The following is a 43,583-nucleotide window of genomic DNA, read 5'->3' on the forward strand; positions in this document are numbered from 1 at the left end:
GGGCTTTTTTTGTTGATAACTACCTAGTTATCCATAACAGAAAGAAATATATACTTTCGTAAAAAACGACAAACTTCTTCCGAACATGACTGGGTGAAACCCGGGGTAGGTCATCAAACGCATTCGCATCAACCCTGATAAGGGTTGAACCCTCTTTGGGGTTCTATAGTAATGATTACCTGCCCCGGGTTTCACCCGGGGGTATGCATCTTTTATCCCTCGCGGGGTAACTGCTTACCACTTAAAGATAAGATGTACTTTTTGGACACCCTCTTTTGAATATATGCAATTAATAATCATCGATATTAGTTACAGCCAAAACAAATTCGCCACCTCTTCTTACCATTTTAGGGACGACTCCGTTTATCGTTTTGATATTCACATCGACGACTACATGCTGCTGTTGACCACGCTGTATCGATTCGATCACTTCCGGTTGATCCAGGCTTATTCTTGCCCGATACTCAGAGTTGGATGAGGTGGTAGTCGTTCTCTGTGAACTATTGTTCCGGTATTGTGTTGACGAACGATCCTCATTCATATTATCTAAGCTTGTCCGATATTCAGAAGTTGTCGAACGTTGTGTATTCGCATTGCTCCGACTTTGCGGTGCACTTTCCACACTATTGATACTTGTCCGGTATTGTGAAGAAGCATTTTGAGCATTACTCTGATTTCCGGTAGTCGATGACGTACTTTCCCGGTATCGCGAATAGCCGTTTGCTGCCGCTTCTGTTTCCTGGGGAGTCGTCCGGCTGGGTACTGAAACCACTGCCTCTTCATTTTTTTGTGGCAATCTTCTGTTTACCGATTGAGGTTCTGCAGCATTTGCCTGAGGAACAACATTGTAATTCTGAATCACTAAACACACCAACGCAACTGCAATGATTGTTAAAACGCTTTTTGTATAAAGATCTGTTTTCATAATAAAAAATATTTAGTATAAAATTTATAGAGATAATCGTAGATTAAGTAGGAGATAGTCTCCCTTTAGATATAGTTGTTATAATATTGAATATTTTCTTTGACCAAGATATCAATCGGCATATAATTGATCGGTGGAGGTAATTTTTCCAGTACGAGATAACGGAAGAGTGCCTTGATGCAATTGACCCCTTGTACCTCCGGTCGTTGAGCGATCAGATGGGTGATATGCCCACTGTTGAGGTAATATACATTTTCATCGATCACGTCATAACCGATCAGCTTGAATTGTTTCTCAGGCTGTCTTTCGGAAAAATAGTTCCCCAAGAGATGTGCGCGGGAGTTGAATATGATCCCGGCATTAATCTGCGGATGTGTTTCAAAGAATTGATCCAATAGGATTGTATTGTTTTCCTGATCATCGGCGTGAATCGCTATCGGGTGAATTTTACCTTTATAATGATTCTCCAACAGATAATCACGGAATCCTTTCTCTCTTTTTTGCACCTGTGTCGAATAGAGATCACCTTTACGGATAAAACGGAAGATCACGATATCGTCATCTTCCTCTATTTGTCCCAATAATAATCTGCCAGCGATATATCCCGAATCATGCGAGTGCGTGCCGTAATACGAGATACATTTGGTCTGGTCGATATAGGCGTCGACCAAGACATACGGTACCGCTTGTTCGTCAAGAAGATGAGCCAGATGAAGGGCGCTGTCCATAAATAATGTAGCAATGACGACTCCCTGGCAGTCTTCGGCTTGAGCAACCTGGTCTACCAATTCATCAAAACTGCTTTTATCGTATTGGTCAAAAAAGAGATTATGTACAAATACATTATAACTCAACAACTCCTGTTCTGCTTTTTTTACCCCCAAACAAAAAGTTTCCCAATATTCTCCTTGATTGAAAGAAGGGATAAGGGTGTAAAAATGGTACTCTTTTTTCAGTGCAAGCGAACGGGCAATTAAATTGGGTTGATAATTAATCTCTTCTAATACCTTTTCTACTTTTTTACGTGCCTCTTCAGATACTTTTCCGCGATTATGCAGGATACGGTCAACAGTCCCTGTCGAGACCCCGGCCATCTCTGCAATATCTTTTATTCGGTAATTCCGGCTCATAACTCTTCAATAACAGTTGGCGGTACATTTAATCTACGGAACGTTTCTGCATACATCATATAAATCAGTGGTATCGCTATAAAAACACCGACAATAAGCAATATATAGCCAAGTAAACATATGCCACACATGACTAATGAAAGGGTGAATAGAGGTAATACCTGCCCTCGTGTGATTTCCCAACTTTTCTTCAATGACTCTATGGCACCAGCATCTTCTTCGATAATGAAGGCCGGGAAAAACATTAGCCGATAGTAAAGATAAAATCCGGGAATAATCAGAAAAACAAATCCGATGCTAACAATAACACAAGCGATCAGGCTTGCTGCAAAAAAAGGTACAATTTTATGTGCCTGTTGGCTATAGGCCGAAAATTGCGGTTCCATTCCATCAAGTGCCTGAAAAATATTTTTGATATATCCCAGGATGAATGCAAAGGAAAATGCCATAGATGCAATAACATAAATGAACATACCGACTATAGAGTCTCGTAAAGCAATGGAAGTGAATCCCAGTAAAGTACCTAAAATTAAAAAGCCAATCCACAGCCCAATCAGAATACCTAATTGGGATTTTGTGCATTCCCATGATTTTTTGAGTACTTCTGAGATCACAAACTTTGTTTCCATATAATGCGCTTTTATTTGTCTGCATGCAAACTTAGTACTTTTCTTGGTAAAAACAATACGATATTCCCACATTCAAAATCAAGGAAAACGTTATAACCGATGTGGATAAGTCGTTTTTTTAATTTTGAAAGAGTAAAAAAAGTACCTTTGCGGCGGTTTTAAAACGAAACAGAATTAGAAGAGGATGCCGGAGTTATCTTATTGGATGAATACACCATACGACTGGATACTGCTTTTCGTATGTGCTTTGTTGATCGGTATGTCGAAAACCGGCATACAGGGAATTACGTTGCTTACCATCCCATTGATGGCGATTAATTTTGGCGCCAAACCATCTACAGGATTAATCCTGCCGATGTTATGTTTTTCAGACCTGATTGCAGTGATTTATTATCGTCGGAATGCGGAATGGAACTATATCTGGAAGCTTTTGCCTGCCGCTATTGCCGGTTTTTTTCTGGCCATAGCTGTTGACAAATTGATACCGGCTGATGAATTCCGACGTTTGATGGCTGTTTGTATTTTTATTGGTTTAGGGGTGATGTTGTGGATGGAGTGGAAAAAGACGGAAAGTAAACTCCTCTCGACTTGGTGGTATGCACCGCTATTTGGATTGATGGGTGGTTTTACAACGATGATAGGCAATGCTGCAGGGCCAATTCTGGCTGTCTATCTGTTGTCCATGCGTTTGCCTAAATATAGTTTTGTCGGAACGAGTGCCTGGTTCTTTCTATTGGTCAATTACTTGAAACTCCCTTTGCAGATATTTGTTTGGGAAAATATTTCCACAACAACTTTATTTTTGAATACTATTTCTATTCCTTTTATGATTATTGGTGCGATAATAGGAATCTATTTTGTCAAAAAAGTGCCCGAAAAGATTTATCGCAATTTCATTATTATAGTCACTATACTTTCTACCGTAATGTTATTTGTCTGAAAACAAGTTTGCCCTTCCCCCCCAAAAAAAAACGTTCAGACCTTCACAGGCCCGAACGTCATAATCCACAATTTCAGTTATGAATAGGTCTTATTCCCTATTTAACTAATGCAAAGTAAGTCATCTTAGCAGAATAAAACAATCCTTAAAACGTTTTTTTTATGTTCTGTTTTTCTCTTATTTGACAGAAAAAGAATAGCTATTTAGGTATTTTACAAAAAACGTCTAAATGTGTATTGTTATTCGATATTTTTAGATTTTATGTATGTTTTAAGATGAAAATACCGCCAAATAAGGTCAAAGTGAATTGCCGGGTGTAGACCTGTTTAATCGACGACTCCAATCTCTCTGAACCAATCTTCCGCCCTGTCAGGCCATTCATTGACAAATGCGCCCGTATCACGCAATCCATATCCATGACCTCCTTTACTGTACAGATGCATCCAAGCCGGAATGTCAGCTTCTTTCAAGGCGTAATAGTAGAACAGACTGCTGTTGATATATGATTTATCATCTTCCGCCTGTATAAGCATGGTGGGAGGGGTGGAAGCTGATACTTTGACTTCTGGGGCAAGTTGAAAATGTTCGCCATCCAGATAAGCGGGGTAAACTAAGAGGCAAAAATCAGGTCGGCAACTTATTTTGTCTTCCGCATCAATGGCAGGGTATGTACGTTCCGGACTATTACTTAACATCGCAGAGAGATGTGCACCGGCTGAAAAGCCCATCACGCCAATTCGTTGCGGGTCGATATTCAACTCTTCTGCATGTGACCGTATATATCCTAAAGCTCTCTGTGCATCTTGTAATGGTGCTTCGTGTTTTTCTAAACCTTCCCGCCGGGGCACACGGTATTTTAATAAGACCGCAGTGATGCCTAGGCTATTCAGCCATTCACACACCTCGTCGCCTTCCAGATCGTAGGCTAATATATTATAACCTCCTCCCGGGCAGACCAACATGGCCGCTCCACTGGCCAATTCATCGGAAGCCGGATAGATGGTAATTGTCGGTTCGCCGACATTTGTAATACGGAGTACTGTTTGTCCACCGGTTTTACCTCCGTCTGTATCAGCCTTTTCTATTAACGGAGTTTGTTCGTTCGGTGCACCATTCGGAAATAAGAGAATTGGTGCGTTTTGAGACTTTAGCTGATTAGCCGAATATATGCCCATAAGTACAATGATTAATAATTTGATTTTCATAAAGTAAAAGATGTTTGAAGTTGAGTGATTCTGTATCGGTTTATTGGCTACGAATGTAGCTATTTACTCGAGTTGTTGCAATTTTTTTTGAATTTAATCGAAAAATCTTTTATTTGACTTCATGTGGGTTGATATTGAAGCTGATTGATCCATATTTGAATGGAAGAAAAGGTGAAGATAGTGAAGGCGAACGCCACAGGCGTTAAATGTGCATAACCCCGGGTGAAGAGGAGCGTAGCGGATCGACCCGGGGGTGAATAGATACTACTCTCCAATCAACGCCGATAGGTGTTGAACCGCAGATGATTGAACACCTTCGGCGTTCGTTTGTTACACTCATTATATACCCCGGGTCGATCCGCTACGCTCCTCTTCACCCGGGGTTATGCACATTAAATCCCTGCGGGATTTGGCCTTTGGAAAACCTTCAATTCTTACACTTTTTGAATCACGCTTTTACTCATATTTTAAATAAATCTGTAGGTAAATCGATAAATTTACACCCTGTTGTTAATGTTATTTTGTTCTAAAAACAGGCTGGTCTGTGACTTAATTCTCTAAAATTTTATTTTTTGCTAACTCGCTATTTGCCCATTTTGAGTCAAATAGAAGGCTTTTTTTACTATTTTTGGCAAAAAACGAACTGTTTTTGATTGTTTTTTTCGGTTGTCCCGGATATTGATTGGGATGACAGCCGTAAATGATGCAGATGACCTTGGAGAGTCATCTATATCATTTTAAAAATCATTTAGATAAATTTAGAAAGGGATTAGGAACAGTTGAAAAGACGGACTTAAAATCGGTTGTTTTTTTACAGAACACCTCTTTTTTAAGACAGAAAATAATAGGGTATAGAGAATGATAATCAATGCTTGTTGTAAAAATAAACTGCAAATGCAGACGTTATTTGCGGATGGTTTCGTGATGTATGTCAAATAGACGAATCTCGAAGGGGGTAAACTGACAAAGTGCTAAAACTGACAGATTGTAACCTGGTCCATTTTGGCCGACCTCAAACAGAGTTGTCTATTGACAAGGGATTTTAGTTTACTCACTCTGTTTATTCAAAGATTAATCTTATATTTGTTGCTTATTTATTAGACGTAATAAAAAGGATACTAACAAGATTAAATCGATTGAGTAAATGGGAAAAGTATTGGTTATCGGTGCTGGAGGTGTAAGTACCGTTGCTGTGAAAAAAATGGCGATGAATGCGGATGTATTTACCGATATAATGATCGCCACCCGAACAAAAGAAAAAGCAGATAAAATTGCTGAGGATATAAAAGCGGTCAACGTTCAAACCAGACAAGTCAATGCGGATCATGTCGCCGAATTGGTTGCTCTTTTTAATGAATTCAAACCGGATCTGGTGGTTAATTTAGCGTTGCCTTACCAGGATTTGTCTATCATGGACGCTTGTCTGGCTTATGGGGTCAGTTATCTGGATACGGCCAATTATGAGCCGCTCGACGAAGCGAAATATCAATATAGTTGGCAATGGGCTTATAAAGAACGTTTCGAACAAGCCGGATTAACAGCTATACTGGGTTGTGGATTCGATCCGGGAGTGACCGGGGTTTTTACGGCGTATGCCGATAAACATCATTTTGATGAAATCCAATATCTGGATATTGTCGATTGCAACGCCGGTGATCATCATAAGGCTTTTGCGACAAACTTTAATCCGGAAATAAATATTCGTGAGATTACTCAACGTGGAAAATATTATGAAAATGGCGAATGGAAAGAGACCGATCCGTTGTCGGTGCATCAGCCGTTGAATTATCCGCACGTTGGACCTAAAGAGTCTTACCTGATGTATCATGAAGAGTTGGAAAGTCTGGTGAAGAATTATCCGACCATCAAGCGTGCCCGTTTTTGGATGACATTTGGACAAGAGTATCTGACTCATTTACGTGTCATACAGAATATAGGCATGGATCGAATCGATCCGATTCTCTTTAATGGGGTAGAGATTGTCCCTATTCAGTTTCTGAAAGCTGTTTTACCTAATCCGGGCGATTTGGGTGAAAATTATACCGGTGAGACTTCGATCGGATGCCGGATACGTGGATTGAAAGCGGGGAAAGAACAGACGTATTATGTGTATAATAATTGCAGTCATGAAGTCGCCTATAAAGAGACAGGCGCACAGGCTGTCAGTTATACCACCGGAGTTCCGGCAATGATTGGAGCCAAACTGTTTATGAAAGGACTTTGGACAAAGCCGGGGGTCTGGAATGTGGAAGAATTTGATCCGGATCCGTTTATGAAAGAACTGAATGAACAAGGGTTGCCCTGGCATGAGTTGTTTAACGTAGATTTGGAACTATAAATAGGGATGGGGTTATTACGCGAGGTGTATTATGCACTACCTCCTTCGTTGCGTTTTGTGGCGAGAAGGGTCTATTATTTCCCTGTTGATCTGTACGAGGGAATTGCAGGAAAGCGAGGGGAGATGATACCTCCTCGGGGGATGATTTTTATCGGAGCCGGTGATTTCAGAACACAAGGGCTTCATATCCTGGATCTGTTGAAACGTTATGCCGGTTTAACACCCGGTAGCCGGGTATTGGATGTCGGGTGTGGCATCGGTCGCTTGGCTGTTGCGCTTACCGGATATCTGGATGATAAAGGATCATATGAGGGTTTTGATATTGTGCGAAAAGGGATCGATTGGTGTGAGAAAAAGATATCCTCCAACTATCCCCGGTTCAGATTCAAACATATCGACCTGAAAAACGATTTATATAACCTAAGTACGGAAGAGGAAGCAAAACATTTTGTTTTTCCTTATGCCGAAAATTCATTCGACTGTGTTGTACTGACTTCGGTTTTTACGCACATGATGCCTGAAGATGTCGATAACTATTTGGGGCAGATCGCTTCTGTGATGAAAAAAGAAGGAAAATGTCTGGCTACTTTTTTTCTGATTAATCCGGAGATCAAAGAACGAATGGTTGCAGGGAATACACAATTTAATTTCAAACATACGTTTGAAGGATATAGCCTGATGGATAAAAAGGTGAAAGAGGCAAATATTGCTTTTGATGAGGAGTATTTACAGGCGCTGATCCGGAAAAACGGTATGCAAATCGATTCGGTACATTACGGACGATGGTCGTATAGTCCGGATGCATTGGATTTTCAGGATGTGATGATCATTTCTAAAAAAGAATAGATATATATGATGGAAATAGGAGACAAAGTCCCGGATATATTGGGCAAAGACCAAAACGGAAAAGAAATTAAACGGAGTGATTTTAAAGGGAAAAAATTAGCGCTTTATTTTTATCCGAAAGACAATACCAGCGGATGTACGGCAGAAGCGTGTAGTCTGCGGGATGGATATGAAGAACTTCGTAAAGCCGGATATGAGGTGGTAGGAGTGAGTAAAGATAGCGCTAAATCACATCAAGGTTTCATTGAAAAACATGATTTGCCATTTGACTTGATCGCCGATACGGAAACCTCTTTACAGCAACAGTTCGGGGTGTGGATCGAAAAAAGTATGTATGGGCGTAAGTATATGGGTACGCAACGCACGACTTTTATTATTAATGAAGAGGGACTGATCGAGAAAATTATCGGTCCTAAAGAGATAAAGACAAAAGATCACGCTAATCAGATACTTGAAAAATAATTAATTTATAAATCTTAGAAAAGATCATATGGAAAAAGAAGATAAGCCGGCAGTTAATGCAGATAAATTGAAAGCATTGCGTGCGGCAATGGATAAAATTGAAAAGAACTATGGAAAAGGTTCTATAATGAAACTTGGCGATGAAAATATCGAACAAGTAGAGGTTATACATAGTGGATCTATCGGTCTGGATGCTGCTTTGGGAGTGGGGGGATACCCTCGTGGTCGGGTGATTGAGATTTATGGTCCCGAATCTTCCGGTAAAACAACATTGGCTATTCATGCGATTGCTGAAGCACAGAAAGCCGGGGGGATTGCTGCATTTGTAGATGCGGAACATGCATTCGACCGTTTTTATGCGGAGAAACTGGGGGTCAATATCGACGAACTATATATATCACAACCGGATAGTGGAGAACAGGCGTTGGAGATTGCCGAACAATTGATTCGCTCTTCGGCAATTGACATTGTTGTGATAGACTCGGTAGCGGCTTTGACTCCAAAAGCCGAATTGGAGGGAGAGATGGGAGATAGTAAGATGGGACTGCAGGCTCGTCTGATGTCGCAAGCGCTTCGTAAATTAACTGCTGCCATTAATAAAACAAATACGACCTGCATCTTTATCAATCAGTTACGTGATAAGATCGGGGTGATGTTTGGTAATCCCGAAACAACTACCGGGGGGAACGCCTTGAAGTTTTATGCATCGGTTCGTTTAGATATTCGCCGTATCGGTCAGTTGAAAGACGGAGATGAGGTAAAGGGTAATCAGGCTCGCGTAAAAGTCGTAAAAAATAAAGTGGCTCCTCCATTCCGGAAAGCTGAATTTGATATTATGTTTGGGGAAGGTATTTCCCGGTCGGGAGAAATTATCGACTTGGGAACTGAACTGAATATTGTCAAGAAGAGTGGTTCTTGGTACAGCTATAATGATACCAAACTGGGACAAGGCCGGGATGCAGCCAAACAATGTGTAGCTGATAATCCGGAGTTGGCTGAAGAATTGTCGGATTTGATATTTAAAGCGTTGAAGAAATAATATGCCTACCTTAGCTTCTTCATCAAATGAACCGTTGATTGGTTGCCAGTTCAATAAAGCGGCTTACCGTACATTTTGTAGTACGGAGAAAAGTATTCCGCTTTTTTCACAAGACTGGTGGCTGGATATTGTTTGTGGAGAGGCGAATTGGGAAGTATTACTGATCGAACAAGAGGGGCGGATGCAGGCAGCACTGCCCCTTTATATTCCGTATCAGAAGGTAGTCTCGATGCCTTGGTTTACCCAAACAATGGGACCTTGGTTTGCCCCGGAGACGGAAGATACAAAGTATGCAACAGGATTGGGCAGACGCCAACAACTCTGTAAAGTGTTTATTGAGGCTTTGAAGGCGTATCCTTATTTTTTTCAACAATTTCATTATACGGTAACCGATTGGCTTCCATTTTATTGGGCTGGTTTTCAGCAAACTACTCGTTATACGTATTTGTTAAACGATCTTTCCGATCCGGATCGCTTATGGGGAGAGATGAGTCAACAGACGCGTCGAAATATCACGAAAGCACGTGAAAAATATCATATTACAGTCAGAAAAGGAGTTCCGGTTGAGGACTTTCTGAAAATAAATCAGCAATCATTTGAACGTCAACAGATCACTTCTCTGCCAAATAAAGAGATCCTGACATCACTAATAACCACTACCCGTGAGCGCCAACAAGGAGATATCTGGGGTGGATATGATGCCGAAGGGCGTTTGCATGCTGCTGTCTTTATGGTTTGGCAGGAAAGTACTGCTTATTATATTGCCGGTGGAGGTGATTCTGTTTTGAGAGGTTCAGGCGCACATAGTTTGGTGATGTGGGAATGTATCCGATATGCATCTCAGGTAAGTGGTCGATTTGATTTTGAAGGTTCAATGCTTCCGGGTGTGGAACGTTTTTTTAGAGAATTCGGAGGAATACAGACGCCTTATTTTGCAATAACCAAAGGAAAACTTAGTTTATTACATAAAGGCTGGCTAAAATTGAAACGTCTCTTTTAAATGGATCATGTCATAAAATATATCATACGTTTCCTGTTAGGAGATGATGTTTCCGGCAATCTCGTTCCGGCAATCGGGTATACGGCTGATCGCAGTTTATTCCATCACTATAATATTGTAATTATCCCTTCCGGTTTTTTTGAGGAGATGTACGGGCATGTTGATTCGTTGCCGCGTTTACCCCTACAGGAAATAGAAGGTGTTCCTTTTTTATTCGGTTCATCGATGCTGGAGCGTATAGGTGATACGATTATTGTTCATGCGGATCTGATAGCCAGTACCTATTTTTTGATAACTCGTTATGAAGAGATGATTCGGCGTGAAATCAGGGATGAACATGGACGTTTTCCCGGAAAAGAATCCTTACCCTACAGAGCCGGTTTTATCGATCGTCCTGTAGTGGATGAATATCGACTGCTTATACGGGGTTGGTTGAAGGAAACGCATATTCCGGTTCGTGAGATCAAACAAGAAGTCAGAAAGATTTATTTGACACATGATATTGATGCTCCTTTTTTATACCGTTCCCGGAAAGGATTTATTCGTTCCTTATTAGACGGTAGAGGATTGATCTCATCGATCAAAGGCCGATGGGGAGCAAAAGATAATGATCCGTATTATACCTTCCCTTGGATAGAAGAGTTGCAATTAAATCTTCAGAAGAGGGTGGGAAAGAAAAAGGTTCAGTCGATTTATTTCTTCAAAGCTGGTGGGCGAACCAAACAGGATAAACCTTTTTATAATCTGAAGGGACGTGATATTCAATCGCTTATTCGACAGGCTAAAGCCTTGGGTGCGGAAATAGGTTTGCACAGCAGTTATCAGGCCGGATTGAAACCACTACTTATTGCTGAAGAGAAAAAGAAACTGGAAGAAGCAAGGGAGATGCGTGTTCATTTGAATCGTCATCATTTTCTTGCCTGTCGCGAACCGGAAGATATGCTTCATCTGGAAGCCGCCGGAATAACCGATGATTTTACAATGGGATATGCGGATGTTGCAGGATTTAGACTGGGAACAACTTATCCGGTTCGGTGGATCAATCCGGTTACACGCCGGCTCTCTCCACTGACATTACATCCTTTACTGATAATGGATTGTACGTTGGATCGTTATATGGGGTTGAATTATGATGAAGCATTTGAATACGGTATAAAGCTGATTAACCATGTAAAACATACGGGAGGTGAACTGGTCTTGTTATGGCATAATGCTGTTTTATCAGAGGATTCAGGGAGTTATCATCGCTTGTTGTATATGAATATACTAAATGAACTACAATAAATGAAAATAATAACGATAGTCGGTGCACGTCCGCAATTCATTAAGGCTGCAATGGTTAGTCGTGCCATTTTAAAACATAATGAAAAAGGAAAGAAGCTGATTAACGAACAGATTCTGCATACCGGACAGCATTATGATACCAATATGAGTCAGGTCTTTTTCCATGAAATGGGGATACCGACTCCTACATGGCAACTGAATTGTGGGAAAGGGACTCATGGAGAGATGACCGGTCAGATGTTGATTGAAATCGAGAAAATCCTGATAGCGAACAGACCCGATTATGTATTGGTCTACGGAGATACGAATTCGACATTGGCCGGTGCATTAGCAGCAGCGAAATTACATGTGCCGATCGTTCATGTGGAAGCCGGTTTGCGTAGTTTCAACAGGCAGATGCCGGAAGAGATCAATCGTATACTTACCGATCGGTTGTCCTCTTTATTGTTTTGTCCGACTTATGAGGCGGTTCGGCATCTGGTGGCGGAAGGAATACGTGATGGAGTTCATCATGTGGGTGATGTGATGTATGATGCGGCATTAACATTTGGAAGTATAGCTGACAACTCTTCTCAAATCTTATCTCGTTTAGATATTCACCGGAAAAGGTATCGTTTATGTACCATTCATCGGGCAGAAAATACGGATGTAGAGGAGCGTATGCGTCAGATTTTTACAGCTCTGCGGGAAATGGGCACGGTTGATTGTCCGGTAGTCTTGCCTCTTCACCCACGTACCCGCGGTTACCTGGAACGTTATAATCAATTGAAATCGATCCAGAACCAACCGGGGATTGTGTTGATCGAGCCATTATCATTCTTGGATATGGTCATGTTAGAAAAACATGCCTTAACAATCCTGACAGATTCGGGAGGAGTGCAAAAGGAGGCTTATTTTCATCATACACCATGTATCACATTACGCGAAGAGACGGAATGGGGTGAGACGGTGGAGTCTGGTTGGAACCAACTTGCCGGATATAAAACGAAAGAGATTCTTCGTTGTTTAAATAACAAACTGGAAAGAAGGGATATCAATGAATATGGTACAGGTAATGCTGCTCAGAAGATAATCGGTTTATTATGACTAAAAAAGTGTTGATCATTTGTGATCTTTTTCCTCCGGCATTCGGACCGCGTATGGGGTATTTATGTAAATATCTTCCCCAAAGTGGCTGGGAGTCGATGGTCGTTACGGAAAAGATCGATGATCATACGTTTACTTTTTTATCGGAAGAGATAGGTAGCAATGACTATGTCTATGTCGATTATTATCCGGCTAAGACGGAGAAGGGCAAAAAGCGACAATGGTTTTATACGTTCATTTTAGATTTTTTGTTTGGTTATAAAGACCGGAAAATGCTGAAAATGGTACGGCAATATGTTCGGAATAATAAAGTTGATCTTGTTTTATGTAGTACATACCGAACTTTCCCACTGACCGTAGCCCTGAAGGCTGCCAAAGAACGTAACCTGCCATTAGTTGTTGATTTGCGGGATATTATAGAACAATATCCTAAAAATGAATTTATCACACATCGCTTGCCGCATTATTGGGGTCTGGATAAATTGATTACTGCTATTTTTAAACGTAAAAATCTACAAATAAGAAACAAAGTGCTTATTCGTGCCGATTATGTAACGACAGTCTCTCCCTGGCACGTCGATGCATTAAAGCCATACAATTCGAATATAGATTTGATCTATAATGGGTATGATCCGGCACTTTTTTATGCCGAACAAATAAAGACCAAGCAGTTTATTATTACATATACAGGACGTATCTACAGTACAGCGATGCGGGATCCCTCTTTATTTTTTGAAGCATTGAAAAAAATGCAGCAAGAGGGTCTTATCACGTCTGATACATGCCGGGTGCATTGGTATGTGGACGAAACATCCTGGCAATTTATTGAAAAAGAAGCAGAAAAAACCGGAGTGATCGCTTTTATGGAGAATAAAGGATATGTTCCGGCATCGCAAATACCTACAATATTGAACCATAGTTCTGTCTTGTTATTGCTGACCAATAAAGCAACGGATAATGGTCCCAAAGGGATTCTGACAACTAAATTCTTTGAGTCTTTAGCTGTTGAAAAACCGATATTGTGTGTGCGAAGTGATGAGAGTTTATTAGCTGATATGCTTCATGAAACGAAAGGTGGTCTGGCTGCAAGAAATGTGGATGAAGTTGTTGCGTTTTTACTTCATTATTATAGGGAGTGGCAGAAGAATGGTTTTACAAAATCGTTGGTTGATAAAGAAATACTGCGTTTATACTCTCGGGAAACTCAGGCCGGACAATTTGCAACACTATTTGATCGCCTGACGGAAGAGAATCGCTTTAAAGAGGTAAAAGAGACCAGATAAATATGGAAAGACCTTGCATTAATATAGTTTCGTTCAATGTCCCGTATCCACCTAATTATGGGGGGATTATAGATGTGTATTATAAATTAAAAACATTACATCAACTCGGTGTAAAGATCATTTTACACTGTTTTGTGTATGAACGACCGGCAGCACCCGAACTGGCTGAGGTTTGCGAAGAGGTCTATTATTACCAACGTCGTACCGGATTGTGCTCAAATATCACCTATTTACCTTATAATGTATATAGCCGGAAAGATCCCGAACTCTTGCAGAATTTGTTGAAGAATGAGTATCCTATTCTTTTCGAAGGTTTACACACCTGTTATTATCTGAATCATCCAAAATTAAAAAAACGGTTTAAGATTTATCGCGAATCAAATATAGAACACGACTATTATAGCTACCTGGCTCGTTCAGAAAACAGTGTGATAAAAAAATGTTTTTTCTGGATTGAAGCATTCAGGTTCAAATTTTATCAGCGGGTCATTGCTGCAGCGGATTTATCATTGGTTGTTTCTACCACCGATACAACGTATTTGCAAAAAATATTTCCGGAAAATCGGATTGAATTTATGCCGAGTTTTCATGCGAATGATCTCATGACTATTCAACCGGGAGCGTCTGATTTTATCCTTTATCATGGAAAACTCTCGGTGGTGGAGAATGAGAAAGCGGTAATCTATCTGATCAGAAATGTTTTTTGCCGGTTGTCGCATACGTGTGTTATTGCCGGAATGGATCCTTCAAAACGTATATATCAAGCAGCCCAACCTTACCCGCATATTCGTATAGAGGCTAATCCCTCTTCCGAACGTATGGATAGTCTGATCAAAAACGCTCAGATTCATATGCTGATCACCTTCCAGGATACCGGATTGAAGCTTAAATTGCTCAACAGCCTTTTTGCCGGGCGTCATATTGTCGTCAATCAATTGATGGTGAATGGTAGTGGATTAGAATCTTTATGCTGTGTGGCGGATACGGATGAAGCGATGATCTCGGCTTGCAACAGTTTAATGGATCAACCGTTTACTTCCGGCTGTATTGAAAAAAGAGAATCCTTTTTGCTTCCAGCCTATTCCAATGAACGACAAGGCAAAAGGCTTTACTCCATACTGAGCGAATGTAAACCTTCCGTCACATAATCTCGTTGCATATCTTCGGGTTTTAGTATAAGGTCGTTCCATTGCAACAAGTCGATGTCAATCGGTATAACTCCTTTTTCTTTATCATTTGCATTTCTTCCTATATGTTGTTCGATTTGTTTGATGATAGGTTTGATTGATTCTGGATTTTTCATCGTGTAAGCAATAGCTACCTGATTAATAAATTGCGGACTGTTTTCCGGCATATCTATAGGATCCGTATATATCGCTTGGGAAAACCGAATCTTTTCGAACCGATCAGATAACAGCTGTCTGGCTTTTTCGATATTTTCGACAGCATGTTCATTTGATCCCAAAGAAAGGACGATTTTATGATAAGAGGATGATTCAAACATTGAGATTTATTGAATTTGATATGTATTAAACGTATTCAGAGGACGCATTAAATACAAATATACTGTTTTAAACAGGATAAGACTGTTTGATCGATATTATTCATGCAAATAGGCCGTTAAAATGGAGCGTTATTCTTGTTGATTATAAAGGGGAATACCTATATGTAGGTATTGAGCTTGATCACTATAATCGTTACTTTTGCAACAGAATTATAGATTATGAGATTATCGGAACTGCAAACCGGCGATAAAGGCGTCATTATTAAAGTGCTCGGACGTGGCGCTTTTCGTAAGCGAATCATAGAGATGGGTTTTATTCGGGGAAAAGAGGTTGAAGTGATCAATAACGCACCCCTGAAAGATCCGATTCATTATCGGATAATGGGATATGATGTCTCGTTACGTCGAAGTGATGCTGCGTTGATAGAGGTCGTCAGTATCAACGAATTGAATGAAAAGAAGCCTGTTGCTGAAAACGGATCAAACAGATCGAATGCCAGTTTTCCTTCCGATGAACAGATCCATGCAGTCGCGTTAGACAAACGGAAAATTATCAATGTAGCCTTGGTCGGAAACCCGAATAGTGGGAAGACTTCGCTATTTAATTTTGCTTCCGGAGCACATGAACATGTGGGAAATTACAGTGGGGTCACTGTAGATGCCAAAGGAGGAACATTTAAGCAGAGCGGTTATACTTTTCGTATTGTTGACCTTCCCGGAACATATTCGTTGTCGGCCTATTCCCCAGAAGAATTATATGTTCGCCACCACTTAAACGAAGAACATCCGGATGTGGTCATTAATGTGGTAGACGCCTCTAACCTGGAACGGAATCTATACCTGACAACGCAATTAATCGATATGGATGTGCGAATGGTTCTTGCTCTGAATATGTATGATGAGTTGCAGAAGCAGGGAAATAAGTTTGACCATGAAGCATTGGCTACATTAATCGGTGCGCCTATTGTTCCGACTATCAGTAAAACAGGCTTTGGTATTAAAGCACTTTTCGACCGGGTGATCAAAGTCTATGAAGAAGAAGATCCCGTGATCCGGCATATTCATATCAATTATGGAGAAGAACTAGAGAAAGGGATAAAAAGCGTCCGGAATTCATTACGGGAAAACGGACAGGTGCCGCGTCATTATTCAAAACGTAACCTGTCTATCAAACTCTTGGAAGGAGATCAGGAGACAGAATCGTTTGTCTTAACTCTGCCTGATTCCGATAAAATCTTGAATACCCGTGATGAAAGTGTACGGCAGATCGAAGAGATACGCAAAGAAGATTGTGAGACAGCCTTTACCGATGCGCGTTACGGTTTTATTTCAGGAGCTTTACAAGAGACATATGAACAAAATGAAATACAAAAAGTAAGTAATACACGGATCATTGATCTTTTTGTGACCAATAAAGTGTTAGGCTTTCCGATCTTTATCCTGTTTATGTGGGTCATGTTCGAAGCTACTTTTCGTTTGGGTGCATACCCGATGGAATGGATAGAAGCATTGGTTGAGGCCTTTGGGGATTTTGTGCGTCAACATATGGCAGAAGGATCTCTTAAAGACCTGTTAGTAGACGGAATTATCGGTGGAGTAGGTGGGGTTATCGTTTTTCTTCCCAACATACTCATCTTATACTTTTTTATCTCCTTTATGGAAGATTCCGGTTATATGGCCAGGGCTGCTTTTATCATGGATAAGATCATGCATAAGATGGGATTGCATGGAAAATCGTTTATCCCTTTAGTCATGGGATTTGGTTGTAATGTTCCGGCAATTATGGCAACACGCACAATCGAAAGCCGTAACAGCCGGATGATAACCATGTTGATTAATCCGTTGATGAGTTGTAGCGCCCGACTTCCGGTGTATGTATTATTGGCGGGTGCGTTCTTCCCGGATCATGCCGGTTTGGTTCTTTTCTCGCTTTATGCAACGGGAATTGCTTTAGCTGTCGTTATGGCGCGGTTGTTTAAACGTTTTCTTTTTAAGAAAGAAGAACTACCTTTTGTGATGGAACTTCCGCCTTATCGGATGCCTACGGCGAAATCGATTTTAATCCACATGTGGGAGAAAGCACGACAATACCTGCGTAAAATGGGGGGAGTGATATTGATCGCTTCAATCATTATCTGGTTTTTGGGTTACTTCCCGCGTGAAACGGAAAACTCGGAAAGATTTGATCAGCAGATCGCTTTGATAGAGACACAACCTGAAACAGAGGAACGTGTTGAGATAATTGCCGAGATCGAACGGTTAAAAATGATGGATCATCAGGAAAATTCATATATCGGAAAGATGGGACAGCTTATTCAACCGGTCATGGCTCCTCTTGGATTCGATTGGAAAATGAGTGTGGGAGTTTTAACCGGAATGGCCGCAAAAGAGGTTGTTGTAAGTACTTTAAGCGTGTTGTATACCGGAGAAGAGGAAGAGAGCCAATCCCTTTCTGATCGACTGAAAAAGGATATGTATGCCGATGGAACTCCTGTTTTTACCCCATTGGTTGCATTGAGCCTGATGCTTTTTGTCTTAATCTATTTCCCTTGTGTCGCTACGGTTACAGCTGTAGCAAGAGAGTCTGGTTCGTGGAAATGGGGATTCTTTTTAATTGGCTATACCTGTATATTGGCGTGGATAGTCTCCTTTGTCGTTTATCAGGTAGGTAGTCTGTTTCTTTAAAATAGGCTTTGTATTGAGCCTTCGCTTATTTTAAAAATATATATCTATGTGGCAGGATGTTGTAGTCATAAGTATCGGTATTATAGTTGTAGCTTATATAGGTTATAAGGTATATCGAATGTTTACCAAATCCAAATCAACAGATCCCTGTGTCGGCTGTTGTGGTTGTTCTATAAAAAACATAAAAAAATAAGCTCACAGAATATTTTCTCTAATCTTTCTATCCTGTATGATTCATAAGAAAAATGGAGTAGGACAACACCTTCTCCCCCTTTGGCAGTGCAGTCCTGTGAACGAATCGAAACAAAACCCGTAACGTCGCTATCGGTTTATTTGAAGCATACGGAACACTTTTCTGTTAGAGGTACCTCTAAATTGTTTTAGACGTACCTCTAAATCGATTTACACGTACCTCTAAACGGATTTAGACGTACCTCTAACAGAAAACAGAGGTAGGTGTTACATAAAAACAGTCAGAATAATCTGTTTATATCCATAGGATGATGTTGAAAAACGAGGTAGACTTTTTCTGTTTTCTTTGTTTTTACTGTTTGTAGGACGTTTGTTCTTGAAACAGGTCTTTGTCGTGATCTTGGTGAAGGTATTTTACATTTATATATATAATGTATGATAAATAAATTTTATATGCTAATAGATTGAATTTATTGATAATTTTATTGATTTGTATCTTTTGTTTTGTATATTGAATTAAAGAATGTGTTAGGATTGTTGATTTTTTTGTTGTTGTAAAAATAAAATTATACAATAAGTTGTATAATCTGTTCATATAGTTGTAAAAACTAAAACTGACAACTTGAATAAGTTGTAAATTCTGTTCATATTTGAGTAAATAGGTATTAAAAATCAGAAAGTTGACTTTTTATTAAATTCTCATTCTTGTAAGTTGTCTCGGTTTGAATACTCTTGTTATATTTGTATATGCTTGCTGATAAAAATATATTTTATGTAAGATAAAAATAAAATTATATAGATTGTTTAATTAAAACCAAAGAAGTATGAACGCACTGCAATTTCAGAAAAAATTATTAGGAATTCAAGACAACATGTTAAACTTTGCTTTAATGCTAACAGCCAACAAGGATGATGCTCAGGATCTATTACAAGATACGACCTTGAAAGTCTTGAATAATCAGGACAAATTTGTTGATAATGTAAATTTTAAAGGTTGGGTGATGACTATTATGCGTAACCTTTTTATTAACAATTATCATAGAGTCATTCGCACGCAAACGATTATCGATCAGGGAGCAGATGTCTACAACTTGGAAGTGATGAGTGAATCAGGGTATGATTCTCCGGATGGTTCATACCAGTTGCAGGAGATCAACAAAGCGATAGAAAATTTGAGTAATGAGTTGCGTACTCCTTTCTCGTTGTTCTTGAGTGGGTATAAATATAACGAGATAGCAGAAAAATTAAATATACCATTAGGCACAGTAAAGAGCCGTATCTTTTTTGCTCGTCAGGAGTTACAAAGTAATTTAAAAGATTTTAGAAATAATTTAGATTGAAGATGAAGGTTCTTTTTAATAGTCATGTTTAATCCGCTTAATCGATGTATTAAGCGGATTTTTTATTGGAAAAGTTTCTAAACAAATTTCAGTAAGGCTACTCTTCTTTTGTGAAAATCCGTTCTCCACCTCCTCGTTTTATGGATAACTGTTTTTGACTTGCGTTGAATTCAAAAAATATACCTGGAGGATCTATTTTAAATTTATTAGTGGCGGTTGCTTCAAGTGGAATAGCGGATTGAGCATTCTGTTGCATGCAAAGTGTTGTTCCATCTCTGATAATTATAAATTTCACAGGTGCTTCCGGATTTGAATAGGTACCAATATATTGGTCAAGAATTTCCGGATCAACGACCATTGCTTCAAAAGAGGGGATTGCAAATGGCTTATTCCAATAAATATCAAAAACTCCGTCTATAATTTTTGTTACAGGGTATACTTTTGCATTTGTCGTGTAAGCAAGCGTTAGGTTTTCTTCCGGTGAATAAACCAACCAGGATCCGAAATTATCGATTCCACCAGCATGACCATAGAATGTTTTGTCATGATATATAAAGGCTTCCATACCTAACTGTTTTTGCATCATCAGATCAAGACTTTCCTTCGAAACAATTCTGCCGGCAAACAATGCCTGTATAAATTGAGTCAGATCGGCTGGTGTCGAAATAATCGCCCCTGCAGCACTCGGAATACTTAAATGTGTTTCAACATTTTGTTGCCAGCGACCAAAATAGCTGTAGGAATGACATTCGTTTTGGCTTACATCTATATATCCGGTACCCAGATAAGTGTCCGACAGTTTAATTTTTGAAGTGATTCTTTCGCTCAGCGCTTCCTGATAAGATTTCCCGGTTATTTTTTCGATGATATAGCCTAAGAGGATATACCCCGAGTTGCTATATCCATATTGTGTATCCGGTTCAAAATCCGGAGTGCTTTTGGCGATTAATGCAAGCTTTTCATCATTTGTTATTGGTTTTGTTTTAGAATCTTCTCCTCTGCCTACATTAGGAATACCACTACGATGCGCGAGTATTTGAAGGATTGTAATTTTTCCACTATTGGGTATCTGGGGGAAAAAGGTGTCCAATGTATCGTTCAGTGTTAATTTGCCTTCTTCGATGAGTTGAAAGATCATTGCGCCAGTGAACATTTTGGTAATCGAACCGATGCGGTATCGTGTTTCTGTAGTTAAGGGTATCTTCTCTTGTTCATTAATTTGGCTATAACCGATTATACGGGAATAAACAATGTTGCTGCTTTCTGTTATAAGCATATTTCCCATCGCTTTATTTTTTTCGGAGAGTTGATTAAAGAAAAGATCAAGTTTGCTTTTATCAACTGTTTGTGTGTGACCTGTAACGAAAAATAGCGATGAAATCAGCAATAATAAAGTTTTTTTTAGACCTATGATTCTCGTTGATAAACTGTAAGTCTGTAATGCGATTGTTCTTTTGTCCTTTACCATAATGAGTTGAATTTTAGTTTGTGATACTCGTTTTTTTGTGACTTCTATATAAATCGTTCTTGTGATTCTTTAAAAAGAAAGAACTTTGGAATGCAAAGTTAATTGTATTTGTTGAAAAACAAAGGAAAACTAAAAAAATCACGATCCGGTTCTAAAAAGAGAGAGGACGAGAGAACGCAAATAGGAGGGAGGTTTTGTTATAGGGTATTTACGTTATTTACTGCATACATTATATATAAGGCTTATATTTTTATTCTGCAGAAAAATAGTCAGTAAGTAATGGCCATTGGAAAGAGGGTCTATGGCCGTCTGTTTTTCTATTATTTTCCTATTCAATCCATGTCGGATAAGAAACTCTTTATCTTGTGCGATTTGGTAGAGCAATTGCTTTTTCCTTTTTTTATCGATTTGCTCTTCCCAGAATCCTTGTGGTCGACGACTGAAATGAGAGTAATAATCTGTACGCAGGGTTTCGAAAAGGTTTATACCTTTGGTTTGCAGGAAATGATTGAAGTAGCGGAAAAGATCCTCCAGTTGATAACCGTGATGAGGATATGCGTTTGTTTTGTAAAATTGACCGATTTCATCGAATAATTCGAAATATTTCCCTGGGTAGTATTTGGTCAATAAGGTGTCCATTGTCAATGAAAACCGACCGCTGTTCCAGAATTTTTCCAATGCATGCTCCGCATCATGTATGCGTGTCAGATCATCTGCGGATAAATCAGCATTGCATATGATCTCGTAAGGAGCAGTTTCTTTGTAGTAGTATCCATATTGTTTGGCATTACGTCTTAAATTTGTGCCTCTGAGCATTTTGAGAAAGCCAAGTTGTACCTCTTTGGCTTTCAATTCAAATACATCATTGAAGGATTTTCTGAATCTGTCGAAAGTCTCATAAGGCAGACCGGCAATAAGATCGAGATGCAGATCTATTTTTTCTCCCTCCATGATTTTTTTTACATTTTTTGATAATAACGGGAAATCTTGTTTTCGGTTGACAGCCCTGTTTGTTGGTTCGTAAGTCGACTGGATACCGATCTCGAAGCGGAAGTAGTTTTTGGGTAGATCGTTGTTTAGGTAATCGATAATTTCATCAGAAAGTAAATCGGCATAAATCTCAAATTGACAACTTAGGTTTGACCGGTAGTGCTGTATCAGATAATCAAAAATAGCCTTTGTATGCGTTTTATTCAGGTTAAAAGTCCGGTCGAGGAATTTAATTTGGTGGGCATTGTTTTGTATCAGGTAATCCAGATTCTTGAATATATAATCCTGAGGAAAATAACGCACCCCTTTTTCCAAAGAAGACAGACAATATTGGCATTGATATGGGCAGCCACGTGAGGTCTCGAAATAAACAAGTTTATGCTGCACCTCTTCTTTATCCATATCCAACATATAGGGAGAGGGCAATGAGGCCAATCGGTTCAGATCGGCCTGCGCAATGGTTTTACTGATATGCCCGGCAAAAGATACTCCTTCGATTAAGGGTGAAGAGTGATCTTGTATCGCTTGCAACAATTCACCTAAGACGAATTCACCTTCGCCACTAATGATATAATCCACAGGCCAGTTCTCCAGAAAGAATGCAGGTTCGTGTGATACTTCAGGACCTCCCAATAGAATAATCAATTCCGGTTTTCTATTTTTCAGGATAGCAACCAATTCACTTGTTGGATTTACATTCCATATGGATACACTTATTCCAAGAACGGTGCAGTCAGAAGCCAATATATTGTCGGCAATCTTTTCGATACTCTCTTTGATGGTATATTCCTGAATCGTCAGATCGAATGATTCCTTATTCGCCACATATAGCCAACGCAAAGCGAGAGATGTATGAATATATTTGGCATTAAGTGTGGTAAGAACTGTTTTCATGTTTGATTGCTTTCTGCGACAGCAAAGATAATTAGTGTTTAGGGATTAGGGGTTATCCCTGTGCAGAAAAAGGTTTACACTATCGATCAATAATAGATAGTAAGGTACAAATAAACCGACGAATCGTTTTGTTTTTTTTACGCATAGACACAGATTAGATGAATTTTCATTGAAAATATTGTAATTACCAAACCGCGTCTTATCTTTGTTTACAATTAAATCCTGATCATTATGAAGCATTTATCCGTTGTGCGTTTGAGCGCTTTTTTAGTTTTAATACTACTCCTTGTGGCATGTAAACAACATAAACAGGAAGAAATAGTGCCTTCCGGCGAGTATACGCCTTATGTCAGTGGCTATACAGGTGGGGTTGTTTCTCAAACAGCGTCCATCATGTTGCAGTTAACACAACCGGTGGAAATGGTCGACTTGAGTTCGGAGGTAAAGGGAAATCCTTTCCGCTTTACCCCTTCGTTGAAAGGGAAAACCTATTGGAGAGATAATAAAACATTGGAATTTGTTCCCGAAGAGAAAGCGTTACAATCGGGACAGGTTTACCAGGTGTCTTTTCAGTTGGGTGATTATGCCCATGTACCTCAAGGTATGGAAAAATTTGAGTTTTCCTTTCAGGTCATGGAACGTAGTTTTATGCTTGATATGGAAGGAATATCTATTTCTCCGAACGCGCCCGATCAGGCGACTTATAAAGGGGTGATTCGTTTGAGTGATGTGATGGAAAAGCTGGAAGTTGAAAAAATGTTTTCAGTAAAAAGCGATGATAACCAATCGTTAACGATCGAAATAGAACCTCAGGGAAAGTCGGATCATTATACGTTTACTATTCCTTCCATTAAACGGGGAGAAGAGGATGTTACCTTAACGCTGACCGTCAACGGCGAAAAAGCCGGAATGACCAAAAAAGCGGAAGAGTCAATCCGGATCCCTGCCATGCATTCATTTCAGTTCTTAACGGGCAGACGTATTTCTGAGCCGGAAAACGGTATTCAACTCTCTTTCTCCGAACCTTTACTCGAATCACAGGATCTGACAGGGTTGATCACGATTGTCGGTCTGTCGACTCCGGTATTTCAGATCATCGATGATAAAGTAAATGTTTATTTCGAGCCTTATAATCTATCGGGTGATGTGACGGTGTATATCGACCGGGGGATAAAGAGTTACCTTGGAGATAAAATGCAGGAGGAGGGAAGGATCTCTTTCAGTAAACAGAATCATAAACCCAAAATTGAATTAATCAGTTCCGGAACAATCATACCTGATTCAAAGAACTTGATTATCCCGTTCCGGGCTGTGAATCTGAAAGCTGTAGATGTTAAGGTGATCCGGATTTTTGAAGATAATGTACTGATGTTTTTACAGGATAACCCGCTCTCAGGGATGAACGAACTGCGGCGATCGGGACGTATGGTTTATAAAGAGACCCTTCGTCTGGATGCGGATATGGAAAAAGACCTGAGTCTGTGGGATACGTATACGATTGATTTATCCAAACTCATCAAGCAGGAGCCGGGAGCCATTTACCGGGTTGAGTTTTCCATGCGTAAGGAGTATTCCACATTTCCCTGTTTTGATGGGGAGGAAGAGGATGCAGAGACAGCACAAGGGTTGACCAGGCTGTTGACCAGTGAATTGGATGAAGAGGAGGATGGTGTCTGGGATCAGACAAGTACGTATTATGATCCGTTCTATAGCAATATAAACTGGAGTTCGTTTGATTGGGATGAAACGGATAATCCATGCCACTCGTCTTATTATGCTTACCACAGTCGCGGAATAGCCTGTAATGTCTTGGCGACAAATCTGGGGCTGATTGTGAAACAGAATAAGAATAACAAGATGTGGATTGCGGTTACAGATATCCTTGATACGAAACCGGTGGCGCAGGCCGATGTGACGGTTTACAACTTTCAGTTGCAGCCTATCGGTAGTGCAAAAACGGATGCCAACGGTTTCTGTGAAGTGGCACCGAAAAATAAACCGTTTATCGTCGTGGCTTCTCAAGGTAAACAGAAAACTTATCTGAAGGTGCAAGATGGTGAGGAAAAGTCGGTTAGTCGTTTTGATGTGGGTGGAAAGGAGATACAAAAGGGGTTGAAAGGATTTATTTATGGCGAAAGAGGCGTATGGCGTCCGGGTGATACACTGCATATAACCTTTATGATGGAAGATCGTGAGCAACGGATTCCTGATACGCATCCGGTCTCTTTTGAACTGTATAACCCACGCGGACAGTTTTATAGTAAACAGATATCCACGAAAGGGATGAACGGGTTTTATACCTTTCAGGTGGTGACAGATGCCAATGATCCGACTGGATTATGGAATGGCTATGTGAAAGTGGGAGGGACTTCGTTTCATAAATCATTCCGTGTTGAAGCAATCAAGCCCAACCGTTTGAAAATAAATTTGAAGGTGGCGGATGATTATATCGATGCTTCCCAAAAACAGATACCGGTCGAACTGAATTCGGCATGGCTTACTGGTGCTACGGCATCCAATCTGAAAGCAAAAGTGGAAATGACTCTTTCTAAGGCAAGTGTGCAATTTTCAAACTATAATCAATACATTTTTAATAATCCGGCCACAGAATTTACTGCCGATAAAACGGAACTGTTTGACGGAACACTGGATGGAGAGGGAAATGTGCTCTTCAACTTGAAGGCTCCTGATGCACAAAATGCACCGGGTATGTTACGCGCTGCGATTACTACTCGCGTGTATGAACCGGGAGGTGATGCGAGTATTCATACGACAACTGTTCCTTTCTCTCCGTTCTCATCCTATGTCGGCATTAATCTGAATCAACCGAAGAACAAATATATTGAAACCGATGCTGACCATCAGTTTGATGTGATTACTGTAAATGCGGAAGGCAAGCCGGTAAGCCGTCAGAATCTGGAATACAAAGTGTTTCGAATCGGATGGAGTTGGTGGTGGGAGAACCGTAATGAGTCGTTTGCATCTTATATTAACAATAGTTCTTATACCCCCGAAGCAGAGGGCACGATTTCTACATCGAATGGAAAAGGAAACTTTAAATTCCGTGTAAATTATCCTTCTTGGGGACGTTATCTGGTTTATGTAAAAGATCCGGAAAGCGGACATGCGACAGGTGGAACAGTATATATCGACTGGCCGGATTGGCGCGGACGTTCGGATAAAACCGATCCGAGTGGTGTGACTATGCTGACATTCTCTGTAGATAAAGAGTCGTATGAGAATGGTGAGATGGTCTCTGTCATTATTCCGAAAGCAGCAGAAGGAGGACGTGCTTTGGTCGCATTGGAAAATGGCTCTACGGTGATACATCGTGAATGGGTGGAGATCTCCGGTCAGGGAGATACGAAATATCAGTTTAAAGTGACTCCCGAGATGGCTCCCAATGTCTATGTACATATTAGTTTGTTACAACCTCATATGCAGACAACGAATGAGTTGCCGATACGTATGTATGGGGTGGTTCCGGTATTTGTAAACAATAAAGCATCAAAACTCGAACCTCAGATAAAGATGGTGGATGTATTACGACCGGAAACAGCGTTTACAGTAGCTGTAAGCGAGAAAAATGGTAAAAAAATGACCTATACATTGGCTATAGTGGATGATGGACTACTCGATCTGACCAATTTCAAAACGCCTGATCCATGGTCGGAGTTTTATGCTCGCGAAGCGTTAGGCATTCGCACCTGGGATATGTTCGATCAAGTGATAGGCGCTTATACCGGAAGCTATAGTTCACTTTTCAGTATCGGTGGGGATGAGATGCTGAAAGGGCAGGAGAGTAAGGCCAATCGGTTCCGACCGGTAGTGAAATTCTACGGACCATTCTCGCTCAACCCGGGAAAAACTGATAACCATACGATTACGTTGCCGATGTATGTCGGTTCTGTCCGTACAATGGTCATAGCCGGTCAGGATGGCGCGTATGGGAGTGCTGAAAAAACGACGCCTGTACGTACACCATTGATGGTGTTATCAACGTTGCCACGCGTACTTAGTTTTGGAGAAGAGATTTTGGTGCCGGTAAATGTCTTTGCGATGGAGAATGATGTTAAAAATGTAACGGTAACGATTGAAACATCCGAAAACCTGTCGCTTGTCGACGGTAGTAAAAAAACAGTCTCCTTTACCGAACCGGGCGATCAAATGGTCTATTTTAAACTACGTACCGGAACGATTACCCGGAACGAGACGATAAAGATCAAAGCGAACGGAAACGGACACAGTACTTCTGAAACAATAGAGATTGATGTGCGTAATCCGAATCCGGTGGTGACTCATTATGAAAGCAAATTGCTGGAGGGTGGACAGACAACAGACTTATCGTATCAGGTGAATGGAAACGTCAGTGATAGTTGGGTGAAACTGGAAGTGTCGCGCATTCCATCGGTAGATATTAGTCGCCGTTTTGATTTTCTTTATAATTATGAACATTATTGTACAGAACAACTGACCTCTCGTGCATTACCTTTGTTATTTATATCCCAGTTTAAAGAATTGACAGACACAGAAAAAGAATCAATCAACCAGAATGTAACGGAGGCTATCCGTAACCTTTACGGGCGTCAATTACCCAATGGGGGATTTGTTTACTGGCCAGGAAATCCGGAAGTCGATGAGTGGATTACTTCATATGTGGGTAGCTTCTTGATCATGGCACAGGAAAAAGGATATCAGATCAATAATTATGTATTGGATAAATGGAAAGCTTATCAACGAAAAGCAGCACAGAATTGGACACCGTTAAGCCGTGATTCCGACTGGTATTACTGGCAATCGGATTTACAACAGGCTTATCGCCTCTATACGCTGGCATTGGCAGGTTCTCCGGAATTAGGTGCAATGAACAGGATGAAGGAAATGACCGATCTATCCTTACAGGCCAAATGGCGTTTGGCCGCAGCCTATGCGTTGGATGGCAAGACCAATCCGGCGAATGAATTGGTATTTAATTCGGAAACAACAATAAAGGCGTACTCTTCGAGTAATCATATCTATGGCTCATATGACCGTGATGAGGCAATGATTCTTGAGACATTGGTATTGATGGGGCGCGATAGGGAAGCGTTTAATCAGGCACAGAAAGTATCGAAAAACTTGTCGAAAGAGACTTATTTCAGTACGCAGTCAACCGCTTTTGCTTTGATGGCTATGGGACGTCTGGCTGAGAAACTTTCCGGAGCCATTGATATGGCTTGGTCGTTAAATGGAAAAGAGCAGTCGGTGATTAAATCGGCTAAAGCTGTTTATCAGGCAGACCTGCCTTTATCTCCGAAAGAAGGGAAGGTTGCTGTTATGAATAAAGGAACCGGTGGATTATATGTAGACCTGGTAACCCGTACTCAATTAGAGAAAGATAATCTGCCGGAAGTTTCTAATAACCTGCGTTTGCGTGTAAGATATACTGATATGAACGGGCAAACCCTCAATGTCGCCAACCTGAAACAGGGAACTGACTTTATCGTACAGGTGACAGTCGCTAATACAAACACATTTACAGATTACAATGATATTGCTTTAACACACATTATTCCTGCCGGCTGGGAAATCTATAACGAACGGATGACTCAACCTGATATGGAAAGTGAAGAAGGTGAAGAACATATTTCTTCGTCAAAACAATCGGATGATAGTTATACGTACAGGGATATCCGTGATGATCGTGTGTTGACATACTTCAATCTGGCACGTAATAAGTCGAAAACATTTAATATTCGGTTACAGGCAACTTATGCAGGTGTATTTGTATTGCCAGCCATTCAGTGTGAAGCGATGTACGATACCGAGGTTCAAGCTCGGACAACAGCAAACAGGGTGATGGTGGAACAATAATTTCCAACCGTGCGACATGGGTTGTATTAATAACAAAATGAATATAAAAAAAGCAATCATCACAATGATTGTTCTTTTGGTTATTTGTTATGTTTTTTGTCTACCCCGACAGCTTTTCAACGAGACTTATTCAACTGTAGTCACAGATTATCAAGGTGAACTTCTTGGAGCCCGTATTGCGGATGATGGGCAATGGCGTTTTCCGGAACGAAGAACAGTTCCGGAGAAGATGACAATATGCATGATTGAATTTGAGGATCGACATTTTTTTTATCATTGGGGAGTAAATCCTTTAGCAATAGGTAGAGCAATTATTCAAAATATAAAAGAAAAACGAGTGGTAAGTGGTGGAAGTACCATTACCATGCAAACAATCCGGTTAGCACGAAATAAATCACGAACAATAGGGGAGAAATTGATTGAGATGATCCTGGCTACTCGTCTGGAGTTTCGTTACTCGAAAAAAGACATTTTGGGACTGTATGCATCTCATGCTCCTTTTGGCGGAAATGTAGTTGGATTGGATGCCGCAGCCTGGCGTTATTTTGGACATGCTGTAGATCAATTATCTTGGGCAGAAGCGGCAACCCTGGCAGTTTTGCCAAATGCCCCTGCTATAATTCATCCGGGCAAAAGTAGAGAAGCACTCTTAAAGAAGCGAAATCGCCTGTTGAATCGTTTATTGGAGTCCGGGAGGATTGATGTATCTACTTATGAACTAGCATTGAGTGAGCCATTACCGGATGCGCCTCTGCCTTTGCCTCAGATTGCACCTCATTTAGTCAGTTATTTCAATACTGTACAAAAAGGCAAACAGACGATTTCTACCATTGATAAAGGAATTCAACAACGGGTAGAAGATTTATTGGAACGTTGGAATAATGAATTTCGCCGTAGTGATATACGCAACATGGCTGCATTGGTAGTTGATGTTGAAACAAACCATATAGTGGCCTATTGCGGAAACGTTTGTTTTAATGAACAAGTATCCGGAAACCAGGTAGATATTATTCGTGCTCCGAGAAGTACGGGAAGTATATTGAAACCTTTCCTTTATTATGCCGCATTACAGGAAGGGGTGATATTGCCCCGAACATTATTGCCGGATATACCGGTAAATATAAACGGTTTCTCCCCTCAAAATTTCAATATGCAGTATGAAGGGGCTGTTCCCGCCTCTGAAGTAATTGCTCGTTCATTGAATATCCCTTCTGTTCAGTTGTTACGACAATATAGCGTGCCGAAATTTTATAGTTTTCTGAAAGAAATGGGATTTACCACGCTGACAAAACCAGCAGGTCATTATGGTTTATCATTGATACTGGGTGGAGCAGAAGCTACCCTGTGGGATGTGTGCGGTGGATATGCAAATATGGCACGTGCTCTTTTAGGTGTAGACCCATTATCATTAGCTCTGATACAACATAAAGAAAATGCAATTAAGGGAAAGGATATTTTTCAATCTGGGGCTGTCTGGCAGGTATTTGATGCCATAAAAGAAGTCAATCGTCCTGAAGAAATTGATTGGAGAATAATTCCTTCTATGCAAACTATTGCCTGGAAAACAGGGACGAGTTATGGATTCAGAGATGCCTGGGCAGTAGGAGTCACTAAGCGTTATGTAGTTGGTGTATGGGTCGGGAATGCATCCGGTGAGGGTAAACCTGGATTAGTTGGAGCAAGAACAGCAGGGCCGGTGATGTTTGATATTTTCAACCTATTACCTTCTTCCCGTTGGTTTGATCAACCTTACCCGGAATTTACGGAAGCTGAAGTTTGTCGTTATTCCGGACATTTGAAGGGGAGATATTGCGAAGAAACGGATACGGTTTTGCTTCTTCCAAATGGATTACGCACACAGACATGCCCTTATCATCATCTTGTAAATTTGACTACGGATGAAAATTTTCGGGTATATGAAAATTGTATGGGTAATGAAACGACTATCCAACGGAAATGGTTCACTTTACCACCTGTCTGGGAATGGTACTATAAACAACATCATCCGGAATACAAACAACTTCCTCCCTTTAAATCGGGTTGTGGAGAAGACAGCCGGCAGGTGATGCAATTTATCTATCCTGAAATGAATGCACATGTGTATTTACCAAAACAAATGGATGGAAGTCCGGGGCAAATGACATTTGAACTGGTTCATAGTAACAGAAACGCAATCGTTTATTGGCATCTGGATGAAACTTATCTTTCCTCTACTCAGGATTTTCATAAAATTTCTATTATTCCGTCTAAAGGCAAACATTCCATGACTGTGGTAGATGATGAAGGAAATGCGTTGTCTGTTACTTTTCATGTTGAATAACATTTTACATTTCAAAAGCTTTTTTATATAGTTCAATCGCTATTACAGTCATTTCAATTACTATTTATAAAAAGGTAGAGTCGGCACAAATATCTTTACTCTATTATTAAAGCAGTAAGAAGATGTTTAAAGCTATTGTACATTTTTCCATTCGTAAAAAACTATTTATTGGTATTGCAACTGTCTTTCTGTTGATAGGAGGTATCTATGCTATGATGACTTTGCCTATTGATGCGGTTCCGGATATAACAAATAACCAGGTACAAATCGTTACTGTATCGCCGACATTAGCTCCTCAGGAGGTGGAACAGTTAATTACATTTCCTATTGAAATAGCCATGAGTAATATCATGAATGTTGTTGAAATCAGATCTGTATCCCGTTTTGGACTCTCTTTGGTCACTGTGGTCTTTGACGAAAAAGTTCCGACATTGGATGCGCGACAGTTGATTAATGAACAGATACAAACGGTGGCCGGAGAAATACCTTCTGAATTAGGTACTCCTGAATTAATGCCTATAACAACAGGATTAGGGGAAATTTATCAATATGTATTAGAAGTTGCTCCGGGTTACGAAGACAAATACGATGCCATGGAACTTCGCACGATACAAGACTGGATCGTTAAACGTCAATTAAGTGGGATATCAGGAATTGTCGAGATAAACAGTTTCGGAGGGTATTTAAAACAATATGAAGTAGCCGTTGATCCTGATATACTTTACTCGTTGAATATAACTATAGGAGAAGTTTATGAGGCATTAATGCGAAATAATCAGAATACGGGTGGTAGTTATATCGAAAAAATGAATAAGGCTTATTATATCCGCTCAGAAGGAATGATTACTCAACTGTCAGATATAGAACAAATCGTAGTCTCTAACCGAGGTGGTATTCCGATTCATATTCGTGATGTTGGTCATGTACGCTTTGGAGCACCGAAACGCTTTGGAGCAATGACTATGGACGGAAAAGGTGAATGTGTGGGAGGTATCGCCATGATGCTGAAAGGAGCAAATGCTAATATTGTAACAAAAGAGTTAGAAGCCCGGGTAGAGAAAGTACAGAAGATGCTGCCCGAGGGAGTTGTTCTGGAACCTTATTTGAATCGATCAGCCTTAGTGAATAGAAATATATTCACAGTAATAAAGAATCTGGTAGAAGGTGCTTTGATTGTCTTTTTAGTTTTAATCATATTTCTCGGTAATTTTCGGGCCGGCTTGATTGTAGCGTCTGTTATTCCGTTGGCGATGTTGTTTGGTTTTATTATGATGCGACTATTTGGTGTAACAGCCAACTTAATGAGTTTGGGCGCCATTGATTTTGGGATAGTTGTGGATGGTTCTATTGTAATAGTCGAAGGAATGTTGGCACATCTTTATAGTAAAAGGTTGGCCGGTAAAGCATTGTCGAAAACAGAGATGGATCAGGAAATTGAAGCCGGAGCCGGAGGAGTGGTCAGAAGTGCAACTTTTGCTGTTCTGATTATTTTGATTGTATTTTTTCCAATACTTACCCTTTCCGGTATAGAAGGAAAGTATTTTACACCTATGGCAAAAACATTGGTATTCTGTATTATCGGAGCACTGATATTATCATTGACTTATATTCCGATGATGGCCTCACTCTTTTTGAAAAAAACAATTTCAACAAAACCGACCTTTGCCGATCGTTTCTTTCAAGAACTCAATAAGATCTATAAAAAAGGACTTCATTTTTGCTTACATCATATATGGATTACTTTAGGTACGGCTTTTATTGCACTTGCAGCATCTTTATTTTTATTTACTCGTTTAGGTGCAGAGTTTATTCCAACCTTGGATGAGGGTGATTTTGCGATGCAGATGACGTTGCCGGCCGGAAGTTCTTTATCCAGAAGTATAGAATTATCAACTGAAGCAGAAAAGACTCTTTTAGCAAAATTTCCGGAAATTAAACATGTAGTTTCAAAAATAGGTACGGCCGAAGTACCTACTGATCCGATGGCAGTAGAAGATGCAGACATTATGATTGTAATGAAGCCATTTAAAGAGTGGACTTCAGCTTCGAGCCGTGCGGAGATGGTTGAAAAGATGAAAAAAGCTTTAGAACAGGTTGGTGGAGCGGAATTTAATTTTAGCCAACCGATTCAATTACGTTTTAATGAATTGATGACTGGAGCCAAAGCTGATATTGCGATTAAACTATATGGCGAAGATATGGAAGAGTTATATGCGAAGGCTCGTGAGGCTGCCCGTTATGTGCGTCAGGTTCCGGGAGCAGATGATGTATTGGTCGAACAAGCGATGGGACTTCCACAATTAGTTGTGAGTTATGATCGTTCAAAGATTGCCCGTTACGGAATGAATATTGAAGAATTAAATACCCTTATTCGCACAGCATATGCTGGTGAAGTAGCAGGAGTCGTGTTTGAGAATGAACGTCGCTTTGATCTTGTTGTACGTTTGGATAGTGATAAAATTTCCGATCTGAATCTGGATAAACTGTTTGTACGCACAGTGGAAGGTATACCTGTTCCGATCAGTGAAGTTGCTGATATTGAGTTAATAGATGGCCCGTTGCAGATTAATCGCGATGCGACAAAACGCAGGGTGGTTATAGGCGTCAATGTACGTGATGCAGATATCCAGCAAGTGGTTAATAACATACAAAACGTTTTGGAGAAAAATATTAAGCTGAAACCGGGTTATTATTTTGAATATGGCGGACAATTTGAAAATCTTCAGAATGCGATTAGTACGTTAACTGTAGTAATTCCGGTAGCTCTGCTTCTTATCTTACTGCTTTTATTTTTTGCTTTTAAAGGTATAACGTATACAATGGTGGTATTTTCTACTGTTCCATTGTCTCTGATAGGAGGGATTTTAGCTTTGTGGATTCGTGGCTTATCATTTAGTATTTCTGCAGGAGTTGGGTTTATAGCTCTATTTGGAGTGTCGGTTTTGAATGGCATTTTAATGATTAATCATTTTAATGATTTACAAAAACAACATATCTATCAGATGACAACAAATCGTATTATAGCAAAAGGATGTCCACACTTATTGCGACCTGTTTTTCTAACAGGATTGGTGGCATCGTTGGGTTTTGTACCCATGGCTGTCGCTACATCTGCCGGTGCAGAAGTGCAACGTCCGTTGGCAACCGTTGTCATAGGAGGTTTATTTGTTTCAACCATACTGACATTGTTGATTATTCCCGTGTTTTATAAAATAGTAAATACGATACGTTTATGGAGACGAGCTCATCGAATAAGATATGTACTGCCTGTAATTGTTTTTATGAGTATCTCCGGAGTACTTTCTGCCCAGTCAGATGCAACTACAGTCTCCTTGGATGAGGCTATCCGGATAGCATTGGATAATCATCCCCGTTTGAAAACGGCAACAGCAAATATTGATCGTGTACGTGCTGCACGAGGGGAGTTATGGGATCCGGAGCCCATGTCATTTAATTACTCCTGGGGACAGTTAAATGGTGAAACACGCAAAGATAAAGAGTTGGAAATTTCACAGTCATTGGGCTCTGTTTTGACACCTTTTTATAAAAATACATTGATTAATAAACAAATAGTCAGTGGAGAACTTTATCGTGATATGGTAAGAAAAGAAATTGTTGCAGAAGTAAAGCGTGCCTGGGTGTATTACCAATATGCTCAACATGTACTGGCTTTATATCGTGAACAAAATGAATGGACTACCCGTTTTCAACAGGCAGGGCAACTTCGGTATGAGCAAGGAGATATTACTTTATTGGAGAAAAATATGGCTGCAACATTAGCCGCAGACTTGCGCGCACGATTCATGCAAGCGGAAGAAGAGATGTTATTGGCACAAAAGAGACTTGTTTGGATCTGTCATGTCGATCATTTGATTATACCAGCTGATACCGCTTTGGCAGTATTGCCAGTAGAGAATAGAACCGTATCAGAAGATCATTTATCAGGAACCTATTTAAGTTATTTTCAAAGCCAAACAGATGAAAAAAAAGCGATATTGAATATTGAGCGAAGTCGTTTTTTTCCCGAATTATCCGTTGGATATGTTCGTCAGAAAATCTCACCATTAAACGGCTTGGATTCCTGGATGGTCGGCGTTTCGTTCCCTATAATATTTTCTTCTCAGCGCAGTCGGATTAAACAGGCTAAAATTGATTCATATATTGCCCGTACAGAAGCAGAGAATAATATTCGTCAGTTAACCAATAAGGTCGATGAATTGCAGATACAACTACGCCAACAAAGTGAAATGATTCGTTATTATCAAACAGGCGCATTGCCCGAAGCCCAGGCTTTATTGGAGAGTGCAACTATTCAGTTTCGCGAAAATGAGACTGATATCACACAATTTGTGCAAAGTCTGAATTCGGCCCATGAGATACAACGCGGGTATATCGAAACAGTTTACCAGTATAATATAACTGCATTGGAATTGGAGTTGTATACCGAAGATCGTATTTATCATTAAAACGATTATTATTTGAAATCAAATAGGAACAAAATAAACAGATCATGAAAAAAATAGTTATATCGACAGTTGTCCTTCTTTTATTCGCTTGTAACGGTAAAAAAGAAAGTTTGTCAGATGAAGTCTCTGATACAATGGCTATTGAAAATGAAATGACAGAAGAATTATTTGCCGGCCAATCGGAGGCAGATACAGAACCAATGGCAATGGTCAATCACTCCTCATTTAACGGTGTTTTGATGACGCCTCCGCAACGTTATGCTACGGTGACACCGACTATGGGAGGAACAGTGCATAGTACCAATTTGTTGAATGGGATTTATATCAAAAAAGGAACAGTTATAGCGACTCTTGAAAATCCGGAATTCATTACATTACAACAGGAATACCTTGACGCGTATGCCCAAACCACTTATTTAAAATCAGAATTTGAACGACAAGAACGGTTAAGTGTTCAGGAAGCGGCATCTCAAAAACGTTTTGAACAAAGCAAAGCGGAGTATTTATCAATGAAAAGTCGTTTGGAAGGAGCTTCGGCACAATTGACTATTCTCGGTGTTTCCCCTAAAGATGTGTTATCCGAAGGTATTCAACCTTATTTAGAGATAAAGAGTCCTTTAAGCGGTTATGTCTCGGGTATGAATATAAATCTCGGTAAATATATTAATGGTGGTGATCCGATCTGCGAAGTGATAGATAAAGGAGAAACATTACTTCAGTTAACCGTTTATGAGAAAGATCTTATGAGGTTACAATCAGGGAGTCCGGTTTTATTTCGGGTAAATAGTTTGGGAGATCAGGAGTTCAATGCGGAAGTCATATCCGTTGGTCAGGCTGTTGATCCGGTTAATCGTTCTTTGGAAGTGTACGCCCGTGTCAAAGAATCGAATGTACATTTTCGCCCGGGAATGTATGTTTCGGCACGTATTGAGAAAAAAAGTGAATAAATCTATAACTGAAATACAGAAGGCGTGTTTTTTAGTTAAGTTTGTTTCATGAAGTTCAGCAATAAATATATCTTATCCATAACAGGGATCTCATTGGTTGTTTCTGTGTTGATCTATTTTCCTGAATGGATGTCTCTGTTTGGAAGGGATGAAAATATAAGTACTGAATTATTTCCGGGAATAGCTGTTATCGATGTGATTAATGAGATGCTATTTACATTTATATCGTTGATCATTCTGTTTGGGTTGAATATCGCTTTGTTGGGGTTAAATCGTTTGTCTACCAGACTCTCATGGCAAAAACTACTTTTCTCTTTTGTGCTTACATGGATTGCAAGCAACTTGTTGGGAAATGGATTTGTCTTCCTTCATCATCAACTGGATATACCCGCTATCCACTCTACAGTACATTTCTTATTGCATCCTGTACGCGATTTTATTATATCAGCGGTGGTTTCCAGTAGTTGTTACATCACTTGGTTGATTAGAAAAAGTCAGCAGGTTCAGATCGAAAACCAACAGTTGCGAATGGAAAGCCTTCTGAATCAGTATGAAGCATTAAAAAATCAATTGAATCCGCATATGTTGTTTAATTCTTTAAATACACTTCGCTCTTTAATACGGGAAACACCGGATAAGGCGCAAGATTATTTACAAGAATTATCACGAGTACTCCGATATACTTTACAGGAAAATGAAAATCAGACCGTTTCTCTTCGGGAAGAGATGGAGTTTGTGAATGCTTATCTTTTTTTATTGAAAATGCGTTATGAAGACAATCTGATGTTTCATTTGAATATAGATGAAGCGTCGGAACTCCTTCAACTCCCACCCATGGCAGTACAGATGTTGATTGAAAATGCGGTGAAACACAATGAAATCAGTAATCGTAAGCCTTTTACAATAACCATTCATGCCGACAAGCATCAGTTGACAGTTTATAATCCGATACAGCCTAAACTGACACCGAGTAGAGGAACAGGGATTGGTTTGGGAAATCTGGCTAAACGGTATGATCTTTTGTTTAAGAAAACAATTGAAATACAGGATGATAATAACTTATTTTCGGTCACAATCCCTTTGATATAATGTGTTTATGAAAGTCCTTATTATAGAAGATGAAAAAGCGGCTGTCAGAAATTTAAAAGCATTGCTTTTAGATATTGATCATAATATTGAAATACTGGCGGTGACAGATAGTATAACGGAGAGTATAGAATGGCTTAGAAATCATCCTGAGCCGGATTTGATCTTTGTCGATATTCACCTGGCAGATGGATCGGCATTTGAAATTTTTGAACATATACATATTAAAAGTCCTGTTATTTTCACAACTGCTTATGATGAGTATGCACTGAAAGCATTTAAAGTGAATAGTGTAGATTATTTGCTTAAACCGATTGATCGGAATGCGATTGAAAACGCTTTGGATAAATTATATCATCTGAGAGCAAAAACAAACGTTTTACCGGGAGATTATAGCGGACTTATTCGTGCGCTTAAACAGAATGAGAATTATAAAACTCACTTTTTAATTCCTGTCAAAGGCGATAAGTTATTCCCTTTACCTGTAGATTCAATCTCTTATTTCTATATCTATGAAGGAGATGTAAAAGCCGTAACAGATGATGAAAAAGAGTATATACTTAATCAAACTTTAGATGAACTGAATGAATGTCTTAACCCAAGTCAATTTTTTCGTGTGAATCGACAATATATCATTTCCAGAAAATCAGTTCGTGATATTGATCTTTGGTTTAACAGTCGTTTATCGGTCAATTTGAAGATACCAGTCAAAGAACGAATACTTGTTAGCCGCTTGCGGGTAGCAGAGTTTAAGGAATGGTTTACAAATTGAAACCATTAGATTTCATCCAATGGTTTTCGTTTATTTTCTTTGATCGTTTTGAAATGGCTGGGAGTAAAACCTGTTATTTTTTTGAATTGCGCACTTAAATGGGCGGTGCTCGAATAATTCAGTTTGAACGCAATTTCACTTAATGTCAACTCATTGTAAACGAGCAACTCTTTAACCTTTTCAATCTTTTGAGCGATAAAATACTTTTCAATGGTGATCCCTTCTACCTGCGAAAAGAGGGTGCTCATATAGTTGTAGTCATGTTTAAGCTTTTCGGACAGAAAATCAGATAGATTGATTTTCAACTGAATGCTTTCCTTATGAACAAGTTCTATAATGGTCGTTTTTATTTGTTCGATTAATCGTGCTTTCCGGTCATCGATCCATGAAAAACCGAGTGATTCTAACCGGCTTTTCAACAGTTTTTCCGTTTCCACCGACAATTTTTCCTCTACAACCACTTCTCCCAATGAAATTGACAGAGGATGAATATGGAGTTTGTCCAACTCAGATTTGACAACCATAATACAACGGTTGCAAACCATATTTTTTATGTATATCCGGTGTTCGGTCATACCACATCTTTTATGGACAAAAATAACACCTTAAATCGAAAAACAACGCTATTCAGTAATATATCCCTGAACTATAGAAGCGTGCCATTTTCCATTACTTAATTTCATCTGATAGCTTCCGGCTTCGGCTTTGAATTTAGCTGTTTTAACACCATTACGTGTATCCATACCGAGATATTGAATTCCTGCAATGGAAGAAAATCCTTGCATAACTGATTCTTCTAATGGTAAGTAAACAGTTGCCGACGTATTAGGTGGAATGGTAAAATCGTATGATAATAATTTCCCTTTATCAGCATTCCAACAACTCTTGATCGTACCATAATTAGATATAAATGTGCCGGATGCATTGGTATAGGTTCCACCGGGAAGTGGCTGGAGTACAAAATCTTGATACCCACCATTGTCTGTAGTAATACCCAAATGAAACTCATGTATCCACGAACCAACCGAGCCGAGTGCAAAATGATTAAAAGAATTCATTCCGCTTGCAGCATTCATTTCAAAAGCAAGTTCATACGAGTTCCAGCGTTCCCATACGGATGTAGCACCAAGTTTTACCGAATAAAGCCATGATGCAAAGTCAGTACTGGAAAAAAGTTTGTAAGCAGTTTCAGACTGTCCGAAACGCGTTAATGCCGGCAGCATATTCGGCGTGCCCGAAAAGCCGGTCGTAATAGTATAATCGAGCGATTCTTTCGTCGGATTCATCGCAACTCCGGCTGTAGCACCTAAAGGCATATCGCGTCCACCATGCACAATCAATACATTGCCTTCATTACCGCTTCGCGATGGTTTGGCAGATAACTCAGCTAATCGTTTAGCTGCAAAAGCTTCATAGGTCATGCCGTTATATTCACCGGAAGTAATGCGCATAGTATCGCTGAAACAATTGAAATTTAAAGGTGTAGCATAGGAAGTTTGCGTGTCTATCAAACGGCCGGTAGAACCATCGGTTATGGAGATCGAACGAGTCATTCCGATATCCGGATCGATATATGCCCGGTTGAAGGATTCTTTTGCTATCATATAGCGGTTGCGCAATTCATTCGCATACGCTGTTTTTCCGATTGCTTCCGACATAATGGCTGTAACTTCCATCATATACAGATAAATGGCATTGTTGCAGAGATCACTGGATGTGCGGGCGTCGAAACTCAGATGATCGGCTAATCCTCCTGTACGTGATGACAGTCCCGGGTATCCGGGTACTGTGAAATGATTCATTCCGTCCAACCAAGCCTTCATAGCGTCAAAATTCTCTTTGACCACTTCTATATCTCCGTATTGTGTGTACAATTGCCAGGGAACCATGCATACTGCGGCAGCCCAAGTACTGCTGGCTGCAAAATTTCGGGATCGTGCCCGTGAATAAGTCGGAATCGTTGTCCCGACTCCACCGGCAGGTTCGCCATTTGCTCCTCCTATTCCCTGATCGTTACGCAAAGTAACCATCCATTGACGGAAGAAACTTTGAACATCTCCATTATAAGTAGCGGTACGGGCATATGCTTGTGCATCTCCGGTCCAACCCATACGTTCATTGCGCTGAGGGCAATCTGTCGGGATAGAAAAGAAATTTCCAAGCTGGCTACGTTGAATGTTTCTGAATAATTGATTGATAAGTTCTCCTGTATTGTCGGATGTACTCCCTTTGTAGGATGCTGTCACATTTTCAGATGAGAGTACAATCCCTTCGACATTTTGAATAGGGAGAGGAGATGTGCGATTGGGTGTGGTAATCTGTATGTAGCGATAGCCCCGGTAGGTAAAATGAGGTTCAATCAATACATTACGTGATTCATCTTCTTTACTTGCTGTATAAAAATCGGTAACAAGTGCAGCTCTGTAAGTTTCATGTAAAATACGTCCGGCAACGTTTGGGCGAAAAATACCATTTGCTCCGTAAAGCGATTCATAGGTCGTTCCATCGGGCATTACTTTATTCGGAGAATCTTCATTTCCCGGGTATATTTCTTCTCCATATCGAAGAATAACCGTATCTCCCTCTTTCAGTGAACCTGCCGGAATAGTAATGGAAGGTACACCAACCATATCGACTCCCATATCATAGGTGTATGTTTTTTTATCATCGCTATGTGTGGTTAATACTCTTGTTGCTTGTAAACGTTCGATTTCGCGAACAGGATTATCACGCCGGGCAATAATATCAAAATTGATCCAGTCACGTTTTTTTATGATTTCAGGTCGTACCCAACCGTTTTCCTGGTAACCTACAGTAGTCCATCCGGCAATGGCAGATTCTTTATTGGCATTATAACGCTGACCATGAAACATACTGGCGTATTCAACGGGACCCTTTTTATAGAGTTTCCACTCTTTGGGATTGGTTGTTATTATGCGTTGATTTCCATCCGTATAAGTAATCACTAATTTGGCCAAAAGAGCTTCCGTATCACCGAAAAAATTATAGTTATTAGGGGTAAATGTCATATATCCGGTATAAAAACCAGGTCCGAGTATGGCTCCTAAAACATTTTTCCCATTTTTCAACAAGTCTGTAACATTATAAGTATGATAGTTAAGCGTTTCACGATATTGACTTACTCCCGGATTGAACCAATCATTACCCATTCGTTTTCCATTCACATACATTTCATAGGAACCCATTGCCGTGATATACATATCTGCTTTTTGAATTTTTTTCTCTGATTCGGTTTCAAATTCGTTTCTCAGCATCGAAAGCGAAGCATAATGACTGGGATCTGCATATCCGAAAGTTCCTTCGTCCACAGAAATTTTATTATCGGAAACCGTTAGTCCGGTTATATGATTAAATATGGAATAGGTAGCTCCTATAGATTGGTTGAATAGATCCGCTTCACGCCCTTGTCCTACATTTTTTAATGCATAATCCGTGAATTCTACTTTTTCTCCTGTAGCGGTATAGAATCCGATCGAATTCAGATTAGGATATGTATTATAATCTCCGCCATTTTTACCATAGGGCGAAAGAATAATACCTCCTCCTCCCATTCGCGGGGTAGGATTATTATTTAATTGCAAAGCTTTTCCGTTGATTTCTACAGTCATAGCACTGGCAGATACATGGATATCTAGTGTGTTTTCTTGATAAGCATTTGCTGTGGTAATTAATTCGTTTATATTGCAGGTTGGTATTGTAGCTTTTGATATAGTGATAAACGGATATTCAGGAGAGTCGGTTTTCAGGTATCCCACACGATAAATATTTATAGCTGCTCCATTTGGTGTTCCAACACCTGAAAGATCCAATTCAAAACGGTAATAATTCTCACCCTCCATTCGTTCTACGTTTTGGAAATTATTGTTAAAGCGAAAATCGTTTGCTCCGAATATAAGCGAGAGTTTATTTCCTGATATGATTTTATATTTAGTGCTGATATGAAATAGTTGAGCAGATGTCGCATCTAAAGAGAGTTCATTACTACCAATCCATTGCGCATTATCCCAGGCATTGATCGTTGGATTCATCAGACCTGTCGAGAAAAATGAAGAGGCTGTGTGAGTTTTTCCATAACTGTCCGTTATATTTACTTTCCAATAGTAATCTGTTTCCGGAGCTAAGCTAGATCCTCCATAGACTATTCCTACAGATTGATTGGATGTAATCATCCCACTGTCCCAAACCATTTCAGTGAAACGTTGGTCTTTAGCGACCACAATTTGATAAGCGGATTGTTTTATTCCGATTCTTTGAGATTGCATCTGCCAGGAAAAATCGGGTTTGTCGGTATCAATCCCTAAAGGAGAGATTAATGTGTTTACTCTTAAATGATCGATTGTCGAATCATTTTTATCACCTGTACAGGATTGTATACATGCAGTAAAGAATACGATAGATATGACGTGTAATAAGTATAACTTCTTTAACATGGTCTATGAATTTGCAGTGAGAATCGCATTGAGTAATTATGTAACATGTGCAAAAGTAAGGTCTAAAGTGTCATGACATATTGGAAAAATGATATTATAACTTATAATTATGATATCTTTCTACTTCAAACCGTTATACAAAAGACCCTGATCTCTTATCCATTTAATTGAATCCATTCTTGTTTTTTACCTGAAAGAATTAATCGTCTACCAGTTGGATCACTTTCGTCTACCAATTGGGTCACTATCGTCTACCAACTGTGTCACTATCGTCTACCAATTGGTAGACGATTAACTCTTCCGAAAAAATAGCTAGAGAAGCCTAATAAAATATGTAGATTATCGGGATGAAAATGGCTCACCCCGTAAAGTTGTGGAGCTAGGCATAAATATTTTTGAGTCTAAACAGGAAGTATGGGATATTGTTTACTCCCCTGAGCACAGACCT

Annotated in this window: 28 protein-coding genes; 19 read left to right on the top strand and 9 right to left on the bottom strand. The window is 39.8% G+C overall.

What is annotated here, in order from left to right; translation table 11 throughout:
• Nucleotides 1-289: 289 nt before the first annotated feature.
• From M2135_RS14325 to M2135_RS14335, 3 genes are all read right to left on the bottom strand, one after another.
• Nucleotides 290-925: a hypothetical protein gene (locus tag M2135_RS14325; RefSeq protein WP_280749210.1), complete on the bottom strand. Its 636-nt coding sequence runs from the start codon at nucleotides 923-925 to the stop codon at nucleotides 290-292.
• Nucleotides 926-990: 65 nt separating this feature from the next.
• A complete protein-coding gene (locus tag M2135_RS14330; RefSeq protein WP_280749211.1) occupies nucleotides 991-2,055 on the bottom strand; it encodes a LacI family DNA-binding transcriptional regulator in 1,065 nt (354 codons plus the stop codon).
• A complete protein-coding gene (locus M2135_RS14335; RefSeq protein WP_280749212.1) occupies nucleotides 2,052-2,684 on the bottom strand; it encodes a hypothetical protein in 633 nt (210 codons plus the stop codon). The genes M2135_RS14330 and M2135_RS14335 overlap by 4 nt, the downstream gene beginning before the upstream one ends.
• 184 nt (nucleotides 2,685-2,868) lie before the next feature.
• On the opposite strand from M2135_RS14335, the gene M2135_RS14340 reads away from it, so the two are divergent.
• Nucleotides 2,869-3,624 carry a sulfite exporter TauE/SafE family protein gene (locus M2135_RS14340; RefSeq protein WP_280749213.1) on the top strand — a complete coding sequence of 252 codons (756 nt, stop codon included), beginning with the start codon at nucleotides 2,869-2,871 and terminating at the stop codon, nucleotides 3,622-3,624.
• A 326-nt stretch (nucleotides 3,625-3,950) separates the two neighbouring features.
• On the opposite strand, the gene M2135_RS14345 is transcribed toward M2135_RS14340, so the two are convergent.
• On the bottom strand, nucleotides 3,951-4,829 hold the full coding sequence (locus M2135_RS14345) for an alpha/beta hydrolase (protein WP_280749214.1): 879 nt from the start codon (nucleotides 4,827-4,829) through the stop codon (nucleotides 3,951-3,953).
• Between the two features lie 1,144 nt (nucleotides 4,830-5,973).
• Here M2135_RS14345 and M2135_RS14350 point away from each other — a divergent pair.
• From M2135_RS14350 to M2135_RS14390, 9 genes are read left to right on the top strand one after another with little or no spacing between them, the layout of a single operon-like run.
• Nucleotides 5,974-7,167, top strand: a complete 1,194-nt coding sequence (locus M2135_RS14350; protein ID WP_280749215.1) for a saccharopine dehydrogenase family protein — start codon at nucleotides 5,974-5,976, stop codon at nucleotides 7,165-7,167.
• A 6-nt stretch (nucleotides 7,168-7,173) separates the two neighbouring features.
• On the top strand, nucleotides 7,174-8,013 hold the full coding sequence (locus tag M2135_RS14355; protein ID WP_280749216.1) for a class I SAM-dependent methyltransferase: 840 nt from the start codon (nucleotides 7,174-7,176) through the stop codon (nucleotides 8,011-8,013).
• A 9-nt stretch (nucleotides 8,014-8,022) separates the two neighbouring features.
• Nucleotides 8,023-8,475 carry a thioredoxin-dependent thiol peroxidase gene (gene bcp, locus M2135_RS14360; RefSeq protein ID WP_280749237.1) on the top strand — a complete coding sequence of 151 codons (453 nt, stop codon included), beginning with the start codon at nucleotides 8,023-8,025 and terminating at the stop codon, nucleotides 8,473-8,475.
• A gap of 28 nt (nucleotides 8,476-8,503) precedes the next feature.
• Nucleotides 8,504-9,514 (top strand): recombinase RecA, encoded by a 1,011-nt coding sequence (gene recA / locus M2135_RS14365; protein WP_280749217.1) that lies wholly within the window; start codon nucleotides 8,504-8,506, stop codon nucleotides 9,512-9,514.
• A 1-nt stretch (nucleotide 9,515) separates the two neighbouring features.
• A complete protein-coding gene (locus M2135_RS14370) occupies nucleotides 9,516-10,514 on the top strand; it encodes a GNAT family N-acetyltransferase (protein ID WP_280749218.1) in 999 nt (332 codons plus the stop codon).
• Nucleotides 10,515-11,798 carry a polysaccharide deacetylase family protein gene (locus tag M2135_RS14375; RefSeq protein WP_280749219.1) on the top strand — a complete coding sequence of 428 codons (1,284 nt, stop codon included), beginning with the start codon at nucleotides 10,515-10,517 and terminating at the stop codon, nucleotides 11,796-11,798. It begins immediately after the preceding gene.
• The gene (gene wecB / locus M2135_RS14380) at nucleotides 11,799-12,884 is read left to right on the top strand and encodes a UDP-N-acetylglucosamine 2-epimerase (non-hydrolyzing) (protein ID WP_280749220.1); all 1,086 of its coding nucleotides are present in this window, start codon (nucleotides 11,799-11,801) and stop codon (nucleotides 12,882-12,884) included. It begins immediately after the preceding gene.
• Complete coding sequence (locus M2135_RS14385; protein WP_280749221.1) at nucleotides 12,881-14,167, top strand: glycosyltransferase; 1,287 nt, start codon at nucleotides 12,881-12,883, stop codon at nucleotides 14,165-14,167. The genes wecB and M2135_RS14385 overlap by 4 nt, the downstream gene beginning before the upstream one ends.
• Before the next feature lie 2 nt (nucleotides 14,168-14,169).
• A complete protein-coding gene (locus M2135_RS14390; protein WP_280749222.1) occupies nucleotides 14,170-15,315 on the top strand; it encodes a glycosyltransferase family 1 protein in 1,146 nt (381 codons plus the stop codon).
• On the opposite strand, the gene M2135_RS14395 is transcribed toward M2135_RS14390, so the two are convergent.
• On the bottom strand, nucleotides 15,276-15,671 hold the full coding sequence (locus M2135_RS14395) for a 2-amino-4-hydroxy-6-hydroxymethyldihydropteridine diphosphokinase (protein WP_280749223.1): 396 nt from the start codon (nucleotides 15,669-15,671) through the stop codon (nucleotides 15,276-15,278). The genes M2135_RS14390 and M2135_RS14395 overlap by 40 nt on opposite strands.
• A 219-nt stretch (nucleotides 15,672-15,890) precedes the next feature.
• Here M2135_RS14395 and feoB point away from each other — a divergent pair, with 219 nt between their 5' ends.
• From feoB to M2135_RS14410, 3 genes are all read left to right on the top strand, one after another.
• A complete protein-coding gene (gene feoB, locus M2135_RS14400; RefSeq protein WP_280749224.1) occupies nucleotides 15,891-18,356 on the top strand; it encodes a ferrous iron transport protein B in 2,466 nt (821 codons plus the stop codon).
• A 46-nt stretch (nucleotides 18,357-18,402) separates the two neighbouring features.
• Nucleotides 18,403-18,549 carry a FeoB-associated Cys-rich membrane protein gene (locus M2135_RS14405; protein ID WP_280749225.1) on the top strand — a complete coding sequence of 49 codons (147 nt, stop codon included), beginning with the start codon at nucleotides 18,403-18,405 and terminating at the stop codon, nucleotides 18,547-18,549.
• 823 nt (nucleotides 18,550-19,372) lie between these two features.
• Nucleotides 19,373-19,888, top strand: coding sequence for a sigma-70 family RNA polymerase sigma factor (locus M2135_RS14410; RefSeq protein ID WP_280749226.1), 516 nt, complete (start codon nucleotides 19,373-19,375; stop codon nucleotides 19,886-19,888).
• A gap of 97 nt (nucleotides 19,889-19,985) precedes the next feature.
• Here the strand turns inward: M2135_RS14410 and M2135_RS14415 are convergent, their stop codons facing one another.
• Both M2135_RS14415 and M2135_RS14420 read right to left on the bottom strand, forming a co-directional pair.
• Nucleotides 19,986-21,173, bottom strand: coding sequence for a serine hydrolase domain-containing protein (locus M2135_RS14415; RefSeq protein WP_280749227.1), 1,188 nt, complete (start codon nucleotides 21,171-21,173; stop codon nucleotides 19,986-19,988).
• A 396-nt stretch (nucleotides 21,174-21,569) separates the two neighbouring features.
• Nucleotides 21,570-23,240 (bottom strand): radical SAM protein, encoded by a 1,671-nt coding sequence (locus M2135_RS14420; RefSeq protein WP_280749228.1) that lies wholly within the window; start codon nucleotides 23,238-23,240, stop codon nucleotides 21,570-21,572.
• A 231-nt stretch (nucleotides 23,241-23,471) separates the two neighbouring features.
• Here M2135_RS14420 and M2135_RS14425 point away from each other — a divergent pair, with 231 nt between their 5' ends.
• From M2135_RS14425 to M2135_RS14450, 6 genes are all read left to right on the top strand, one after another.
• The gene (locus M2135_RS14425; RefSeq protein WP_280749229.1) at nucleotides 23,472-29,093 is read left to right on the top strand and encodes an MG2 domain-containing protein; all 5,622 of its coding nucleotides are present in this window, start codon (nucleotides 23,472-23,474) and stop codon (nucleotides 29,091-29,093) included.
• 16 nt (nucleotides 29,094-29,109) lie between these two features.
• Nucleotides 29,110-31,413 (top strand): penicillin-binding protein 1C, encoded by a 2,304-nt coding sequence (gene pbpC / locus M2135_RS14430; protein ID WP_280749230.1) that lies wholly within the window; start codon nucleotides 29,110-29,112, stop codon nucleotides 31,411-31,413.
• A gap of 122 nt (nucleotides 31,414-31,535) precedes the next feature.
• A complete protein-coding gene (locus M2135_RS14435; RefSeq protein ID WP_280749231.1) occupies nucleotides 31,536-35,879 on the top strand; it encodes a CusA/CzcA family heavy metal efflux RND transporter in 4,344 nt (1,447 codons plus the stop codon).
• Between the two features lie 44 nt (nucleotides 35,880-35,923).
• On the top strand, nucleotides 35,924-36,826 hold the full coding sequence (locus M2135_RS14440; protein WP_280749232.1) for an efflux RND transporter periplasmic adaptor subunit: 903 nt from the start codon (nucleotides 35,924-35,926) through the stop codon (nucleotides 36,824-36,826).
• Nucleotides 36,827-36,874: 48 nt separating this feature from the next.
• Nucleotides 36,875-37,915, top strand: coding sequence for a histidine kinase (locus M2135_RS14445; RefSeq protein ID WP_280749233.1), 1,041 nt, complete (start codon nucleotides 36,875-36,877; stop codon nucleotides 37,913-37,915).
• Nucleotides 37,916-37,922: 7 nt separating this feature from the next.
• The gene (locus M2135_RS14450) at nucleotides 37,923-38,684 is read left to right on the top strand and encodes a LytTR family DNA-binding domain-containing protein (protein WP_280749234.1); all 762 of its coding nucleotides are present in this window, start codon (nucleotides 37,923-37,925) and stop codon (nucleotides 38,682-38,684) included.
• Nucleotides 38,685-38,689: 5 nt separating this feature from the next.
• Here M2135_RS14450 and M2135_RS14455 read toward each other — a convergent pair whose 3' ends face one another.
• Both M2135_RS14455 and M2135_RS14460 read right to left on the bottom strand, forming a co-directional pair.
• Nucleotides 38,690-39,259, bottom strand: a complete 570-nt coding sequence (locus M2135_RS14455) for an AraC family transcriptional regulator (protein ID WP_280749235.1) — start codon at nucleotides 39,257-39,259, stop codon at nucleotides 38,690-38,692.
• Nucleotides 39,260-39,307: 48 nt separating this feature from the next.
• On the bottom strand, nucleotides 39,308-43,135 hold the full coding sequence (locus M2135_RS14460; RefSeq protein WP_280749236.1) for a family 78 glycoside hydrolase catalytic domain: 3,828 nt from the start codon (nucleotides 43,133-43,135) through the stop codon (nucleotides 39,308-39,310).
• Nucleotides 43,136-43,583 lie beyond the last annotated feature (448 nt).

It is taken from the genome of Parabacteroides sp. PF5-9, assembly GCF_029893105.1.
Lineage (GTDB): Bacteria > Bacteroidota > Bacteroidia > Bacteroidales > Tannerellaceae > JARXWG01.

What these genes read in the sequence shown, in the direction of transcription:
- pbpC (WP_280749230.1), top strand. Translation starts at nt 29,110, where the DNA reads ATGGGTTGTATTAATAACAAAATGAATATAAAAAAAGCAATCATCACA.
- recA (WP_280749217.1), top strand. Translation starts at nt 8,504, where the DNA reads ATGGAAAAAGAAGATAAGCCGGCAGTTAATGCAGATAAATTGAAAGCA.
- bcp (WP_280749237.1), top strand. Translation starts at nt 8,023, where the DNA reads ATGGAAATAGGAGACAAAGTCCCGGATATATTGGGCAAAGACCAAAAC.
- M2135_RS14420 (WP_280749228.1), bottom strand. Translation starts at nt 23,240, where the DNA reads ATGAAAACAGTTCTTACCACACTTAATGCCAAATATATTCATACATCT.
- M2135_RS14385 (WP_280749221.1), top strand. Translation starts at nt 12,881, where the DNA reads ATGACTAAAAAAGTGTTGATCATTTGTGATCTTTTTCCTCCGGCATTC.
- M2135_RS14345 (WP_280749214.1), bottom strand. Translation starts at nt 4,829, where the DNA reads ATGAAAATCAAATTATTAATCATTGTACTTATGGGCATATATTCGGCT.
- M2135_RS14425 (WP_280749229.1), top strand. Translation starts at nt 23,472, where the DNA reads ATGAAGCATTTATCCGTTGTGCGTTTGAGCGCTTTTTTAGTTTTAATA.
- M2135_RS14340 (WP_280749213.1), top strand. Translation starts at nt 2,869, where the DNA reads ATGCCGGAGTTATCTTATTGGATGAATACACCATACGACTGGATACTG.
- M2135_RS14325 (WP_280749210.1), bottom strand. Translation starts at nt 925, where the DNA reads ATGAAAACAGATCTTTATACAAAAAGCGTTTTAACAATCATTGCAGTT.
- M2135_RS14450 (WP_280749234.1), top strand. Translation starts at nt 37,923, where the DNA reads ATGAAAGTCCTTATTATAGAAGATGAAAAAGCGGCTGTCAGAAATTTA.
- M2135_RS14455 (WP_280749235.1), bottom strand. Translation starts at nt 39,259, where the DNA reads ATGACCGAACACCGGATATACATAAAAAATATGGTTTGCAACCGTTGT.
- M2135_RS14370 (WP_280749218.1), top strand. Translation starts at nt 9,516, where the DNA reads ATGCCTACCTTAGCTTCTTCATCAAATGAACCGTTGATTGGTTGCCAG.
- wecB (WP_280749220.1), top strand. Translation starts at nt 11,799, where the DNA reads ATGAAAATAATAACGATAGTCGGTGCACGTCCGCAATTCATTAAGGCT.
- M2135_RS14440 (WP_280749232.1), top strand. Translation starts at nt 35,924, where the DNA reads ATGAAAAAAATAGTTATATCGACAGTTGTCCTTCTTTTATTCGCTTGT.
- M2135_RS14445 (WP_280749233.1), top strand. Translation starts at nt 36,875, where the DNA reads ATGAAGTTCAGCAATAAATATATCTTATCCATAACAGGGATCTCATTG.
- M2135_RS14415 (WP_280749227.1), bottom strand. Translation starts at nt 21,173, where the DNA reads ATGGGAAATATGCTTATAACAGAAAGCAGCAACATTGTTTATTCCCGT.
- M2135_RS14460 (WP_280749236.1), bottom strand. Translation starts at nt 43,135, where the DNA reads ATGTTAAAGAAGTTATACTTATTACACGTCATATCTATCGTATTCTTT.
- M2135_RS14350 (WP_280749215.1), top strand. Translation starts at nt 5,974, where the DNA reads ATGGGAAAAGTATTGGTTATCGGTGCTGGAGGTGTAAGTACCGTTGCT.
- feoB (WP_280749224.1), top strand. Translation starts at nt 15,891, where the DNA reads ATGAGATTATCGGAACTGCAAACCGGCGATAAAGGCGTCATTATTAAA.
- M2135_RS14375 (WP_280749219.1), top strand. Translation starts at nt 10,515, where the DNA reads ATGGATCATGTCATAAAATATATCATACGTTTCCTGTTAGGAGATGAT.
- M2135_RS14330 (WP_280749211.1), bottom strand. Translation starts at nt 2,055, where the DNA reads ATGAGCCGGAATTACCGAATAAAAGATATTGCAGAGATGGCCGGGGTC.
- M2135_RS14355 (WP_280749216.1), top strand. Translation starts at nt 7,174, where the DNA reads ATGGGGTTATTACGCGAGGTGTATTATGCACTACCTCCTTCGTTGCGT.
- M2135_RS14395 (WP_280749223.1), bottom strand. Translation starts at nt 15,671, where the DNA reads ATGTTTGAATCATCCTCTTATCATAAAATCGTCCTTTCTTTGGGATCA.
- M2135_RS14410 (WP_280749226.1), top strand. Translation starts at nt 19,373, where the DNA reads ATGAACGCACTGCAATTTCAGAAAAAATTATTAGGAATTCAAGACAAC.
- M2135_RS14435 (WP_280749231.1), top strand. Translation starts at nt 31,536, where the DNA reads ATGTTTAAAGCTATTGTACATTTTTCCATTCGTAAAAAACTATTTATT.
- M2135_RS14390 (WP_280749222.1), top strand. Translation starts at nt 14,170, where the DNA reads ATGGAAAGACCTTGCATTAATATAGTTTCGTTCAATGTCCCGTATCCA.
- M2135_RS14335 (WP_280749212.1), bottom strand. Translation starts at nt 2,684, where the DNA reads ATGGAAACAAAGTTTGTGATCTCAGAAGTACTCAAAAAATCATGGGAA.
- M2135_RS14405 (WP_280749225.1), top strand. Translation starts at nt 18,403, where the DNA reads ATGTGGCAGGATGTTGTAGTCATAAGTATCGGTATTATAGTTGTAGCT.